Source organism: Thalassotalea litorea, assembly GCF_005843925.1.
Lineage (GTDB): Bacteria > Pseudomonadota > Gammaproteobacteria > Enterobacterales > Alteromonadaceae > Thalassotalea_A > Thalassotalea_A litorea_A.
The window spans coordinates 1-57671 of sequence record NZ_VCBC01000017.1 but is presented as its reverse complement, the minus strand read 5'-3'; the positions used below and the strand labels follow the sequence as shown (position 1 = coordinate 57671).

The following is a 57671-nucleotide window of genomic DNA, read 5'->3' as shown; positions in this document are numbered from 1 at the left end:
TAGCGAACTCTGACGTTGACGTAATCGCTGCTGAGTCTTTAACAGACGCTGCTGAGAAAGTTGTTGCTGCTGCGGAGGGCAAATAATGTCTGTATTAATTAACAAAGATACCAAGGTGATCTGTCAAGGTTTCACTGGTGGTCAAGGTACTTTCCACTCTGAGCAAGCGATCGATTACGGTACGCAAATGGTTGGTGGTGTATCTCCTGGTAAAGGCGGTCAAACGCACTTAGGTTTACCGGTATTTAACACGGTTCGTGAAGCGGTAGAAGCAACTGGTGCTACAGCGACAGTTATCTACGTTCCTGCGCCTTTCTGTAAAGACGCAATCTTAGAAGCTATCGATGCTGGTATCGAGCTAATCGTTACTATCACTGAAGGTATTCCTACGCTAGACATGCTTGACGTTAAAGTGAAGCTTGAAGAAACTGGCGTTCGCATGATTGGTCCAAACTGCCCAGGTGTTATCACTCCGGGCGAAACCAAAATTGGTATCATGCCAGGTCACATCCACAAGCCAGGTAAAGTAGGTATTGTATCTCGTTCAGGTACATTGACTTATGAAGCCGTTAAGCAAACGACAGATGCCGGTTTCGGTCAGTCTACGTGTGTTGGTATTGGTGGTGATCCTATCCCAGGTACGAACTTCATTGACGTTCTTGAAATGTTCGAAAACGATCCGCAAACTGAAGCGATCGTGATGATCGGTGAGATCGGTGGTACTGCAGAAGAAGAAGCTGCTGAATACATTAAAGCTAATGTATCTAAGCCAGTGGTTTCTTACATCGCAGGTGTTACTGCTCCTCCAGGTAAGCGTATGGGTCATGCCGGTGCGATCATTGCTGGTGGTAAAGGTACTGCTGACGAGAAATTCGCGGCTCTTGAAGCTGCAGGTGTTAAAACCGTTCGTTCACTTGCTGACATCGGTAAAGCATTGACTGAGAAAACTGGTTGGTAATTTACCACTAGTTTGATAAAACGCCTCGTTACTTCGGTATCGGGGCGTTTTTTTTGCACATGGATGTGCTTATCCTCCCGTACCATGGATGGTAGCAAGGGAGGGTTTGCACATGGATGATGAGCTTAGTCGAGATATTACCATCCATGATATCTCGACATTCAATACGTCCATGTATCTTTCCTCCCGTACCATGGATGGTAGCAAGGGAGGGTTTGCACATGGATGATGAGCTTAGTCGAGATATTACCATCCATGATATCTCGACATTCAATACGTCCATGTATCTTTCCTCCCGTACCATGGATGGTAGCAAGGGAGGGTTTGCCAGAGATGATGAGCTTTGTCGAGATATTGCCTTCCATGATATCTCGACATTCAATACGTCCATGTATCTTGTCGAGATATTACCTCCATGATAATAATGGGGTCAGATCTTGAATTCTGTATTTTCCTGGAGTGTTACTGGATGCGTTATTGATTGTATTTTAGGCTTTGAATTAGTAATTTAATGAATTAATTTTGATTTTCTTGTTTAACGATTATGAAATGTCATGAGAATGGCATAAATCCATTAGCAAAAAAGAGCCTGATGTTTGGTGTCACCTATTTATTGGGGGGACTACCGCTGTAAATGTTGTGGTGCTACTTTTGCTTTAAACAAAGGCTTATTTGCTCTCGTTGAAATCGTACTCTATTTAATGGTGCTTTTGGTTTTGCTTTACGCGCTAGCCAGTTTCAACCAATTGCTCGCTTATGTAGGCATCGTATCAGGGCTGTTATCTATTGCTTTATTTGTGTATTTCTTGCCACTAAAACTAAAGTCGAAAATGAGCATTAGAGATAAAATGAAGCGCAGAATACAAAGTTAAATAAGTAAGAGTTTCAGAAATCCGTATTTCTGGTTTAATTTGCGTCCAATATTGTTTGCCTGATATACAAAATAACCGTATTGTTTCGTGTAAAGTGCAAAACCCTGTAATCGAATTGCTGTTCAACATGTACATGTTAATTTCTTAAAAAGGAATCAAAAATGAACAGGAGGTTGTTAATCTATGGACTACTTACATTATCCACGGTGGGACTTGGTCTTCTATCGAGATCGAGTATTGTAAGTTTTCCTGATTGGGTGAATCTATATTTGGGAGATTTTCTGTGGGGGCTGATGGTGTTTTGGTTAGCCTGTATTGCGTTGCCCAGTGCGAGAAATACAACCTTGTTTTTAGCCGCGCTTACATTCGCATTTCTAATTGAAATCTCTCAGATCTATCAAGCACCTTGGATAAACGAATTAAGGCATACCAGCCTTGGCGCACTTGTGCTGGGTTTTGGTTTTAAGTGGAGTGACTTAATTGCGTATACTCTTGGTATAGCGTTGGGCGCTTTTCTTAATCATTGGTTGAGAAATCGAATCAAGGTTCCAGGCAAACTTTAACTTTTAAATTAGCAAACGAAGCCATACTGAATCGCAATATTTATGGTTGCGGGAAACCTATGAAAATCCATTATCTGGAAATTGTAACACTTGACGTTGAGGGAATATGTGCTGCTTATGCAGCGGTTCACAATGTTAAATTTAGCGCATCCGATGCACTTCTTGGTGGCGCAAAAACCTGTGCTCTGGCTGATGGTTCTTTTGTTGGTGTAAGAGGGCCGTTAAGAGAAACCGAAACCCCGGTTGTGCGTCCATACTGGCTGGTAGATGATATTGAAGAAGCAGTTAAGCGTGTGACTGAACAAGGCGCCGAAATCGCTGTGTCGCCGATGGAAATTCCGGAGAGAGGCTCCTTTGCCATTTATCTCCTTGGTGGTATCGAACATGGACTTTGGCAGCTATAAGTTCTGAGCAATAGTTAAATAATCCACATTAATTCAACCTATATGTGAACCGACAGGCGATAACAATACAGGGAAGTATGGCAACATGAAATTAGTGCAAAGCCGAAAACAGAATATATTTAATCGATTCTATCTAACCGTGATTCAACAGTGGTGGGTAATAATGGGGGCTGTGATAGCTCTAGTAATTGGTGATACTTTACTTGAATTAAATGTAAGAACGATATGGCTTGGGATAGCAACAGCGGTTGTATTATCTGTGCTAGTAGGGCTTTGGTTGATTGCCTTCAACTCTGGACGTAACGCCATTATCGAATATGGGATAGAGCTGGACGAAGATGGAGTTCACTTTATTCGATATGGAAGTAAAAGGTCGATTTCCTGGAGGGAGTATTCAGGCTTCGAGGTACTAAACAGATCCCCACGTATGATTAGAATTAAACAAAGCGGCAATAAACCTATCGAATTCAGCTACTACACCTTTTCAAAACCTCAACGGGAACGGCTGTTTGAATCTTTGGCGCGCCAATAATTTTGGTGGTTATCATCTAAATGTCTTGAGTCGATTCTTGCGCAGTTTCAAGGAATGACTTTTCGTCCGCCAATAATTTGCAATTATTCCTTAAACAAATCTTTATAAGCAAATAAGCCAACACTGCCGCCAGTATGTAAAAATGTGACGTTTTGGTCAGCGTTAAATTCGCCCTTTTTCAGCATATCCAACATACCGGCCATGGCTTTTCCTGTATAAACCGGGTCGAGCAAAATTGCCTCCTGCCTCGCCAGAGTTTTTACCGCTTCAACCATTGAATCCGTCGGGATCCCGTAACCCTTACCATAATACTGATCTTTAATTTCAATGCGTTTTATCGCGGATTGTAAATTAAAACCTAAAGCTTCGCTCATGGGTTCCAACAAATTGATGATTAATTCTCGTTGCGCAGCCTCAGGCTTACTCACGCATACGCCAATAACCCGCGTATCAGCATCTAAAAGCTCCATGCCGGCGATTAATCCGGCTTGTGTTCCGGCACTGCCGGTTGCCAGAAAAAGTGCATCAAGAGACAGCTGTTGTTGTTGGCATTGTTCGATAAGCTCAAATGCACATTCTACATAACCGCATGCACCCACAGGATCGGAGCCGCCCATTGCGATAAAATAGGGCACTTCACCTTGCGCTTTGAGTTGTTCAACAAGAGACATTGCATGGTTCAGGCAGTCCTCGTTATCTGGGACGATAAACGTGTCAGCCCCGAGAATGTTGTCCAACAATAGGTTGCCACTTTGCAGATAATCTTCACCGCCAGTTCCCGCGACCTTTTCAAGTACCAGCGCACATTTTAATTGGTATTTATTGGCTGCAGCCGCGGTTTGCCGAGCGTGATTAGATTGAATGCCGCCAATGGTGACTAATACTGTCGCTTTTTGCTGTAGGGCATCAGCAATGAGGTATTCAAGCTTGCGGGTTTTATTGCCGCCGGTGGCAAGCCCGGTACAATCATCTCGCTTGATAAATAATTGTGCGCTGCCTAGCCGGTTAGTCAGGTTTGCTAATGGCTCAAATGGTGTGGCACCATTCATTAACGTCACTTTTTTTCGTTCTATTTTGTTCATTGAACGCCCTTATTTCTGTACCAATCAGTGAAACATTATACTAAAGCAAAACGCCTTTCGATTGACAGTTTAAATCGGCTATTTTTGCCCGCTTATCCAGGTTAATCTAAACTATCCGCAGGAGGGAATTTAGATGCCTAGTCATAATATTGTCACTCAACACTACACGCATGGGAGCTTGATTGAAACGATTCAGTCTGGTGTCGAAAAACTCGGAAAATCCGTCAGTGATGTCTCGGTCGATGATTTGGCCCCGGTAGATGAATTTCATATCGGCGGTCGGATGGCGACACAGGCGTTTCTGAGCCAGCTCAATATTGACCCAACTCATAAGGTACTTGATGTTGGTTGTGGATTAGGAGGAAGCAGTCGTTTTGTCGCTCAGCAATACGGATGTCAGGTCACAGGTATCGATTTGACTCAGGAGTTCGTTGACACCGGCAACACACTTTGTGCGTGGGTAGGGCTAACAAACAAGGTTCAGCTTAAGGTTGAAAATGCACTGGCATTGAGTGACGAAAATGAGAGTTATGACAGAGTTTATTTAATGCATGTGGGCATGAACATCGCAGATAAAAAAACATTGTCGGCTGAACTTTTCCGGATATTAAAACCCGGCGGTAAGTTAGGTATCTATGATGTTATGAGGGTCAATAAGGGGGACTTAAAATTTCCGGTTCCCTGGGCAAGTGAACCGGGTGGTAGTTCGGTGGCATCGTTACCAGAATACCGTTCAGCGCTACAATCAGCGGGATTTCATGTTATTAAAGAAACCAATCGACGAGCGTTTGCTTTACAGTTTTTTTCAGAACTTCAGGCTCGGATTGCAAATGCGGGAGGCCCTCCACCATTAGGCCTACATTTATTGATGGGCGATAAAGCACCATTGAAAATGAACAATATGCTTGAAAATATTTCTCAAAATCTCGTGGCGCCGATCGAACTCATTGCCGAAAAAGTTAAATGAATTTAAGAAAGTGGGGGATTCAGCCCGAGTCAGTATATTAACGAAGGCATCAGCTGCTGGCACCTGGTATTTATATTTCCAAAAAATTAAGACAAACATTACAACAAGCATTACAACGGTGGTCTGCCTATCTCGCTACTTTGAACCTCACAGCTTGCGCTTTAACAAGCCTCCATTATAGTTAATCCATATACCGATTAAGGCTTAATGGAATGAAATACACCTTAGAAATAGATATCGCCCTACCTGTCGAACGGGTGATTGAGCTTTTTGATAATCCGCATAACCTCAAAAAGTGGCAGCCAGATCTCATCAGCTTTGAAACCTTAAGTGGTGTGCCTGGAGAAGAGGGCACGGAATCACGTTTGCTATACCGCATGGGGAGTAAAGAGATTGCGATGACCGAAACCATTACCGTGAAGCAATTGCCAGAACATTTTAGCGGTGTTTATGAAACGGATAATGTCTGGAATCTGGTGGATAACACATTTATTCCAATATCAGAAAATCAAACCCGCTGGGTTGTTAAGAATGAATTTAAATGCAGTGGTTTTGTAAAATTGATGATGATGTTAATGCCCGGCATGTTTAAAAAACAATCCAATCGCTATATGGAACAATTCAAAGAATTTGCGGAAACACAGGTGAGCGGATAATTGCGGCGGGCTAATCCTTGCTTGCAAGAAAATAAAGGCGCCGTTTCGCGTCTTTATTTTTAGTCACCTGTACTGCAATGTTATCGGTTAAACGCCGTTAAAATCGATACTGTAAGCGCTGGCATTACAGCGTAAGAGCGTCGAACAACTGCTGTAGTCTTTGATTTTTTCACAAGGGTTCAATACGATTGCATTTCCCCCAAGTTTTTGCGTTTCAATTTTCAGCTCTTTAACCAAAGGAGTGAATGTTGGTGCGGGGTTAAGCTTTTTTGTATGGCAATATTCTTCGCTTACCGAACCTAGATACGTGGCATTGTAGGTCATTATTTCCGCGAAACTGTATGTTTCTACTTCCTGGGCTTCAAAGCCAGATTCTAACCAATCTATCGTGTTGGTTGTAAATCGGATATTGGTACAGCCACTTAACAGTAATATCAATAGCGAAATTTTAATGATGTGATTGACCATAATGATATTTATTTTGTATTTATAAATTATGAAATCGATACTAACTAATTAAATTTCATTAATAAAGTATTAAAGACTTAGTTCGAACCGACGAAAAAAAAGGCGCATTATGCGCCTTTTTTTGATTTAGCCTCAGCGTAAAAGATTATGCAGCTTTGACTGCTTTGTTCTTTTCTTTAATTTTTAGGTGACGCTCTTTGTCAACGACCAAATCAATGGGGTCAAAATCATCGACATTGATGGTTTGCAGACGACCTTCTTCGGTAATACGAAGTTGCTGGGCTTCCGTTTCATCAATCCAACCGTTCTCAAGCGCTTCATCTGCTAACTTATCGAGGTTAATCAGTGGCACGCGCTTACCGGCTTGTTTGGAAATTTTCGCCAGGATAGCTTCACTTTTGATGACGTTATCTAACGTCAATTCAAGTTTTCCTAAGATGTTGCCATCTTCTTTGTTCAGATACTGGCCAGCACCTAGACGGTCACGGGCGGCACCAGGCGTTTGCAAAATTCTCGCAATTTTGTGGTCAAGTTTGTCTGAAGGTTTGGTTAAGTGACAGCCAAATGGTAATACAACTGCGCGGAATAGTCCGGCAACAACACGATTTGGGAAGTTACTGATTAACTCATCAATCGCTTGTTGGATTTTAAATAAACTGTCTTCCACCGCCCACATCATTAGCGCTTCATCTTCTTTCTGACGACCTTCATCGTTAAAACGCTTCAACGTTGCAGATGCTAAGTACATATAACTTAATATGTCGCCAAGGCGCGCTGAGATGCGCTCACGGCGCTTCAAATCACCACCGAGTGCTGCCATGGAAAAGTCAGACAAAAATGCCATATTTGAGCTAAAACGCGTTAGTAGCTGATAATAACGTTTGGTTTTATCGTTGTAGGGCGCACTCTTCAAACGTGCTCCGGACAATGAGAACCAAAGCGAACGGACCATGTTCGAAATCGTAAATCCAACATGACCAAACAATGCCGCATCAAAATCATCAAGTGCCGTGTTGAAATCCGGGTTTGCCGCAGCTTCCATTTCTGCCAATACATAAGGATGACAACGGATTGCGCCCTGGCCATAAATAATCATGTTACGGGTCAGGATGTTCGCACCTTCAACGGTGATCGCAATCGGAGCACCTTGATAACCACGACCAAGATAGTTATTGGGCCCTAAACAGACACCTTTACCACCGTGGATATCCATCGCGTCGTTGATGCTGTCGCGCATTTTTTCGGTTAAGTGATATTTACATATTGCCGAAATAACCGACGGCTTCTCGCCCAGATCGATTGCACCGGTGGACATTGTTGTCACAGCGTCCATCAAGTAAGCATTCCCCCCGATACGGCCCATGGCTTCTTCAATCCCTTCCATTTTACCAATAGGCAATTTAAATTGACGACGAATGTGCGCATACGCACCGGTCGCCAATGCTGCTGTTTTTATACCACCAGCAGAATTTGAAGGTAAGGTGATTGCTCGTCCGACAGACAAACACTCAACCAGCATGCGCCAGCCTTGGCCTGCCATGTCCTGACCACCGATAATGAAATCTAATGGCACAAATACGTCTTTACCTTGGGTTGGACCATTCTGGAATGTCACGTTTAAAGGGAAATGACGACGGCCGGTAACAACACCTTCGATATCGGTTGGGATCAAAGCACAGGTAATGCCTAAATCTTCGGTATCACCAATTAAGCCATCAGGATCGCGCAGTTTAAATGCCAAACCTAAGATGGTCGCAACTGGTGCCAGTGTTATGTAACGCTTGTTCCAGGTGAGGCGCATGCCCAGCACCTCTTTACCTTCGAACTCGCCTTTACAAACAATCCCGTAATCTGGGATCGCACCGGCATCAGAACCTGCTTCCGGAGAAGTCAGGGCGAAACATGGGATCTCTTCTCCGTGAACAAGACGTGGTAGGTAGTAGTCTTGTTGCTCTTTGGTGCCATAGTGTTGTAGTAATTCACCAGGGCCTAAAGAGTTTGGTACTCCGACAGTACTGGAAAGTACGGCGGATACACTGGAAAGTTTTTGCAATACGCGAGATTGTGCATAGGCACTGAATTCAAGACCACCGTATTGCTTTTTGATGATCATCGCGAAGAATTTATGATCTTTGAGATATTGCCAGACTTCTGGCGTTAAATCGGTCAGTTCATGGGTGGTTTCCCAATCATCACACATGCGACAAACTTCTTCGACAGGACCGTCAAGAAAGGCTTGCTCTTCCGCACTCAAACGAGGCTGCGGATAATTGTGCATTTTCTGCCAATCCGGATCACCTTTAAACAAATCTGCTTCAAACCAGGTCGTACCGGCGTTGATCGCTTCACGTTCAGTCGATGACATTTCCGGCATAATCTTGCGGAATATTTTCAGTATTTTACCACTGATAAGTTGTTTGCGAATGCTGGAAACATTCAGAGGAATAGCGATTGCAGCAAAAATCACCCAGCTAACTAAGCCGGTGATATCGAAAATACTGCCTAATAATAACAGAACTGCGTAACCCAGTGTAAACATCCCTAGCGATGCACGGGTATAAGCCAGGTAGGTAGTGATAGCAGCAAATGCCGCCCACCAAATGAAATACTCCACAATAGCTCCTTACTTGTATGAGGTCAGACCACTTACCTTAAGGATAATTATAAAACTGGCGCTTTTCAATGCTTATTTTCGCCTTCTTTGAAAAAATAAAAACAAATATAACGATAAAAGTGTAAATACCTTGTTTACAGTGTTAAATTTTATCGTCTATTTTCACCGGATTTTTACGAGTACAGGTGCCTAATGTGTGAATTATTGGCAATGAGTGCCAATGTCCCAACGGATATCGTGTTTAGCTTTTCAGGCTTAATAGAGCGAGGTGGTAAAACCGGACCTCATAAAGATGGTTGGGGCATCACCTTTTATGAAGGTAAAGGTTGTCGCACTTTTCGAGACCCGCTGCCAAGTGCAACGTCTCGGGTTGCCAGACTGGTAAAAGAATATCCAATTAAGAGTGAAGCGGTGATCTGTCATATCCGCCAGGCTAATGTCGGAAAAGTATCATTGGAAAACACTCACCCCTTTGTACGTCAATTATGGGGGCGAAATATTACCTTTGCCCATAACGGTCAGCTAAAAGATTACCAAGATGCACTTGAAACGAGCTGGCACGAAGCGGTCGGGGAGAGTGATAGTGAACAGATTTTCTGCTTTATTCTCGAACAATTAATGAATAAATTTGGCCGTGAGAAACCGCAAACAGAGGAATTATTTAAAACCCTAACGGCTTTGTGCCAAACGATAAATCAATATGGTGTGTTCAATACCATATTGTCCGATGGTGAATTCGTGTTTTGTTATTGTGACACCAAATTACATTGGATCACTCGCCGTGCTCCATTTGGTCCGGCCAAGCTTATCGACACCGAAATGTTGGTGGATTTCAAAGAAGAAACAACGCCAAACGATGTGGTGACGATTATTGCTACACAGCCGCTGACCGATGATGAGTCCTGGCAAAAAATGGCCAAAGGCGAAGCCATCTTGTTCAAGCTTGGAGAAGTAATAGAACAGCACACCAACAACTAAATCTTGTGGGGTCATGGGGTCAGAGTCAATTATCATTATATCAATGTGATAAATATCAATGGGTTAGGATTGATAAGTGAATGACTCTGTCCCTTTAAAGTTTGTTTCAGGGGACAGAGTCGTGCTGGAATGAGGTTTAATTATTTGAAATATATAGAAATTATATTTTAATAATTGACTCTGACCCCTTACCAAAGATGTGAGTTTATTGTTTATTCCGGTGATACGTAGGTAGATATGAATTCCCACTCTTCATTGGTCAAAAGGGATTCGTCGGCATCCTTGCGAATCATATTTATCACTCTGTCGGGCCATTTGATGTGTTTCCAACGAGAGTTTAAATCATGCGCTTGCGGAGCCGTATTTTTTCCAGTAAATGAGGAACCTCCTCCCTGAATCGATATTTGAGGTTGGATATCATCTTGCAACCTCAGTTTTTTTAAAAATTCTTTCCGGTAGTCCGTGCTAGCAAGCCACAAGTCAAAATCCCAAACAAGCCAGTCGCCGTTGGCGGTATTTTGCCAGTATCGATAGTCGACTATCCTTTCGTCAATTCTCATATCTCCTCTATCGAGTCCAACGGAAGCTTGTTTTATCGAACGGGTTAGCCGAGAGGCAATGATGTTAAGTAATTTTCGTTTAACCGTTATTTTACAGGCTGTTGCCGGGATATATTTGTCTCTGGGCTCTGGTAAATAATCTTCCAGAGATATTATCACGTTGTCCGCATGCTTTAATAAAGGCTTAATTTGGCGGATCCTTTTTAAAAACCAAAAACAACCAGAGAAGTTCACTTCATTTATTAAGATGGTCTTTCCAGACTGGGTTTGACAAACCTGATAATTGAGGCTTAGTAAAGTAACGTGTGAACGCTCTAAAGAATTGGCAAGCCAATTGATCAAAGCATGATTGCCGCTACGCCGAAGTCCGCTTATTACGTAAACATTTTTATTTCTAAAATAAAAACTTACATACAGATGTATCAAGTATCCTATAAACCTTTTCAATATGTCCATATATCCTCTGTTTTAGGTAGGCGCTAACGTGTTGAATACACTTGAACTTTAGCATGATATTAGACATGCGCAAATTTCAGACGACTTATCAGACAGATGATGAATTTCTGATTTTTATTGTTTCATAAATGTTATGTCAGTAGGCTGGAACGCAGTAAAAATACGTATTTAAGTGTGGCATTGAGCCAGAATGGTTTACCCATTTTTTTAGGGTTCTTCAATTGGCTTTATCGCATCGTCGGCTTCGTCTAGTGACAATTCAAGACTAACTAATTCGGCTTGTACTTGTTGATAACTGCCTTCGATTTGATGCAACTTCACCAGTAAGTAGTTCAACTTGGGCGCAAACCAGATCCTACAGGGTCAGAGTCAATTATCATTATATCAATGTGATAAATATCAATGGGTTAGGATTGTAAAGTGAATGACTGTGTCCCTTTAAAGTTTGTTTCAGGGGACAGAGTAGTGCTGGAATGAGATTTAATTATTTGAAATATATAGAAATTATATTTTAATAATTGACTCTGACCCCTTACAAAGATGTCAGGGGACTGGGTCGTTGAAGAATGCCCTTTAATTGATTGAACGATACGGATACTAATTCGGTAATTGACCTATGACCACCATAGGCGGGGTTAGGGTTCTTCAATTGGCGTTATCGCATCGTCAGCTTCTTCTTCCGTCTGGTCCAGGCTGACGAGTTCTGCCTGGACTTGTTGATAGCTGCCTTCTATTTGATGGAGTTTAACTAACAGGTAATTAAGCTTTGGTGCAAACCAGGCATAGGTAATTTTTTCATCATTCTTGCGGCGACGTAATTTTACTGTGTCGACCAAACCATAGGGCAGCATAAGTTCTTCTTCGCCCACGTATTCAAACGCATACTCACGAACTTTTCCTGACGTGGAAAGGATAGGGAAGCGATAACGATCAATGCCATTGATGAGATTAAAGCGGGATTGCAGATGAAAGCTGAGTTTGCTTTGCAATCCTTCCGGCCAGTCAATATCCACGGTTTTTTCTTTTTTTAGATCCGTTGCCTGAGAATTTTCTTTATCGAACTGCCAGTGATAGTACTTATCTTTGCCGGTGCCTTCACGAACCGATTCATAAGTAAGCGGAATCACTCGGCCATCTTCAATTTTATTGGTGGTTATTTCTTTGCGTTTATCTTTTAAGATCATCCATTTGATTTTGGTTTCATAACTAAATTCCACCGACCCATCATCATGATTGACTAGGGCTCTGGTGGCTTTACCAACGATGTCTCCACCGTGAACGATATTGTATTTTGCGACAAAATCGGGGATTTTACTGACGATTTCTTGTGTTTCAGCCGATGCAGTCTGGTTTGCAAGAGCGGATAAGGAAAGGAGCAACAGACTCGACACCAGGCTGAGTAAAAATTTCGGACGTTGGGTCATATTCGCTCCTTTATTGGTATAAGTTTTCGTATATAGATTCGAAACTACCAATGAAGGGAAGTTCAATAATTATGAATAATAATTATGTTAAATCACCTTATTCTTCATTGGCATAGCCGTTTTCGGCCAGGGGCTCATTATCAAGAATGGCACAATTTTCCGACATTGTTAAGCGATCCTGACAAAACCAATTTACAACAAGCGGATATATACGGTGCTCCTGCTCGTGCACACGTTCTGCGAGGTCTGATGCCGTATCTTCTGCAAATACCGGGACTTTTGCCTGCAATATAACCGGACCGCCATCGAGCTCTTCGGTTACAAAGTGTACACTAACGCCATGGGTTTCATCACCGGCGTCAATGGCGCGTTGGTGGGTATTCAATCCTTGGTATTTCGGGAGCAAAGAAGGGTGGATATTGAGCAATTTCCCCTGATAATGCTGGACAAACTCAGGCGTCAATATCCGCATAAAGCCGGCAAGAACCACTAAATCTGGCGTGTATTCATCGATGCACTGAATCAATTGTTGGTCGTAGGCGTCCCGGCTGGAAAACTCACGATGCGACAAAACTTGATTTGCCACACCTGCGTTTTCAGCACGAGTCAGGCCAAAGGCGTCAGCGATATTTGAAACCACACCGACGACTTCACCTGCAATATGCCCAGTACCGCAGGCATCAATTAATGCCTGCAAATTACTGCCACTGCCCGAGATCAGAACGACAATTCGTTTTTTATCGGACATTTATTTGATTACCACCTGCTCGTCGCCTTCAGCGGCATTGTCAATCGCACCAATGTGCCATGCGTTTTCGCCGTTCGCGTTTAGGATCTGCAAACTCTGGTCAAGTTTGTCGGCAGGAACCGCCAAAATCATCCCAACACCACAGTTAAAGGTGCGATACATTTCGTGTTCGGTAATGTTGCCTTTTTCCTGCAACCAATTGAAAATTTCCGGCCACTGCCAACTCGAACCATCAATGATGGCTTTGCTGCCCGCAGGCAATACGCGAGGAATATTTTCCCAAAAACCACCACCGGTAATGTGAGATAACGCATTGACTTTTACGTCTTTAAGCAACGCCAGAGTCGATTTCACGTAAATTTTGGTTGGTTCCAACAGATGCGCGGCAATGGATTTACCAGCCAGCAATTCGCTTGTGTCAGTATTATTCACTTCCAATACTTTACGGATTAATGAAAAACCATTGGAATGAGGTCCTGATGAGGCTAAAGCAATTAACTGATCGCCGGCAGCAACATCTTCGCCGGTAATTAATTCAGATTTCTCGGCAACGCCAACACAAAATCCTGCGATGTCATAATCGCCGGCGTGGTACATACCAGGCATTTCTGCGGTTTCACCACCAACTAACGCACAGCCAGATTGGACACACCCTTCGGCGATACCAGCGACAACGTCAGAGGCAACGTCAACATCGAGTTTGCCGGTTGCGTAATAATCCAGGAAAAATAGTGGTTCTGCACCTTGGACAAGTAGGTCGTTTACACACATGGCAACGAGATCGATACCGACGGTATCGTGCTTTTTCAGATCGATGGCAAGACGTAATTTGGTACCAACGCCATCAGTACCCGAGATCAGTACTGGCTCTTTGTAGCCTGTTGGTAATTGACATACGGCGCCAAAGCCGCCTAATCCGCCCATCACTTCAGGACGTTGCGTGCGTTTTACCGCACCTTTGATGTTTTCTACTAAGGCATTTCCTGCATCGATATCAACACCGGCATCTTTATAGCTAAGAGATTGTTTCTGCTCGCTCACTTCGTACCCTTACATAATGACTGTTCAGTTGGGGAATTGACCTTGTTTGTTTTATTGAGAACGCTTTGTTTACTGCAAAAAGTTAAGTTCACAGAGCGCCACTTGTAAAACATTGATTGCAATTTTCGTAAAACTTCATACTATGCATGTATATCCATTCGCGATATACGATGAATTTTGTAGAAATCGCCGTCAGTTTGTTGAAAAAACAAACAACAAAGTTCAACAGTCCCCTCGTTACACTGGTAAAAATTGCGGTTATTCTACCAGTGCTGCGCACTGGTTAAAATCTCTGTGAGAAAATATTTTCTTTTCTTGGTTAAATTCTTGGTCTTTATGATAATATTCGCCCTATGAAAATGATAAAAATTCTGTTTAAACGCGCTGCAATAAGTTTTTTGCTTATTGGCCTGAATGTGGCAACCGTTAACGCCGTTCAGGTTGATAATCTCTATCAGGGGCAGGTCAGTGTGCCCAGTCAATCTTCGCAATCTCGTCAACAAGCGGTACGAGACGCGTTTCGCCAGGTGCTGGTAAAAATTGCCGGCAGTGAATCTGTCGCCAGCAACAGCACGCTAAGTTCCGCATTACGTCGTCCTGATAATTACCTGAGCCAATTTAGTTATGCTCAGCAGGATCGCCAAACGTATCTAGTGGCAGACTTTGATCCCGACAAAATAAATTTGTTACTGCAAAAGGCACAGGTTGGCATTTGGGGTAAGCATCGTCCGTTAATTACGGTTTGGTTTGCGCAAGAGCAGGGCAATCGTCGAGCGATTATTGCCGATTCTTCGCCGGAACCTATCGTCAACACGTTTAAAGAACAGTCAGGCATGTATGGACTACCGGTGAATTTTCCTTTAATGGATTTAACCGATGCCATGGAAGTTTCCACGGGTGATGTCTGGGGGCGCTTTCAACAACCCTTAGCACAGGCGTCAGGTCGTTATCATTCGGAAGCGATCGTGGTGGTGCGTTTATCGGACAATTCGTTGTTAGAGTCATCTAAAAGAACATCCGACAGTCAGCTTAAAGCCATTGATTGGACGCTATTTGTCAATGGTACGCGGTCATCCATGCGCTATGAAGGCAGTGACAGCGAAGAATTGGTGAGCAAGGTTGTCAATGGTATTGCGCAGTCGTTATATCAGCAAAATTCGTACAGTGTTTCGGTTGAGGCAAATCACTCGACCCAGATTGAAATTTTAAATGTTGATTCAATGGCGACATTCAAAGAAGTCAAAGAGTTTTTGGAAAGTCTCACACAAGTATCCAACGTGCAGCTGGTTTCTGTGCAAGGCGCTAACATGCTCTTCAACCTTTCCTTGTTATCGAGTGAATCTGCCATTAAACAAGCGTTAAAATTGGAAGGGAAACTGGTTGAAGGCAATGACCCGCTTGTGCGCGGTCAGTCTGAACAAATAAGCCGGTTTATTTGGAAGGGGTAATGTCGAAATACAATCAACTGCCTTTAGCAGTTCATTTACCAGACGATGAAACGTTTACGAGTTTTTATTGTTCTGCGCCACAGCCTCTGATCGCCAACCTTAAGGCATTTGTCGAAGGGAAAAGTCATGGTACCCATGGCTTTTATTTATTTGGTCAAAAAGGGGTCGGTAAATCGCACCTGTTGCATGCAAGTTGTGCCTATGCCAGCGAACTGGGCTTGAGTTCAGTATGCTTGCCGATGGCAGAACTGCTCGACATGTCGGTTGAAGTGCTAACGGATTTGGAGCAAGTCGATATCATCTGTCTTGATGACTTACAACTGATTGCACATTCTAATTGTTGGCAAAGGGCGATATTTGATCTGTATAACCGGGTTATCGAAAACGATAAAAAAATCATTTTAAGTGGTAACGATAGTGCGTCGCAATTAGGGATCCGTTTACCGGATCTTTTATCTCGTATTACCTGGGGGATGGTAGAGCAAGTTAAACCATTAACCGATGATGGTAAGGCTGCGGCTGTGATCCATCGCGCCAGATTACGTGGCATCGAAATTAACGATGAAACCGCGAAATACCTTATCAATCGTTTATCTCGTGACATGATGTCGTTGATTGACAGTCTCGATATACTCGATAAAGCTTCAATTCGAGAACAACGAAAAATTACCATCCCTTTTATTAAATCTGTCTTACTCAAATAATAAAGGCCAGAACTATTCTGGCCTTTACGATTGATAGCATTAAACGATTCGTTTATTTGAGCATGTTTTATTTAACCATTCTTTTCACAGCGCAGTGCGCTTCAGAGCGGATCTGTATCCCATTAATTAGGATCATCGCGTAAATGCGGTTGGTAGCGTTGGAATAATATTGGCTGTCTGCTCCTAGAGCCAGAAAACGCAGCAGGACGACTCAGCAATTGCTCGCCGTTACTTGGCGTGAGTTCCAGATTATCAACCCAGGACTGACCCGGTGTCATTAACACCGGTGGCAGTAACTCATCGGCTTTATTGTTAATATCAAATTCAGGCAATAATTGTTCGGTCACGAAAATCGCTCGAGGCAGGATGTCGTTGACCGCTACGCGGCCGCGTTGACCCCAGGTGACGATGTAATCGTCGCCGGTGATATCATCACCCGTAGGCGCATTGGTCACTGCGGTGTCACGGCGAACCCCAAAACGCAGAGCCATCATTGTTTCTTCAAACAAAATCGCCAGATCTTCTCGCGTGGTGGTGTAATTGTAAAAGTCATTGGCCAAGTCATTTTTGTAAAATTCTGCAACATCAGCTGGTAGGTAAGCTTGTTGAGTGCTGTTTGCCTGAGCCCCTAAAAATCGCACTGCGGCAAGACCGAGCATTTCCTGACTTAACAAGGGATAAATGTTGTTTAGTCGTTCAGAAATTTCACTGTTTTGATTAGCAGCATCGACAATGCGCATCGACGATGAGAACGATGACCAGTCAGCGGGGCTCAAAAAGTCATTCGCATGTCCCAATTCGTGATACAGCAAATCCGCTAAATCATATTTAATGTCTTCTAAAGGACGGTTTTCACGGTCATTGGGATCAAAAAAGAAACTCACGTATTCATTATCTTTGGTATAGCGCCATGGGATCACGAACTGTAAATCGCGACCAAAATCTGCGCGAAAATCCGGTGCTTCATTGATGGTGTCGCGCTCGTCTACTGTCAGCCAGAGTGAATTGGGATCCAGATAGATGGCTCCGGTTGCTGTCCAGTAAAAAGAAGGTCTTACATCATAGGAAATAACAATCGCGGTGGTCGCTCGTAACAGGTTTTTAAAATCGTTGAAGTTATCGTAGGCCTGCAGGTATTGTTTGAATCTGTCGCCCATCCAACGGTGCGATACAACAACCCGGTCCATAATATCTTCAATCGTTGGGTTAAGTGTATCCTGAGCCAATAATGGCAGGGTAGAAAGCCGACAGGAGTTGGTCAATTGATTCGAGTAAACACAATCTACCAGTTCATTGCGATAAGGACTGTCGCTGTTATAGGGAAATACTTTTGCCAGTGGCGCGTCGTCAAAATAGGCGTCATTGGCGATGCCGGCGGTATTTTCGACTAACAAAGATACCGTATCGGTGTAAACCGTGCCATCACTAGGGTCTGTTACGGAGGCTTCAAGCTCAATCACCGTATCCTGATTTACTTGTGGTGCGTTAAAAATCGTTAAGCGAGAACTTTCATTGCGTGAGTTAAAACTCACATTTGGGCCCTGAACCTGACGCCAGTTAACATTCTGTTCGTCAAACGATTGATCTAAAAACGCGCGCAATGAAACACCGCCTCCTTCAACCACACTATGGCCAAGGCGCGCAACTAGGGTTGGGGTTTCGGATGTCGCACTAAAACTTACCGAGTCCTGATAATTCTGGCCATCACTATTAAAACTGACAGTAAAACTATAATCACCGGAACTTGGAACCGTAAAGGCGAGTACTTTGCCTTCGGTGTGCACCAGACTCGCCGAAGGACCACTGGTTTGCTGCCAACGAATATCGCGGATATCGTTGCGATTTAGCAATAAAATCAACTCGATGGCACTGCCTTGGGCAATCACAGTGTCATTTAACACGATATTATCACCAGTGATCGGATCCTGTGGCGTGAAACCGTCATTGGGATCCGAACCGCCACCGCAAGCGTAAAGCATTGGCGCGGCGATAAATAATAAAGCCAGTTGAGTGAGTTTCATTGCTGCAAATACCTCGGTTACTTTTTTTCTTTACGGTTTTTCTTTAATCCTAGACCCAGTTCCTGGCCTTTATATTTCGAATAATATGTCCCTGCGAAAAACATCATGCTGGCAAGTATCAGTTCGATCAGTGCCCATACCCGTTCTTCTGGTGACACCCAAAAGGTCGTTAGAGAGTGAAGGAAATAAATCATCACAACAAAGTTTGCCCAGGCAAAGGTGTAAGGGTTGCCCTTGACTAACCCCGGTAACGGGAATAACAAGGGGATCACAAACATGGTCACCGACAATACCGGAGACAAGCCGTCACTGGGCGACAAATAAATTAACCACAACGGCATAAACACCAGCAACCCAAAGTAACCGGCCAGAGCAATGCGTTTTAAGGTGGGTGTTGAAAAGGTTTGTTTACTCATTATGTTTTAACGCTACTGCTGTTCGTGTTCAATCAAGGATAAGACATTTTCCGGCGGTCGACCGATACAGGCCTTGTCACCACAAACAACAATCGGTCTTTCCATTAGTTTTGGTGTGGTCACCATGGCGTCCACCAGTGCATCGGCACTACTGTCTTTACTCAATCCCAGGGCTTTAAATTCTGCTTCTTTGGTGCGCATCATTTTGATTGGCTCGACATTCAATCGCTGCGCGACATCCAAAATCTGCTGTTTGTTCAGCGGCGTTTTCAGGTATTCGACGATTTCAGGATCAACATTCGCATCTTGCATTAACTGCAATGTCTGACGGCTTTTTGAACATCTGGGATTATGATAAATCGTGTATTGACTCATAGTTGTCTCTTAATCTTATCTTACGGAGGGTTACAGGCATTTGGATCAGCAGCACTATAAACGTTTTAGCTGATTTTCGCTTTCCTGAAGTTGCACAATTCTCGCTTTTATCCGCTTTTTCATCAAGGTCTTCTCACTGGCAAAGTTATAAGCGGTGTGTAATTCATCAATGGCTTTTGGATAAAGACCCAGTAGTGCATAGACTTCTGCCTGGCTGGCATGCATCTGCGAGGGTTTGTCTTGTTTACGATAGGCTTCAGTGAGTAAGTCATGAGCAATAAAGTTACCAGGATTGAGGATCAAAAAGTCCTGTAGTAAATTCGTTGCTAACGCATATTTTTCCGCATAAATCGCACTGTTCGCATAGTTTAATGTAACGACCTGATTATTCGGCATTAACAGATTCAAACGTTCAAGCATGGTGAGTGCTTTATCGTATTTCTTCTGTTCAAGGTAAGTGTCGGTCAATCCGTCCACGAAAAACAGGTTGTTTGGATGCTTATCAAGAAGCTCGGTCAGTAACTCTTCCGCCGCATCGTATTGTTTATCGGCGAAGTAAGCGAGGGCCAAAGCGTATTCGCTGGCTTCTTTTATTTGATACTTCTGGCGTCGCAGCTCTGCGGTAAATGTTTTGATATTGTTTTTTGGTTCGCCAGAGTAACGGGAACGCAATCTTGCTTTTGCTAATTCAAAATCAAGGTTAACGGGTAATAATCGCGATGGATAGGCCTGTGCGCGGTTTCTCGAATCTGTGATCCGCGAATCCGGCAGGGGATGGGTTAATAACATGGCCGGTGGTTTCGAGGTATAACGATATTTTGCCGACATTTTTTTGAAAAAATCTGGGGCACCATTGGGATCAAAACCACTGTTTGCTAAAATGGCCATTCCGACCCGGTCGGCTTCTTTTTCATTACTGCGCGTATAATTGATGCTGGCCTGTGCACTTGCCGCGTTGGCGGACATTAGTGCAGCCATGCCGGCTTCAGGATTTACCAGAGCCAATAGTACACCGGTAACCATACCGGCTAGAGTCCAAGGCGTTGTTCGAGTTTGCGCTTCTAATTTTCGCGCTAAATGACGTTGGGTAACGTGGGCGATTTCATGGGCAAGTACCGAGGCCAATTCACTTTCATTGTCGGCCATAGTGAGTAAGCCGGAATGGACGCCAATATGACCACCAAAAAATGCAAACGCGTTAATTTCTTTATTATTAATCAGGAAAAAGTCGAACTGATAATTGACACCTTCGGCATTACGGATCAATGAATTGCCCAGATGGTTGATGTATTCAATAAGTACCGGGTCTTGGATCAGTGGCATGCTTGCACGTACCTGACGCATCATTGCATCGCCATAAATACGCTCTTTGTCTAACGATAGCGTCGATACCGCTGAGGTACCAATTTCCGGAAGTTGATTCTTATTCTGCTGAGCCATTGACTGGCCTGCACCGACAAGTGCGATGGCTAATAGTGCAGTAGATATGAAAACTTTAGTTTTTTTATAGGCAATATTCATTAATATCCTAACGACAACCTTGATATTATGCGGATTAAAAACCTTTAGAGCGGCTACAGCGACGATAGTTCAACGTTTCGCTGTATTAACTTGCTCAGAGTTAGGCTTGTTATATTCGCCCATCTGAATTCATTTTACAATTATTGTGGGAAATATTTGGTTGCCACCAGAACACTGGTTTTAATCTCTGCAGCATATTGATAATATTGGCGTTTCAAAGGCAGATCAAATGAGATACAGTGTCCGGAGGTTTGATTGCGATATGCGCTAGAGCTTGATGCCCGGGACTGGAAATGTCCGCGTCCATTAATTGAAACTAAACTTGCTCTGAGGCGTTTATCGCCGGGGCAAAAAATGCGTCTGATGATTTCCGACTCAGGTTCACAGCGGGATATTCCGAAATGGTTATCCAGCGTCGGTATTGAATACGCGATAATGCCTCATCATCATGAGGCCATGGAAATTATAATTCTAAAGAGAGAGCACGATGTTTAATTATATCGCCCAGTGGTATAAGGAAAAGTTTGCTGATCCCCACGCGGTTACCCTGTTTTTATTTTTGTCGGTTTGCTTTGCGGTACTCTATTTTTTCTCCGATCTATTAATGCCAATCATGGTGGCGATTGCCATTGCGTTTTTACTGGAACAACCGGTTCAAAGAGTCGCGAAGTTTGGTTTGAGCCGTAACAAAGCGGTAATGGTGGTAATGATCCTGTTTACCGTCGTAGCTTTAACCGCAATATTTGGTTTGGTTCCGGTACTATGGCAGCAAACCAGTAATCTGGTGCAGGAAGTGCCAACCATGGTAGGTAAAGGGAATAATTACCTGATGACGCTGCCGGAGCAGTATCCGGAAATTGTGAATGAATCACAAATTGATGCGCTGATTGGCTCGATAAAAGACAAGTTGTTGCAGTGGGGGCAACTGATCCTCGAATTTTCGGTCAATTCATTGTCCAATGTTGTGGCGTTAATGGTGTATCTTATTTTAGTGCCGATAATGGTGTTTTTCTTTTTGAAGGACAAGGATGAGTTGTTAGCGAACGCAATTCGTTTTTTACCAAAAGAGCGACGATTGACCTCACAGGTTGGCGCAGAAATGCATCAGCAAATCCATAATTATGTGCGTGGTAAAGTGCTGGAAATATTGATTATCGGCATTGTCTCTACGGTTATTTTTGCCTTGTTAGGGTTACGATTCCCTGTATTACTTGGCTCTTTGGTGGGATTTTCTGTACTGGTACCTTATGTTGGCGCGGCGGTTGTAACGGTACCTGTGTGTCTGGTAGGCCTGTTTCAATGGGGCTTTAGTGCACAGTTCGGTTATCTGGTGCTGTGGTATGGGATTATTCAGGCGGTTGATGGCAACATTCTGGTCCCGTTTTTGTTTTCAGAAGCCGTGAACTTACATCCGGTCGCCATTATCATTGCGGTGATAATGTTTGGCGGATTATGGGGTTTTTGGGGAGTGTTTTTTGCCATACCATTGGCCACTTTGGTGAAAGCGGTGATCAATGCCTGGCCATCAACGACAAAGTCGGATGATTTGATATTGGAGTAATGGGGTAGCGATTGCGATAGTCAATTTGCCTTGCAACTGTCAGCATTGAATTGCGCAAATATACGATAAAAAACGTGCTCATTGAGAAGTCAATTTGCACGTTTTTTGGGTTTTAAAGATCAGTTATCTATTGCATCTAGCACCACTTGGTGATGATCTTTGGTTTTGAACTTATCAAAAAGCGTTTCAATATTACCATCCAAACCAATAAGAAATGACAGGCGATGAATGCCGTCATACTCGCGACCCATAAACTTTTTCAGTCCCCAAACACCAAACTCTTCAGCGACCTTATGGTCCACATCGGAGAGCAATGTAAAGTTTAACGCGTCACGTTGACAAAACTTGTCGAGACGTTTGACTTCGTCCGGACTGATCCCAAAAATCACCGTATCGAGCTTTTCGAACTCGGCTTTATGGTTTCTCAGCTCTTGTGCCTGAACCGTACAACCGGGCGTCATCGCTTTTGGATAAAAGTAAATTAATACTTTCTTTTTGCCAATGTAATCTGCCAGGGAAACCGGGTCATTATTTTGATCCGGTAGGGTGAATAAAGGGGCTTTTGCGCCAGCTTGTAGTGGGCTAACCATGGTTGTTTCCTTTAACGTTGGATGTTCTGTGTCGTAAAATGTCAGCTATGGAGCAGTTTGCCAGTGATGGCGAGTCGCTCACACAAATGATTAAAATCTGGCATTAACCGTTCAAAATCCGGGTCGTCATTGAGCTTAAAGATGAGTTGCGAGGATATTTTTTCGGTGATTTTATCTGCCTTGGAACGAAGCGAAATTAAATCGAGATCACGCCGCGCAAAAAATTCCGTCACTTCTTTGAGTATGCCAGGGGCGTCATTACCGCTAAATTCCACGGTTACTTGATCAACACTGATTTCAGCGCCTAAAGAATGGGTTCGCTGTATGATGGTTAACAGCTGCATCGAATGGGCAAGTAAAGGAAGTCTTACTTCCAGTTGGTTAATTGCGGATTTTGTTCCGGAAACCAACATAATAATCGAAAACTGATCACCGAATATTCCCATTCGACTGTCATCAATGTTGCAACCAAATTGCCAAACCAATTTGGTTAATTCACTGACGATACCAGTTTTGTCTTTGCCTATGGCTGTAAACACCAGACTTTGATTCATGACAGATGTGGAAAGTTAACTGACGAGTATTCGCTAAATATTAACACAATAATTACACATAGTGATGTCTTTAACGTGGGTAAGTGCATGTAATAGTCGGCATTATATTGATTGAGTTGGGGAACTAACCGGCATTGGATACGTCCAAAAAGCCGAGCATGGATGTTATATATTTCTCAGAATCCGTATAACGACCGATAAATTGCCATTTAGTTGTTTTTAGGGGGCTTTCACTTAGCGTTGATTATGTTAAAGTAAGCGCCTATATCGATGATAGCTCAAAGCTATAACAAGCTACAACAAGCAATAACAAGCAAGTAATTGCAGGCTTTATTCATCAGGAGTTTTAATGAATCGCCGAACTTTATATCTTTCATTACTGACGTTGGCCGTAAGTGCCTGTAGTACAGTAGAAACACGCAAACAGGCAAAAGGCGAATTTGACTACGTCAACCAAGACGTGCCTCAGGCGTTAATTGTTCCAGACCATCTAAACCAGCCTGCTCAGGATTCTGAGTATGCTGTTCCTTCGCTTCAGGCTAGCGCAGGCCCGGTAGGTGAGCAGGTCGATATTCGTGCACCTTCATTGGTTTTGCCTCTGGCATCAGGAAGTCGTGTCGATGAATTTGATAAGACTGCTCAAATCTGGTTTGACAAAATCGAAGACGATAGTGACCTGCAACAAGTTGTTGTAACGGCCATTGAAAATTATCTTCAGGAAGAGGGCGTAGAGCTCACTTCTAAGCAAAGCACACAGTTAGAGTCCGATTGGTTTCATCAGCAAACAAAAAGCGGTTTTTGGTTGTGGGAAGACATTGAAACTTCAGAAAGCTGGCGTTTTAAATACTCTTTGGTTACCAAGCCTCATGGACGTAGTGTTGGATTGAACGTTGAGCTGATTGAATATCAATCACCAAAAAACGGTAAAATCGACCCTATCGAGCAAGAGCGCATTGAAATGGCAATGGTTAATGCGATTTCTGCGCAAATTGATTACGAATATCGTTTAAGTCTTCGTGATCAACGTCTTGCCCGAGCGAATCGTAAAGTGGTGACCATGACTGAGCAACAAGGCCATGCTGCGTACTTAGTGGATTATTCTCAAGAAGAGTTTTGGGAGTTGTTGCCGGAGTTCTTTGAAAAGTACAATTTCTCAGTTACCGATCTTAACGAGTCTAAGTTCATCTATATGGTGAATTATGAGCGTAATGATCCGAGCTTATGGGATGGTATTTGGGGCGAAGATGTTGGTGTAATTGATCTTGAAGATGGTAGCTATGAGTTTCACTTAGAGCCTAAGCAAGATAAAACATTGCTGAAAATCATCAATGACCAGCAGGAAGTATTGAGTGAGACTGTGTTGGAAAATAATTTTGATATTATGTCCAGTGCATTGACGTTCGATTAAGCATTGCCTTTAATCCAATCAAAAACGCCGATCAATTGATCGGCGTTTTGCTATGTGTCAGCGCAGATTACGGCATCCGCGATGTTATGGCATGTTCAGTCTTTAGACTTATCTGAATTCTTTTTACGCTCGCCTGCTCGCGGCAGCGTCTCTTCTAAATCGTTTAAACTTTTACGTCGGATTGGGTGGGCGCTTTTTTGCAGCATCGACAGGTTGCCAATAATGACTGCCAAGCCCAGAACAATGATCAGGACGATTAACCAGGTACTCATGTTTGATCTCTGCTAATTAGGTTCTACGGAGTTAAGCCGTTATTTTAACATACCTGGTTAAAATAGAAGGTAACAAGTTTACAATTTCATCACACGCATTGATTGCATGGTTATCGAGACAGGTTCGCAGTAAATCAAGGGTCAACTGTTGCTCAAATTGTGCTGCCAAAGGACGATAGGAAAGATGCCAGGGCTCCGGTGCAACGCCGCCTTGATACTTGGCATAGGGCTTATAGAAACCAAACGCTTCGATATTGCTATTTAACCAGTCATTAAGGGGAGCCATCGGCCCACCACCTGCATATTCCCAAGGCTCGAGCTGCAGTTTTAAACCATCCAGTAAATCGGGGTCGAATACGTCAATATCCGTGCCCCAGTGATGGCGGCTCGCACCCGGCAAGGCAGAATAAAGCAATACCGAGTGAATTTGTTGTTCTACAGTCAGACTATCCATAGCAACTTGGCAATTATTGATATCCAGAACCGGTCGCTGGCCCGTTAACTTGGCATTAAAAATCCCAAGCTGGCGCTCAAAAGAGCGAAAGCCGCTGACGATTTGTAAGTTAAAGCCGTCTTTTGCCGCAGCAGCTTGTAACGCCTGCCAGGGCGCAACGACTTGTTGATGCAAGCCGATGTTGCCCTCGATAAACGCAATATGTTGTTGCGACTGTCCGGTCAGCTGTTCTGGGGTCATATTATTTCGCCAGTAAATTCACTAAGGTGTGATAGTACATGTCTGTTAGCTGCACCAATTCTTCACATCTGACTTGTTCATTAACCTTATGGATCGTGGCATTGCATGGACCGAGCTCAACAACCTGAGCACCGGTTGGTGCAATAAAACGGCCATCGGATGTACCACCAGCGGTGGAAGGTGTGGTGCGCAACCCATTGGCGGTGAAAATGGCATCGGTAACGGCATTTAGCAATAAACCTTCACCAGTGATAAATGGCTGGCCATTGAAGGTCCATTTTATGTCATAGTTCAGTTGATGTTTATCAAGAATATTGGTGACTCTATCAATGATTTGCTGATCGTTGATTTCCGTAGAGTAGCGCAGGTTAAATATGCCATGTAACTCGCCGGGCACGACATTGGTGGCACCGGTACCGGAATTTACATTCGATAACTGAAAACTGGTGGGAGGGAAGTAATCGTTACCATGATCCCATACGGTTTGACTCAACTCCGCCAGTGCTGGTGCGGCATCGTGAATCGGGTTTTTAACCATTTCAGGGTAGGCCACATGGCCTTGTATACCGTGCACGGTTAGATCACCGGTAATCGAACCCCGTCGACCATTTTTTACAATGTCACCAACCTCATTGGTACTGGAAGGTTCGCCAACGATACACCAGTCAATTTTCTCATTACGCGCTTCAAGGGTGTCAATGACGCGAGTGGTACCATTGATAAACGGACCTTCTTCATCACTGGTGATCAAAAATGCGATTGAGCCTTTATGATCAGGATAATCTTTTACAAAACGCTCGGTGGCGACAACCATCGCCGCCAAAGAGCCTTTCATATCGGCAGCTCCACGGCCATAGAGAACACCATCAATAATGGTTGGCTCAAACGGTGGGGTATGCCATTTATCTAACGGCCCAGTCGGCACAACATCGGTGTGACCGGCAAAACAGAACACCGGTTTTTCAGTGCCCCGGCGCGACCACATGTTGGTGGTATCTTCAAACACCATGGATTCATTATTAAATCCCAATGGCGCTAATCGGCTCGCCATTAATTGTTGGCAACCGGCATCTTCTGGGGTTACAGATTCGCGGGAAATCAAATCACAGGCTAATTCAATGACATCGGGAAAATTACTCATTAGCGAAAATATCCTGATACTGTTCGGCTTTAAAGCCTAAATGGAACTGACCGTCGGTTTTTAATAGAGGCCTTTTAAGCAACGTTGGATGTTCAACTAGGGTGTTAGCACCGGCGCTGGTCTCAAGTTGCGTTTTAACGCTTTGTTCAAGCTGGCGATAGGTGGTGCTGCGCTTATTCAATAGTTTTTCCCAGTCAGCACCTGCAACAAACTCGGAAATAAGTTCGGCATTAACGCCGTCTTTTCGTAAATCATGGAATTGGTAGTCGATACCATTTTGTTCAAGCCATTTTCTGGCTTTTTTCACGGTATCGCAATTATGGATACCATAAACAATAGCTTGGGTCATTTTTTTGCTCTATTTAACGCTATAAATTCCCCTTATTAAATCACATTATCGTCGTATTAGCAGTAGTAAGCTGGCCATTCCAGTAACACAATGTTTGAAAAGTCCTACCTGAAAAATCCACTTAGCGAGTGATTTGAATATTTTTAAAAACACTTTGTAAATATTTTGTAAATAACAGGATGCGCGGTGCAACTGCCTGAAATTTATGTTTTAATGCCTGCGCCTACCATGGTTTTCGTACCAAGATAATGGTTGCTAAGGCGTTGATTGGCTTTTGATGTAATTTATAAAAGGAATTATCTATGGTGTATTTGACGAAATCCTACCTTGCGGTATCCGCATTGAGTTTGCTTTCATTTTCCGCTCTGTCTGAAGAACGCGTGAGCAGCCAACACAATGTTTATCAGCATCACATTGAGTATAGTATTGGTGTTGATAGCGGTAGTCAGATGGATCAAGCGCTCAGTTACCGTTTCTATGTCGACGATGTTGAGGAAAACGGACCTGTAGTCCTCGCCAATGAGCTTGCGCAAACCAGTTATATTCAAGCAGGTTTTATACGACAGGAACTCGATTATTTTTCTTGGCGAGATCCTAAAAATGACACCTATACGGTAAGCGGAGAATGGGTTTTTGAGCAGAATTGGTTTATTGGCGGCCAGTACAGCTATTTTGATTTGGAAAATCATAATGTCGGTGGTTATCAATTTTCCGCAGGATACTATTTAACAGATACAACGCGTTTTTCTGTGTCCTATGATTATGCGGACGATGATGGTTATCAGCAGTCATTTTTCTATGGAGAGCAACCAGAAGAATCGGCTAGTATTGGTGAATGGCTAATGTATTATCCATACCCCATCTATGCGGCAAATTTTCTAGCCTCGAATCGTGTGCCGGGAAGTATACAGGTTGGCCTTATCCTGGAAAATGATGCTGCAAAAGGCAGCGTTGAAAGCTCGATAATTACCCTTGGAGCCAGTCATTATTTGCCACTTGCCGAGAATCAGGGGCTATATTTCAGTGGCTTTTATAAAAAGTATGATATCGAAACTACGGGGAATGCTCAGTTACAACAATATCTGGGTTTTAGTGCAGACGAAATTTTACTGACGGCAGACTGGTTTATTACTGACCGCTGGAATATCGGTGCCAAATACAATCGAATTGATTTTGATGTTATCGACGAAAGTGAGTATTCAGCCTATACCAGTTATACCTATGAGTTTTCTAATGGGCTCTATATTGGCGCAGATTATCATCATTTCTTTGAGGTATCGGGTGATTTGTTTAATCTGAACCTGGGCTGGCGTTTTTAACCAGGGCCCAGGTAACTTAGACCAGGTTACTGGGGCCAGGTAAACAGGCGTTAGGGCTCGATCACCATATAGCCATCAGCGCGCAGGGCGTTGATGGCATCTTGTACCTTATCCTGTTTGATCAAAATATAATCGGTATCAAAGGTCGAAATGGCAAAAATGCTAATGTGATTGGCAGCCAACACTCCTGAAATCTGCGACATAATACCCGTTAATGAAAATCCCAACGGCCCTAAAACCTCTAACGCCCGCCAATCGCTTTCGACTTCCTGGCTTTTTAACTGCACCGAGCTTGGTACCACGACCGACAATTCTTCATAGGTTTTGGCGATAAAAAACACCGATGCCGAGAAAACCGGCGCTGGAATAGGGGAGTCCTGTTCAAAGCTGTGGATATCAAAAACATCGTCTAACAGTTGTAAAGTTTGCTTGGTCATAGGGAATAGTGAACGAATATCGCCATTGTAAATCGGTGACTCATTGTTTCCTGATTGGCAGTCAAATGCAAATCAGGAAACAATGAGTCACCGTGCCGTATTTATCGCTTACATTTATTGCTTACATTGGTCACTTTCCGAAGATCACGAATAACTATCCGTGAGGTTACTCAGCAAGGTTGATACTGTAAAACTTTAAGGTAATTGGATAATTATCCACAACTACTGTGGGTAGTCTTGTGAATAAGCTCTGTTGTTCTTCTTAACTGTATGGTTTTGTTGGTTTTTTAGTGTTGATTGTATTTCGAACAAATTTTTACAATTTAACAACATTGACGTTGCAGGCGAGTAATGACACGATGATCCAAAACACGATCAGGACGTATTAACGTTTAGATTTGGTCGGTGAGGAGACATTTGCAACTATTTATCAACTTTATCTGTCATATCATGTAATATTAAAGGGTTCGGCAAAGTTCCTCTGGGGAAACTTCTTAGTGGCTTTGATTCGAAACGTCCGCAAGCTTTAGTGAATGGGTAATGATGAAAACTTCCTTGATGCAGCAATTAAAACTCGGTAATGATTACGTCAAACTTTGGCCTGAACGCGCTGAGCTGGCCCGCTATTTCTCGCAATATCAAGCGGTCGTTGCATGCCGGTTTACCAAAAGATATTGCCTGCCTTTGGCACTTGTGGTCATGTTTGTGCCGATCATGTCTTTTGGTAGTGAGTATCTCAATTCAAGTTCTGTTTATGCGTTATTTATCGCCTCCTTGCCGGTTCAGGCATTACTGTTTATGGCGAAGCAGTCCAAACAAACTTTGCCACCGTCGTTAGAAAATTGGTATAAACAAGGTGTCGAGCGGATCCAACAGCACGGTGAAGGCACACCACAAGTGAAGTTCAAAGTCGTTAAACCGAGCTTTATGGATTTGGCGAAATTACTGGATTACTCTTATAAAACGATGAAGCACTAGACAGGAGTTGCGTTACTTGTCTTTAGGGGCGGTTACTGCTGACCTTTGATCATTGACCATTGCGCTTTGCTGTAACCCGCTTAAACATCTCCTGTCACCTTACACCTGTCGGCTAACGTCTAACATCTAAAATCTAACATCTAAAATCTAACATCTAAAATCTAACATCTATCACCTGATGAGCCAAACACGTCATTGCTGACTTAACAGCGTTTGAACAGGCGGATCATAAAATCTGTTTCGCACACAAACTGCTCGGCTTGTGTTAATGCCCGGGTTAAATCATCGGAAGATTTAAACGCGAAAGGGGTCATGGTTAACAGGTTAAAACGGTCGTCAATGGTGGGCATGCTCATTTCATAGGCAAGCCGTGTTTCTTCGATCAGCTCAAAGCCTGACATATCCGGACAAGTTTCATCATGAGGTTGCGGTGTGCGGTAGATCAAGGATTTGAGTTGCCATAAATGTCTGGCACCTGGAGACACCACCAACAAATAGCCGCCGGCCTTGATGATTCGATGAAATTCTTCAACTTTTATCGGCGCATACACGGAGTAGGCCCAATCTATCGACTCATTGGCAAATGGCAGTTGCGCAATAGAGGCCACACTATAATGACAATCGCGATATTTTTTTGCCGCTATGCGAATGGCATTTTTGGCAATGTCGATACCATACACGTGATTATTTTCCATTTTATGGGATGAGGTGTAATAGCCCTCACCACAGCCAATATCCAATACCGTGTTTGCGTCAAATTCGTTGAAATTTTGATAAAGCTCTAGCAGTTTGTTTCGTAACGGCGCATAAAATTCATTTTCCAGAAATGCTCTGCGAGCATTTACCATTTGTTTGTTATCGCCTGGGTCTTTGGAATGTTTGAACTGAACCGGCAATAGATTGACATAGCCTTCTTTGGCCACATCAAAGCTATGGTTGTTCTCACATTTAAAGGTTTTGTTATCAAGGTGCAATGGATGATTGCATAAAGGGCAAAGGTATTGAGGGTTTGGCATTAATGAGTTCCTATCCCAATTTTGAAAAACCGGTTAATACGTTAACACGATAATTGCACAGCTTGTTGAACAGCCATGTTTAACTGCAATGTTCACAATGAATGCCTATTATAGGTATTTATTACGCCTGCCCATTAACAATGGTCATTGCATCGCAAATTGCAAGATAAACGATGCAGACCAATCTTCGTGACTTAGACTGGCATGTGCTAGTCAAGTGCCACTGTGACGTGATTGGTCTGTGCCGAATGAATATGACATTGAATCGTAATTTAGTTGTCAGACTGGCACTCGAATGTTGCCCAAATCGGCGCATGATCCGAGGGTTTTTCAATGCCTCTTAATTCATAGTCAATGTCCGACTCGATGCATTTTTTCGCCAGAGACGGAGTGGCCAATACCACATCAATGCGTAGACCTCGGTTATCGTCAAAGCCGCGCGAACGGTAATCAAACCAGGAGTAGCGCTCTGTTGCATCTGGTGCTAACTGGCGGAACGTATCGACAAATCCCCAGTCCATTAACGTTGCCAACCATTGTCTCTCTTCCGGTTGAAAGCTGCATTTACCGGTTTTGAGCCAGCGTTTACGATTGGGTTCACCAATGCCGATATCCAAATCCGTAGGGGAAATATTAATATCACCCATCACCACGACTTGTTGGTCATTTTGATGATTTTCATTTAAATGGGTCATCAAATCTTTATAGAACTGGCGTTTATAGGGATATTTGGTTTCATGGCTGATGTTATCCCCCTGAGGGAAATAGCCATTCATAATGGTGATATCCTGGCCTTGTTCGTCTTCAGTGGTGACCATTATCATTCGGCGTTGAGATTCTTCGGTGTCGCTGGCAAACCCTTTTTGGACGACTTTCGCCGGTTTTTTGCATAACATGGCAACGCCGTAATGGGCTTTCTGGCCATGGAAATAGACGTGATAGCCCATGGCTTCAACATCTTCTAATGGGAATGCTTCATCATGCACCTTGATCTCCTGCAGACCAATAACGTCTGGCTGGTGCTTGTCAATAAGGGCTTGGAGTTGGTGTAATCGTGCTCGTAGCCCATTGATATTAAATGAAACAATTTTCATCGAGTGTCTTTCCTTAAAGCGCTGGTTTTAATTGCCGGCAATCATAGCACGAGGTCTGGGGCAACTAAAGAAGATGGACAACGGGAATGGCTTAAGCCAAGCGACTCATTTGTTACATTCCGTTACAAACTTGGAAAAATACTATTAATCGCTTGTAACAATTTGCTATAAAGTAGAAGTAAAGTTTAACTTAGAAGTTTTATTGTCTGTGAACTCAATACGTTGAAGAAACACCAGGGACAATACTGAAAACCAATCGATAGAATTCGCAATGGCAACAGACGTGCAAACGCTATGTTGCTGCAATGATACAGAAGCTTACTAGAGCAGAGGAAGAATTGATGCAAAGACGTGACTTTATCAAGCTTGGCGGTGTCGGCATGGGTGCTTTAACCTTGCCACTGTCAGGTGTTGCCGTGTCGGCAGAGCAGTTATTAGATAAGCCCATGGATGTGGCGTACAAAAAGAAATTGGCAGATATTGCTTTGAATGCCGCCAAGGCTAAAGGCGCGACTTATGCTGATGCGCGTATTGGTCGCTATCTGAATCAGTTTGTTACAACCCAGGAAAGGGTCGTAGACAACATCGTTAACACGGAATCGGCGGGTATTGGTATCCGAGTCATTGCCAATGGCACGTGGGGATTTGCATCCACCTCGAACATGACCCCGGACAGCATCGCAAAAACTGCTGAACAGGCGGTTGCCGTGGCAATGGCAAATTCTAAGTTTCAAACCGCACCAGTAAAACTGGCACCTGTAAAAGGGGTTGGTGATGTAAGCTGGCAAACACCTATCAAGAAGAATGCGTTTGAAGTACCGATCAAAGACAAAGTCGATTTGTTGCTTTCGGTCAATGATGCCGCGCTAACCAATGGTGCAAACTATATCCGTTCTATTTTGTTTTTAGTGAACGAGCAAAAGTATTTTGCATCGACCGACGGTTCCTATATTGATCAGGACGTACATCGCCTATGGGCTCCGTTTTTCGCCACTGCAGTGGGCAAAAATGGCTTTAAACAGCGTGCGGCATTAGGAAACCCTGTAGGCATGGGCTTTGAGTATCTCGATGGTCGTGAAGAAGACAAGATCAAGATAGCTGGCGCTGGTATTGGTTATAAGAACTCTTACGATATGGTCGAAGATGCAGCGGCCGCTGGTAAACAGTTACAGGCAAAATTAAAAGCGCGCTCCGTTGAACCGGGTAAGTATGATTTAGTGCTGGATCCTGCCCATTTGATGTTAACCATTCATGAGTCCGTGGGTCATCCATTAGAGCTGGATCGGGTGTTGGGTTATGAAGCGAACTATGCCGGTACCAGTTTTGCGACCTTGGATAAGTGGCGCAGTGGCAAATTCCAATACGGTTCAGAAATGGTAAATCTGTTTGCAGATAAAACCCAGGAAGGCTCCTTAGGTAATGTCGCTTACGATGATGAAGGCGTGAAAACCAAAGACTGGGATCTGGTAAAAGACGGTATTTTGGTGAACTATCAGGCAACCCGGGATCAAGTTCATATGATTGATCAAAAAGAATCCCACGGGTGCTGTTATTCTCAAAGCTGGCGTGATGTGCAGTTCCAGCGTATGCCGAATGTTTCTTTAAAACCGAATGAAAAAGATATCTCGGCTGAAGATGTCATTAAAGACGTTGAGAATGGTATCTATATCGCCGGACGAGGTTCTTACTCTATCGACCAACAACGTTATAACTTTCAATTTGGTGGCCAGTTATTCTTTGAAATCAAAGACGGTAAAATTACCGAACAGATTGAAGATGTGGCGTATCAGTCCAATACCCAACAATTTTGGAATTCCTGTGCACAGCTTGCAGGTAAATCCGATTATCGTCTCGGGGGTTCATTCTTTGATGGTAAGGGACAGCCGTCCCAGGTCAGTGCCGTATCGCACGGTTGCCCAACCACACGTTTTAACAACATCAATGTGATCAACACGGCTCGAAACGTTTAATTTCGGCCCTGACGACGATTTACTGTAAGGAATATGTCCATGACAATTTTAACAGAACAAAAAGCAAAACAATTGCTAACCAAAGTCATCGGGTTTTCTAAGGCCGATGAAGTTGAATGTAACCTGGATGGCCAGGTAGGCGGTAACATACGTTACGCACGTAACACGGTATCTACGGCGGGTGAGCAAAGTGATCTGGTACTGGCGGTACAGTCCACATTTGGCAAGCGCACCGGGGTTGCTACGATCAATGAATTTGACGATGCGTCTTTGCAAAAAGTCGTAGAGCGATCTGAAGAGCTGGCGAAACTGGCGCCGGAAAATCCGGAATATATGCCACTGTTTGGTGAGCAAAAATACCTTAAATCCAATACGTTTTTTGATACCACAGCCAACGTAACACCAGCAGACCGCGCCCAAGCTGCCGATGATTCGATTCAACCGTCGATCAAAAACAAGCTAACCGCGTCTGGATTTTTGGAAGAAACCGTGGGCTTTAGTGCGATTATGAACAACAAAGGATTATTTGCCTATAACCAGGCGTCCAATGTTGATTTCTCCGTCACCATCCGCACCAACGATGGTAAAGGTTCCGGTTGGGTTACGCGCGATTACTCTGATTACAAACTACTTGATACCCAACAAGCCTCGGCAATTGCCATGCAAAAAGCGATGGATTCTGTCGAAGCGAAAGAGCTGGAGCCAGGCAAGTACACGGTGATATTAGAGCCGGCAGCCAGTGTTGGTCTGTTAGGTAATATGATGAATGCCTTTGACCAACGCAGTGCTGATGAAGGCCGCAGCTTCCTAAGTAACAAACTTAAAGAAGGTGAAAAAGGGCCGAAAAACAAGCTGGGGCAGAAAATGTTTGATGAACGCGTCAACGTATACTCGGATCCCCAACACGATATCGCACCTTCTGCACCTTTCGCTGGTAATGGTCATGCATTACAACGCATGGACTGGATTAAAGATGGGGTTATCGCCAATATGCCGAATACGCCATTCTGGGCGAAAAAGAGTGATAATGACTATGTTCCAGAGCCGAATGCGTATGTTATGGAAGGTGGTGATGAATCGCTAGAGGACATGATCAAAAATACTCGTCGCGGTATTTTGGTGACTCGTCTTTGGTATATTCGTTCTCTCGATCCGCAGACGTTGTTATACACGGGTCTCACCCGTGATGGCACCTTCTACATCGAAAACGGCAAGATTAAGTACCCAATTAAAAACTTCCGTTTTAACGAAAGCCCTATTGTGATGCTTAACAACATTGAAGCCTTAGGTAAGCCACAGCGGATCAATGGTAGCATGGTGCCGCCAATGAAAATTCGTGACTTTACCTTCTCAAGTTTGTCGGATGCGGTATAAGGGTTTAACAACCAATTATAAATTGGCGCTAACGAACGGTTAGCGCCTTTTTGACTGTTATGAATAAACGACAATTTCTTTTATCTGTCTCATCTCTTGCAGCGTCAATGGCGTTGTCTAGAAACCTGTTCGCCAATCCTGACTCCAGCACCTATGACTTTTACTTCACTCGTTTAAGTTATGAATCCGGAGATTGGGAAGTTGATGAACGGATGCCCGCGAATGTATTGAATTCATTGATTGAGTATACCAGTCTGCGGGTCGATATCCGCGAGCGCGTGATCCCATTATCGGATCCACAAATGTTGCAGTCGCCATTTTGCTACCTGGCTGGACATCGATTAGTACAGTTTACGCCGCAGGAGGCGGAGAACTTTAAACGCTATGTCGAACAGGGTGGGTTTGTTTTTGTGGACGATTGTAATCATGACATAGATGGCATGTTTGCCCGCAGCTTTGAACGACAAATGGCGCAGTTATTCGGTCCCGAAGCATTACAAAAAATTGCCAATGATCACCCGATTTATCGAAGTTTTTTTGAATTTGATGGTCCCCCTCGAACTTCCGTGGAGCTTAATGGCTGGGGAGACGATCTGGTTCACAATTATCTAAAGGCCATTGTCATAAATGGTCGCATCGGGGTTTTATATTCCAACAAAGATTTTGGTTGCGAGTGGGATTACGACTTTCGCAATAAGCGTTGGCTTCGCGTCGATAATACCAAATTTGCGGTAAATATCGTTATGTATGCCATGACTGCATAGTCACAACGACTTCGAGCCGTGTTTACACCATAAAATCGCGTCATTTTTATGAAACGAAAATAACAGGAATCAGAATGAGTATTGAAATGGGCAATTTGCTCAACGATGTTAACGAACAGCAAATAAATCAGACTCTCGAAAAGCTCAACCTTTTAAAGCAACAATTGGGCAATGTGATTGTCGGCCAGCATGAGGTGATTGACCAAATTCTTATTGCTTTGCTGGCGCAGGGGCATTGTTTGCTTGAGGGGGTGCCTGGACTGGCGAAAACCTTAATGATTTCAACGTTAGCGAAAACCATGGATCTGGATTTTAATCGAGTCCAATTTACCCCGGATTTAATGCCATCGGATATTATTGGTACGGAGATCCTTGAAACCGATCATGCCAGTGGCGATCGGTTTTTTAAGTTTCAACAAGGCCCGGTGTTTACGCAAATCTTACTGGCGGACGAAATTAACCGAACGCCTCCGAAAACTCAGTCGGCATTACTCGAAGCCATGCAGGAACGCAGTATTTCATTTGCAGGTAAGCAATATGAACTGCCACAACCCTTCTTTGTACTGGCCACTCAAAATCCGGTTGAGCAGGCGGGAACCTATAGTTTACCTGAAGCACAATTGGATCGATTCTTACTCTTTGTAAGGGTTGTCTATCCAAGCTTTGCAGAAGAAATTGAAATTTTAAAACGCACCACTGCGACCCAGAGCGGTCGAGTGGAATCAGTGATAAATCAACAGGAAATCTTATTGTTGCAGGCGGTAACCCGGGCCGTGAATATCTCGGATTCGTTACTGGCTTATGGCGCGTCTTTGGTTCAGGCAAGTCGGCCTCAGGTTTCCAAACTCGCCAAGGTTCAGCAATTTGTCAGTTGGGGGGCAGGGCCAAGAGCAAGTCAGGCGTTGATCTTATGTGCCAAAGCTCACGCGTTATTGCGCGGTGAATTTTCTGTCAGCTTAGATGATGTAAGGGCTATTGCTTATCCCGTATTACGACACCGTTTAGTGTTAAATTTTCAGGCGGAAGCACAACAAGTAACAACCGATGACATTATTCACGAATTGCTGGAAGACACCCAGATCCCCGCGTCGGTATTGAGCTAAACGCCATTTATGTCGCATTTTCTGGATCCTCAAACTCTTGCTGAACTTGGTGATTTGCCGTTAATCGCCAAGCGCCTTGCTACAGGCTATCTGCAGGGAGAACATGCCAGTGTCTTACGGGGAAATGGCATCGAATTTAATCAGTATCGTGCCTATGAACCGGGCGATGATTTAGCAAAATTAGACTGGAAACTGTTTGCCCGTTCGGATAAGTATTTTGTTCGTCAGGCCGAACGGGAGTCTGACATTAAAATCCATTTTATCGTTGATGCCAGTGCATCGATGTCAATGACGGGGCCGGTGGAAAAAACCGCAAACTCACGGTTCGCAACTGCTGCAACGCAACCATCCAAGCCATTTCAAACGGGTCTTAGCAAACACCTGTATGCAAAATTTTTGACTGCGACACTGGCCTACCTGGCACACCAACAAGGGGATAGCATCGCGCTGTCGGTGTGTAACTCCGAGCAGCAGCGCCATACAGGGATGGCAAATACTCAGAGGCATTTACAACGGGTGCTGATCGCCTTAGAACAAAGCCAATGCGCAGGGCATCTTCCATTGCAATGGCATCATGATAGTGGCGCTATTATCGGTGCCAATATGATCATTGTGATCACCGACTTTGCCCAGCAAAATAATGAGATTATCGAGTTTATCGAAAGCCTGGTTGGCAGACACCGGGAAGTGGTGGTGTTTCAATTACAATCCCAGGCAGAGTCAGAATTTGATTACCAGGGCTTAATACGATTTGTGGATCCCGAAACCGGACGAGATAAAGTGCTAAATGGTGATCAGGTAAAGCAGCAATATCTATCAAACCGGCGAGCATACCTTAAGCAAGTTCAAACTCGATTGCTAAACGCTGGGGTCAGCTTTCAAGCCTGTTTTATTGAACAACCGCTGGATCACAGTCTGCGTCAATTTTTAACCAACCGCATGAAAATGAGATAGAAGGGCCTGATGACGATACTGGCTTTGTTTTCTTCGGCATTGATTAATTTCTACTTTCCTGCACTTATGCTGGGCTTACTGGCACTGGCAATCGTGGTGTATATCCATTGGTTTACGCAACAAAAACCACAAACACGAGCGTTTGCTTTGCTGGATTTGTTACCCGATACCAAACCCATGGCCACAACCCAAATACAATTGCAGGAAAAACGCCTGTTCTGGTTGCGATCATGTTTGCTACTGCTCAGCGTTTTATTGATCGCAGGGGCGTTTTTTACAAACTTTGCCACCACCAATTTAAATACCTCACGAATTAAGCTGGTGAGTATGGGGTACTTACAATCGGCAAATCGTGAAGAGCTGAGCAAACTTGTTAACTCGAGTGATAAAAATGTTCAATCTTTGCTGTTGTTGCCTAACTACCCAGAATTCACCGATGAGCTTTATGAAAAAATTATCAGCGCAAAATCGTCAAGCGATGACGCAAAATCATTACTCGAAATCGTAACTTCGAGTGATGCTCATGGCGTAATTGCGGCAAATGACTGGCAGGGAATTGACAACTTTTTTGAGTACATTCATGCTCAGGAAAATATTTCCTTTATTGATAAACACCTTGATGTTTACGCCACACGCCAACTAGCTTACTACCTAGGTGAACAGCCATCCATTAAACATTATCAACAGCTGAACTTTCATTTTCCAAAAAGCCAATCATTGCCAGCGTCATGGTTATCGAAAAATTCGCCACCGCAAGCCAAGGTGTTGATTATTGCCCATGTTTCGCGCGAGCAAGATGCCATGCAATTACAAAGGGCAATGGCACGCATCAGCGCATCCAAGATAGCGGATATCGCCGTGAGCAGAGCGTTAGACACCGAGGTTTTCCCGTCCATGCCAGCGACAGACAAAGGCTTGCTTAGCCGGTCTTTGGCGGATTTAAACGGTGTTTTTTACTTACCGGCGCTTACGGATAATAATCCAAACATTGAACGTATTGTGGCGGCGATGCCGGATAATGGGGTTGTGTTCAGTGAAAGTTCAATACAGCATGCAATCAATTGGCACGCGCCAACCACGGGCACCGTGGATTTACCACAACAGTCTGCGAATGCTGCAGGTTTGTTGTTAGAGCCAGTCAACGTATTAAAATATCTGCCCGCAACCACCAAAACCAAACGAGCGGATTACCAAGGTGCTGATTTCACTACAATATGGCAAGAGACGGTTTGGCAACATGCCTTGGCAAACCGCGGTCAACAACCCGTGCTGTTAAAGCGCAGGATCGAAATTACTGACAGTGCAGCGCTGTATGCTTCTCAACAGCAGGCTTCTCAACAACAGGCCGCTCAGGAGTATACGTCTGAAGATAACTCGCAGGAGCCTGACTTTTATGATCAAGCCTTAAAGCGCCAACAAGAAAACACCATAAAGTCCGATCATCGTCAAGTGACGCTATGGCAACTCAATACCCGCTTTGACAGACAATGGTCGGATCTACTCGAGCAAAGGCAACTGCCACATTTATTGTATGTTTGGCTATTCAGCAATGGCATCGAGGCAGGCTTTAATCAAAATTATCTGTTATCACATGCCCTTATCCGCCAGCAAGTAAGAACGGATCAAACAGCACAAACAACTGAGGATGTCACACTCGCAAAGGCGGTGGCGAAAAAACAAAGTCAGCAGCTCAATGATGTACAACAAGAAAATTTTCGGAATTCGCAGTCTTTGTTGGCCATCCTTTTCTGCCTGGTATTTATCGCCGAGCGTTGGTTAAGCGAATGGGGTCGGCCATCAGGTTCGGCGGGTAAACAACGTTATGGTGCCCGGTCACAGAAGGAGGAGGGTGTTGATGAATCCTCCTAATGTTTTTGATTATTGGCGGGGGGGCGATCTTGATCAGGACCATCTCCATCGACTCAGCGATTTATCCTGTAGAGATTGTGGTAATGTCGCCTTGCTGTTGCGTCGTTTCAGGCGCCAACGCTTGTATTTAATGCTCTTTTTTGCGGCACTATGCGGTGTCGCAATGTACTTAACCGTAAACCTGCTCGTTCACTGGTTGCCTGCCGTGATGAACCGGGCAGATGCCAGTTCGGCTGTGCAACTTATCGCGGCTGTGATTTTCTCGATAACGGTATTGGTTTATGCGACCAAAAAGACGCGCTGGCGCAGAATTTCCTTTGCTAACTGGTTGGACTATCTCGACCATCAATATCCCTATCTGAACCACAGTAGTGATTTACTCACCCGTCCGACCGAACAATTAAATCCGGTACAAAGGTTACAAAAACAGCGCACGGTGGGATTGGTCAGTGATTTATTAAATTGCCCGAATGCTGTAATACTTCCTCGGCGTTTTAATCATCCGAAACCGAATCAGTTCGTCTGGTTAGCCGTGCTTATCTTGTTGTTGAGTTTTGGTCATTATTGGCAAACTCATTTGTTGTCGCGGCCAACATTTGAACCCAGTGTTAAACAAGGTGCTGAACAGGGAACGAAACAGCGCTATGGCAAAATCACGGTTGTTAATCTTGCCATTACGGTGACGCCGCCTGCGTATACCGGCATCGCAGAGTATAAAAGCGACTCGTCAGAGATACGGGCGGTTTCGGGTTCGAAAGTGACGTGGACATTGGAATTAAATCAACCGGTCGATAATGTCTCAGTAACGTTTAGTGATGGTAAAACCATGCCGATGACCAAGCAGGTAACCGGACGCTATGAACTTATTTATGATGTTAGCCAGACGTCGACCTATAGCTTTGTTGTGGAAAGTAACGACAAAGCTGTTGACCATGAACACGACCGGGAGCAACAGCTACAGCAAGCCGCAGAGCCCGCAATCACCGAAACCTTGATTTCCGACAGCGCTTATACAATACAAGTGTTCATCGATCGGCCGCCAGAAATTCGTATTATTACCCCGCAAAATACCATTACCCGGCTTGATAAAAACGCTTCGCCGCGAGTGAGTCTGCAGGCGCAAGTGTTTGATGATCATGGTTTGCAGGATGCGCACATATTAGCATCTGTGGCAAAGGGGAGTGGTGAAGCGGTAAAATTTCGCGATTCTAAACTTGAATTTGACCAGATCAAAGCGTTACAGATTGGTCAAAACACCCGTGCAACCACCACAGAACAGCAGGATATCACAGCGGAAAACAATCGCTATCAACTACTTAAGGTATTCGATTTAGATGCGCTATCTATGGAGCCAGGTGATGAGCTTTATTTTACCATCATTGCCGCCGATAACCGCGAGCCTAAGGCGCAGCAAAGTCGTTCCCGAACCTACATTATTCGGTGGCTCGACGAAGATAGTCAGGTTATCCTGGCCGACGGCATGGTATTGGATTTACTGCCGGAATATTTTAAAAGTCAGCGGCAAATTATCATCGAAACCCGGCAACTTATCGCCGATAAACGTTTACTGTCCGTCAATGAGTTTAATCAGACCTCGAAACAGCTTGGCTTTTCTCAAGGGGATCTAAAGCTTAAATATGGCCAATATCTTGGTGATGAGAATGAGGGTTTTTCCGCAAGTGGTGACGACTCGGCACCGGAAAGCGACAGAGAAGAAAAAGACTCGCATGAAGATCACGAACATCATAGCAAAGAATCGCAATTTGATCTCAGTGGTCCGGGTGTTGAACATTCAAATGACAGGGTTGAGGGAGTCGGTGAACACAGCCATGAAACCCACGATGATGGTGGCTTACAACCCTCCCGAGATTTATCCGGAGCTCAACAGATAATTGATACCTTTGGCCATGCCCATGAAGATGTGGATGTTGGCGTCAGTACCGCTCAAGATCCCAAAGCATTAATGAAAATGGCATTGTCATTTATGTGGCAGGCGGAACTGGAATTAATGCTTCATCAACCGAGTAAAGCCTTACCGTTTGAAGAGCAGGCACTCAGCTATTTAACCCGGGCGCAAAAAGCAGACCGAATCTACGTAAAACGACTAGGCTTTGAACCGCCGCCAGTCAGCGAAGAGCGTCGTTACCAAGGGGATTTGAGCGACATTAAACAGCGGCAAGAGCAGCAGGATGTCGAAGATGCATCGCACCCGGTTTTACGTTTGTATCTGCAAATGCAGGGTTTAGAGGCGAATTCCTGGTCAACGCAAAGCGAGCAAGTGTTAGTGGCTTTGCAAGCAGTATTGAATGACAGGCTAGGACAACATCCCGAGCTTATCGACTATGTTGCAATGACCCAGCAACTGTTGAGTCACAGATCATTCACACCGCCACAATGTCTTCAATGCTGGGATCGTCTAAACCGTCAATTGTATCGAATGATCCCGGTGCAAAGTAAAAGCTTGTTTCAACAACAATCCTTTTATCCTCGTACTCCTTTGATGCGGGATGCGTTGATGCCAAATGATGGGGTCAGTAGCAGTAGGGAAACACAATAATGAATTTTCGAATTCACTTTACGAGTGGTGGATCAGAGTCGGCGGGCGGTCAAAATCAGATTGAAATTTTGCTAATGAATTCGCATTTTATATTGGCATTGGGATTATTTCTGGCCCTGGGTATTACCACGGTCGCGATCATTAAGTTTCGCAAGCAAAAGCGTCTGAGAAAATCTGTATTGCTATTGGTCAATACCATTGCCGCTATTCTGGCGTGGCTAATTATGAACCCGATAAATCTCGACGCCCCACGAGACCTTCCGAAAAGCCATTTATATACCACGGGGATGTCAATGGAACAGCTTCACAAATCTATTTCGGCCTCTCCTAAAGATGAACATTGGCTTACTCGGGCGTTGGTAAATCAGTGGCTAAATCAGGGGTTGAATCTGGCAACGTTGCAACAGTCTCCCGGACTACAAGCCGCCATTGTCGAAGATTTAGGGAATTGGTATTGGCAAGGCCGAGCGGAACTGCCTTTGGTGGTGCACGGTGATGGATTTTCACAGTTGCAGTATGCCCAGGCCAATATTCGCCAGATAAGCTATTTACAAGAGAATGTCCCAACGCCAGGTTTTAACCGTTTACAATGGCGCAAGCAGACATACCTCGGCCAACAATGGCAACTAAGTGGTTTTGTACAGGGGGACGAGACCGAGGTATTTAACATTGAAGTCACCGATCCTGGCGGAGAGATCGTTGCTCAACGTCGAAATATTGTGGCGCAAGAAGGATTTTCTTTGCAGATCCCCGCCAACATTCCGGGACAGTTATTATTTACCATTGCATTGTATCGTACGCCAACGGGCGCGGATAATACGTTATCGGCAACACAGGAATTTGCTACCGATAACGATAGTCATACCAATACTAATATGAGGCAACGCGAAACAGGTTCGCTCAACTCCGACGAACCCTTGGCCGCCAAGGCCGTAGCGGAACAGTCCATTGCTGTGTCTATAGCAGAAGCGCAACCAATGCGGGTAATGATTGTGCAATCATCGCCATCATTTGAAACCCGCCATTTAAAAAATTATATGCAACAACTGGGACACCAATTGGTGATCCGAACCCGCATCAGCGAACAAAAATATTTATTGCAGCATAGCAATCTGACGTCTCAATTTCGGCAAATTAGCAGCGATGCTCCGTTAATCGAACGCAATCTGTTAGCTGATTTTGACCTGCTGATCATGGATGGACGTATGGTTGAAGAATTTTCGTACCCACAAAGGCAAGAGTTACGACAGTTAGCTGAGGAAGGTCTGGGCGTGTTTATTGTTGGAGACGGCGCTCTGTCGGCACGTACTCTGCAACAAATTTCCGGGGTTGAGGTACAAGCAAATAATGCAAAGGCAACCGGCAATGGGTCGGGCGCTGATATGCCCACGAACTCAAATGCCAACACCCTTGATCGCAAGTTTACACTGGCAAATAACCAAAAACTTGATGCGATTGCACACCAAACGAATGCGCTGATGTGGATAAATAGCGATGCCTTGTTGGTTGCGCCTTCAGGGCAGCGCCTTATCAGCGGTATGCGTGTAGGACAGGGAAGAGTGGTGGTGAGCAGTATCGATAATGCGTATCAATGGCAATTGTCTGATAACAGCTTTGACTATCAAAGCTACTGGCAATTTCTCACTCAGTATACCGCGCGCCAGCGAAACAGCACTCAGTTGTTACCACAATCGGATCTGGCGATAAGTGTACAACACAGCGCCGAGTCTGTTTGTGTAATGCACAATGCGGTAGGCCCGATGGAATCGCAGATGAAAAATGAAGAACTACGGTTGCTGGTGCATGGTTTTGCGGATAATTCCAACGCGAATCCGATTGCATTGCTGCAACGGCAGAATCATATCCCCATGTTTTGTGCGGTTCACTTTCCAGAGACAAAAGGCTGGACGAATTACCGCTTATTTCAGGGAAACAACATAGTTTCACAGCAGTGGCGCTATGTGAACCCAGTAAACAGTTTTGCTGCACATTTTGCCTATGAAAATCAGCAATCGAGCATTGGCCTACACAGTGAAGATATTCAGCAAACCGCATTCACTCATGCCAACGCAACGCAAAGTAGCAATTACCAGCCTTATAATAAGTTTTGGTTGTGGCTAGCGTTCCTCATATGCCTGAGTTTTCTCTGGCTCGAAAGAAAGGCATATTTAAGAGCCTAACAAATCCCGCTGAAACCTAAATTTGCTACTAAACTAGTAGGTTATCTCACTTAGTTAATAAATATGGTCGATAGCCATATTTACAGGGTTTAGCAAGATTGATGGTATCCATCCGTCTTAGGAGAAAAGCTATGTCTGACAGCCCAGCCAGTCTTACAAAAATATTGCTTGTTGAAGATGATCGTCAATTATCCGATCTGATTAAAGATTTTTTAGTTGCCGAAGATTTTCATGTAAAACAGGAATTTCGCGGCGACACGGTAGAAAAAGTCGTAGAAACATTCTCACCGGATCTCATTGTGCTTGATGTTATGCTGCCGGGTAAAGATGGTTTTACGGTATGCCGCGATCTGCGCATGACCTACCAAAATCCAATATTGATGCTTACTGCAAAGAGTACAGACTTTGATCAGGTTTTGGGTTTGGAAATCGGTGCCGATGATTATGTGGCCAAACCGGTTGAACCCAGAGTGCTGTTAGCCCGAATTCATGCGTTGTTAAGACGGGGTCGGATGGCACAGGGCTCGCAAGATAAAGGTGAAGTGACCTGTGGCAAACTTTACGTCAACAAAAATTCCCGTCAGGTGATCCTCAACGAGGAAAATATAGAACTGACATCACAGGAATTTGATTTGCTCTGGTTGCTGGCCAATCGGGCCGGTGAAGTGCAAAATCGTGATTATATCTACAAGGCGGTAGTTGGGCGCGAGTATGATGGTATGGATCGCAGTGTCGATGTGAGAATATCGCGACTGCGCAAGAAGCTTCATGATTCCAATGAAAGCCCATTTCGAATTAAAACGATTTGGGGGCAGGGGTACTTGTTTGTGGCTGATGCATGGGATTAACCCATGAGTTTAGGGCGTTCCTTCTTTGCGCTGTATTGTTTGATTATTGTCAGCCTGGGAATAATCAATTGGGTTCTAGATGAATTCTGGAGTATGCAGGTTGAACAGGATGTCGAATCCTACACGGGCTATAAAACCGTACTGCGGGCCGTAGAAGAAGATATTCTTGAACAACCGGTTTATCAATGGCCAGGTATCGTCGAGCAAGCTTCATTGCGTTATGCGCTGCCGATGAAAGTTGAAGACCGGGCGAATATCCACCTCATTGCGCCGGATTCTAACCATATCGTTTTTGATAACATCAGCGTGTATTACGACGATCAACGCATTACCTTATTTCATGTGATGGAGCAGGAAGACAAGGTACTGGTGTTAGGCCCGGTAAAATCCCCAACCCGGCCACGAACCGCCGCGATCATTCGCTTGTTTATTATTGTTTCTCTCGGCCTGGTGATTTTAGTCTGGATTTGGCCGATATCGAGAGACTTGAGTCGGTTCGACCGAGCATTACAGCAATTTACCCAGGGGAATTTCAACGCCAAAGTGTTAAATACCCGTTCTTCGGTTATTCGGCCAATCGCGCAAACATTCAATAAAATGGCAGGGCGGATAAGCTCTCTGGTTACCTCCCATAAAGAACTCACCAATGCAGTGGCCCATGAACTTCGCACCCCATTAGCACGTAGTCGTTTTTCTCTGGAAGTATTAAAAGCCGCCAGAGAAGATATTGATCGGGAAAAATATTTGCATAACATTACCAATGATATCAATGAATTGGAGGCTTTGGTAAAAGAGATGCTGGTGTATGCCTCATTTGAAAATGAGCAGCCAAATTTAAGCTTTTCGATGGGCAACCTGACCGAACTGTTGCGCCATCAGGTGCATAGCGCAGCATTACATTTTGATGGCAAACTGGAAATGAAGCCGCCAGAGTCGGAATTACTGATTGAATATGATCCACATTTTCTTAATCGCGCAGTATCTAACCTAATAGAAAATGCCATCACCTACACCAAAGATCATATCTTGGTATCGGTGAGTGCCGACCATAAACGTTGTCAGATTTGTGTTGAAGACAATGGTGACGGGGTGGATGACGAGTTTAAGAAAATCATCTTTGATGCGTTTTCTCGATTTGATGCAAGCCGGGGCAAAGATACCGGTGGCCTTGGTTTGGGGCTGGCGATCACCAACAAGATCATGATTTGGCATCATGGCAGTGCCAAAATTGAAGATTCACCCTTAGGTGGGGCTAAATTTATATTGACCTGGCCACGCAAACAACAAGGTCAACTGGAAAACTATGGCGAGGGTGGATAATGGCAAAACCGGTTCGGCTGCTTTTAAATGGTAAGAAAGCTGGCTTAGACAATGTGCGAGCGGCAATTTTTGAGTGTCGTAAGCAATATGATTTGGATGTTCGAGTCACGTTTGAGGGGGGCGATATTGCCCGCTTTGTTCAAGAAGCCAGTGCAGAAGGAGTCTCGCGATTGATCGCCGGTGGTGGCGATGGCACTGTCAATGAAACGGTGAGCGCATTAATGGCATTGGCCAAAGACAAGCGCCCAGAGCTGGGTATCCTCCCTTTGGGGACAGCCAATGACTTTGCGACTTCAGCTTTGTATCCAGAAGGTTTAGTGGAAGCATTGCAGGTGGCCATAACCGGCAAGGCATATTGGATTGATGTTGCTAAGGCCAATGAATACTATTTTATTAATGTTGCCAGTGGTGGATTTGGCGCGCAAGTGACTACCGCCACGCCGGTAGCATTAAAGAACTTTCTTGGCGGCGGGGCGTATACATTGTCAGGACTGATCCAGGCCGTTAACTTTACGCCATTTCCCGGCATCATTGACATCGATGATACCCAGGAAGAAGTCAATGTGATTGTTGCGGCGGTATGCAATGGCCGACAGGCGGGCGGCGGACAGCAACTTGCCCCCCATGCGTTTATCAATGATGGTCTGCTTGATATTGTCGCGATCACCGAATTTCCGAGCGAAGCTGTATCCGAAGTGCTTAAAGAACTCATCGATATACAGGACAAGGTGCAACTCGATGGAAAGTTTGTAAAGCGACAACAAGCAAAATCTGTGCGCTGGTTGGCGAAAGAGTCAATGCCGGTTAACCTTGATGGTGAACCCATATCGGAAAAACAAATTACCTTTTCAGTCGCACCTGCAGAAATCGCGATGGTACTGCCTAACGATTGCCCTTTGTTGGCGAAAGAGTAATACTAATCTTTAAATAATCAGATAAATCAATTTGTTAAGAGGTGCTTATGAGACAAACTCTCGTTTGCATATTTGCTTTTTTTCTCATTGCCTGTGAACCCCGTCAGTCCCATGTTGCACTGGGAACATTGGAAAGAGATCGAATTGCCCATACCGCGACAATCAATGAAGTCTTAATTGATTTGCCGGTTGCCCAGGGCAGTTTGGTGGCAAAAGGAACGGTTCTGGCCAAGCTTGATGACACGGCGCAAAAGGCAGAAGTCGCCAGATCCCATGCGGATGTTGCCGAAGCAATGGCGAGTCTTGATAAGCTTCGAAATGGCGCCCGTGAAGAAGAAGTCGCTGCCGCAAGTGCTAAGGTTGCAGGCACCAGAGCGGCGCTGGTGGACAGTCAGGCCAATTATTTACGGGCAGAAGAATTAGCCGCACAAAACCTGATGTCCAAAGCAAACCTTTCCAGAGCATTAGCCAAACGTGATTCTGATCAAGCGGCATTAGATTCCGCCGAAGAAGAGCTCAAAGAGCTCACTAACGGTTCCCGTCCAGAAGATATTCAAATGGCTGAAGCCCACCTTGATGCCGCCAAGGCGGCACTTGCTTCTCAGCAAAAAAAACTCAACGATTTAACCATTCGTGCCACGCGCGCGGGTATTTTGGATAACTTACCCTGGAACTTAGGCGAGCGGGTTACGATTGGCAGTCCAGTTGCCATTGTCATGGCCGGGGATGCGCCTTATGCCCGAGTCTACGTGCCGGAGCCTTATCGGGTAAAAATTTCGGTGGGTGATGAATTAACCATGCATGTTGATGGTTTGGAGAAAACGTTAACGGGAAAAGTTCGCTGGATATCTTATGAGCCAGCATTTACGCCTTATTATGCATTGAATCAGGACGAACGCGCGCGATTAATGTATCTGGCAGAAATTCAGCTATCGAGCGATTTTCAAAAACTGGCGAGCGGGATCCCGGTGCAGGTTGATTTACCATGAGTTCATCTAGTGTCGATGGCAAGGATTTGGTGATCAAGGCGCGGGGAATGGGCAAGAACTTTGGTGCATTAAAGGCCATACAACACCTTGATCTGGATATCGAACGAGGCAAAATTTACGGCTTTTTAGGCCCCAATGGTTGTGGTAAAACCACCTCGATTCGGATGTTGACCGGATTGTTAACACCTACCTATGGTGAGGTGGATGTTCTCGGTTTAAAGTTGCCGCAACAGGCCAATCAACTGCGCTACCATATCGGCTATATGACTCAAATTTTTTCCATGTATCGAGATTTAACGGTACGAGAAAATCTGAGCTTTATCGCCAAAGTTTATGGCATTCACGGGACTACACAAAAGCAGCGAATCGAAGAATTGCTCGATATTTACAATTTAAGCCGATTGGCGGATCAATTTGCCGGCAGCATGAGTGGAGGGCAACGACAAAGACTGGCGCTAGCGGCAGCCGTATTGCACAAGCCGGATTTGCTTTTTCTTGATGAGCCAACATCCGCAGTGGATCCCGAATCACGGCGGGACTTTTGGGAACAATTATTTGATTTAAGTGAATCGGGAACCAGTATTCTTGTCTCTACCCATTACATGGATGAAGCAGAGCGATGCCATGGTCTGGCCATTTTGGAAGCTGGCATTAAACGCGCAGATGGCACACCAGAAGCGTTAATGGCGGGGATGAACGCGAACGTGATTGAAGTGCAAAGTGACCGAATTCGCCAGCTTAAAGAACAGTTGCTGCAAACGCCCAGTGTGATCAGCGCCGCGCAACTCGGTACCCGCTTGCGGGTGTTAATCGAGAAAGACGTAAGCCAGCCCAAGGAACATCTGCTGTCCTGCTTATCGAATCAAGAAGCCGAATCTTTAACAATGGTAAGACCCAGTCTTGAAGACGTATTTGTAACCTGTACCGGCGAAGGTCGCCAATGAATTTTGTTTATCGAATTCAGGCCATTTTCTATAAGGAACTGATGCAGTTAAAACGAGACCGGATGACCTTTGGCATGGTGGTGATGATCCCGTTAATTCAGTTGTTGTTATTTGGCTTTGCCATTAATACCAATGTCCGCCATATCCCGGTAGGTTTGGTTGATCAAAGCCAAACGGCACTTAGCCGAATATTAGTGCAAACCGTGAGTGCCACACAGGTGGTTACGTTTACTCATCAATATGCCTCTGTTGAGGAAGCACAAAATGCGATATCAAAACAAGATGTACGAGCCGTATTCATTATTCCCGCGGATGTGAGCCAACGATTGGTGCGACACGGCAGCGTTGGATTTGCAACGCCACCGGCAACTGATCAAGAAACGTCGCGCCCCATTGCCCAGTGGCTAACGGATGGCTCAGATACGATGATCGCCGCAAGCATTAAAGGTTTGCGTAATATGCCCTTAGCAGAATTAATTTCCAAAAGTGCCAATCGTAATACGCCGACATTTGAAGTCACTCTGTTGTATAACCCAGAGCAAAGAACCGTTGTGAATATTGTGCCCGGACTGGTGGCGGTCATTTTAACCATGACGATGATCATGTTTACCTCTGCCGCAATCGTGCGCGAGCGCGAGCAGGGCAATTTAGAGCTGTTGATCAATACCCCGTTAAAGTCCATCGAGCTTATGTTGGGGAAAATCATCCCGTATATTTTTATTGGTTTGATTCAAGTTACTCTGATCCTCAGCTTGGGCTATTTTATTTTTCATGTGCCCATCAATGGCAGTATGCTGGCGCTTGCCGGTATAACTTTGTTATTCATTTCTTCATCGCTGGTGTTAGGTCTGGTGATTTCGACCATCGCTAAAAATCAGTTGCAGTCCATGCAAATGACGGTATTTGTGCTGTTGCCATCCATTTTGTTATCCGGTTTTATGTTTCCCTACGAAGGGATGCCAAGGGTTGCGCAGATCATTGCCGAAGCACTGCCCGCGACCCACTTTATGCGCCTTATTCGTGGTGTGGCATTGCGGGATGTTGAGGTGCTAACCATGACCTTTGATCTGTACTGGCTCGCCGGCTTTACACTGTTCGGTCTCTTGCTCGCAGCACTTCGCTTTAAAAAACGCCTGGACTAAGGATTTGTGGTTTTGTGCATTGTAAAAATGGCGCTTTTCCAGTACGTTAGGAATACATAAACATCGCCTGAACCATGGATGAACCCTTGCAATGAGTATCAAACCTTCCTTGAAAAACCTGGCATATCTATTGTTAGTGTTGCTGATATCGGCGCTGTTTACTTCGGTTAAATCACCGGCATTTTATGATTCGGTTAATGGTACGGCAATTAAAAATACTGGCGTATTACAAGGCACCTGGAAACTGCTTGACGGCGAGTTTGTGGATGACAAAGGCCAGATAAAGCAGTATCAGGATTTAAAGCTTACCGCGCTGAAAGTATTAGATGATAATCACTTTAGCTTTATTAGCATGGCAGATGGAAAATTTTGGGCATCGGCGGCAGGCCAGTATCAGGTAACAGGAAACCAATATCAGGAACATTTGCGTCTGGCGTCATTTAAACATGAGGATGGACAGCGCTTTGTCTTCACGTTTCATTTGGCGGGCGATCTGTGGATCACCGAAAGGTTTGATGGCAATGGCAGACGAGTTGAATTCGAGCGCTGGCAGCGTCAGTAGGGCAGATTCAATTGCCTTGTTTTAATGCCATATTATCAAACCTGGTTTTATTGGCTGATATGGCACTTTTTGAATTTCTTACCACTACCGCAAGGGCAAGGATCGTTGCGTTTGATTTCGCCCAGTAGTTGATGCGTTTTAACGTCACCATCGAGATAGCGCCATTGACCATTTTCCTGACAAAATCGAGAGTTTTCATGCATTAACCAATGTTTGCCTTGGTGCAGATAGTGAGCATGAAACTCAACAAAATGATACTTAGGATCAGCGCTATCGGTTGTGATAATGTCTAATGTTAGCCATGTGGTTTCATCCGCCCATTCCTGAATATCGGCGATAGTATGCTTTGCACGTTCTTGCTCTGCCCAGGTTTGGTGTAAATACGTGGCGAACTTAAGCGCATAGGCACTGTAGCGAGAGCGCATTAACTGTTCAGCGGTCGCGGCTGTTTGTATACTCTGGTGCAATGGTTGGCAACAGTGGACATAATCGAGTGCAGAATTACAGGGACATGGTTGTTTCATTCAAGGTTCATTCAAGACAAGGTCAAACTGAGATGTTCATCGAACGTAATTGTAACGTTTTTTACCAGATAACAACACAAGGTTAAATGTATCTGGAAAACATTAACTATTGCACCGAGCTAATTAAATCGTTTTCTATTTGCACCAAGTGCTAGAGGCCAAAAACTATGTATGCTGTAATTTTTACCGCCACAATGAAACTCGTAGATGATGAGTATTTGCAAATGGCGAATCAATTGCGAGAACTGGCATTTTCGGAATTTGGTTGTCTCGAATTTACCTCTTCTACAGAAGGTGAAAAGGAAATCGCGATTTCTTACTGGCCAACAAAACAACACATCTTGAATTGGAAACAACACCCTTTGCACCAAACAGCTCAAGCCTTAGGTAAGTCTCGTTGGTATCAGAACTATCGAGTGCAAGTGGTTAAAATTGAACATGAATATGGTAATTTGTAACATTACCACGGGTAACGATGCACGATCATAAGGTCAATGAGGAAAATGAGGATAACGTAATGAGCAGTATTTTTCACTACGCGTTTAAGGTTAAAGACTTAGCCAGCACCAGAGCGTTCTATATCGATATTTTGGGTTGTGAAGAGGGTCGTTCAACCGATACTTGGGTCGATTTTGATTTTTTCAATAACCAACTTTCCGCCCATATCGGAAGCGTGGATGCGTTGGATTATTGCGGTAAAGTGGATGGTGTTTCTGTGCCTATACCGCATTTTGGTTGCGTACTGGCACCTGAACAGTTTTCAATTCTGGCTCAAAAGCTAGAGCAGGCGAAAGTTGAATTTATCATAAAGCCACAACTGCGCTATCAGGGCAAACGTGGTCAGCAACAAACCATGTTTGTACTTGATTTCAGCGGCAACCCACTGGAGTTTAAATCCTTTGAAGATGAGACTGAAGTTTTTGTTTGATCCCGGTAGGGATGACTATAATGAGCGATTTACAGTCGTAAGTGATTTTTCCGCGTCCAATTCATTTTCCCATTTAACAAGATGAAGAAAACTAGTCGTTCAACTTATTAAAATACCGACGATGAAAGAAAGCTTATACTGGGTTTTATTGGCAAATATTGCTTTTTATTAATCTCTGTTCTGATAACAAAGTGGTAATCATGGAATGATGAAAATAAAAAAAACGACTGCCCTAGTTATGCTAGGAATGGCAGTTTACATTTCAATATTGAATATCTTTTTGATTGAAAAGTCACTCACATCCGGATTTTATTATCTCGTTTGGTGGGCTGCAATGGCGGTAGTTTTAGGTGTAGGGCAAGAAGGCTCGTTGCATGAATCACCATGGGAAATGAGCGAATATCCACTTCTATTTAATCATTTCAGTTTGTTACTTCTTTCAATATCGACTGTGCTTTACGACTTATCTGGTGATAATTTACTGCAAAATCGTTTGAGTGGTCTGATATTAATTATATCTTCTATTCCAGTAGTTCTTTTGATTAATATGGGTGCACTCCTTCAAGAAAAAGAAGAAGTGAAAAATTACTGCCGGAACCACCCCTGGCGTTTCAGGTTTTCTTTAATTATGGGGGCAGTATTCTTTCTGGCCGGTAGCATGTCTTTAATTGTTGGAGAGTGGCCATGGAATTTATTTTAATTGGTTCTGAGTCTTGTTATCGCCTTGCTTATATATATCCCAGATAAGTATGGTCTGATCCAGGTTGCGATGACTATAGAGAGCGATTTGCAGTCATTCAACTTTCCTTTTTCTTTATCCGGCTAAAATATTTTGCTTGCGTAGTCAGGAAAGGAACCATTCGCTCGTTTTTGTCCTAAACCAAACTACATTTCAACTCCATTTTCTTAGTGCTAGCAATTAGTTGGCGGCTTTGGTAAAAGTAGGTTATTCAGAAAACGTGCGAATTGCTCGCTACAACATGTTGCACCTCAGGAGAAGCCAATGTTTGGGCTGTTTAAAAAGAATTCTAAGCCAGAAATAAAGAGAGGCACAGAAACTTCTGTTGCCCCTTTTGAGATTTTGCTACCTGAAGAATTAACACAAGCCCAAATTCCAAACCTCCGTATTGGTTCAAAAGTCCTTGATATTCTCCGGACAAATTCCAATGATGTGCAAACTCTCGAAATCTTCGAAGGTATGCCTGTTGTAAATTCTAATAACGCTCAACTAAGAGAATTTGCTAATGTAGTAAACGGTGCGAAACAAACACCAGTTTTAAAAGACCAACTTGGCTTAATGTGCTTTGCACCAAAGACACCTGATTCTCTAGGTGCGCTTTGCTGTCTCGTAAATGGCGTTCTGCATGAATTTCATATAACTAATCGCGGTGGCGGCGCAACATTGAACTATCAATTTACAAGGGTCGTACATGCAAAGGCATAACAAGGCCATTAAATTCTCTCCCTACGGTCGCCGGACGTTCGCTAACTCGCGCCGTTATATGCCTTTCAGGATTTGTAAAGTAATTAGATTATGAGAACAGAATTAAGGAGGTATGGTTGCAAAGAAATGATCTGTATGTGTTAGAGATTTACGTCTATGATCGAAAGGTTCTTCACGAGGGCAACTATGCTATCGAGACAGAAGAACAAGCGACAACGAGGATATTACAATATATCAAAAATAATAGATAAATTGCGCTAGCTAAGACCTGACGGTTACCCATTCTTAGACAAGTTATTCCCTTGCGAAGCAACAAGCTCTTCAATCTTGATTTAGGAGCAACCTAAGCCAAGCAAACGAAGTCTGGCGGTTGCTGGCTCTCTTGCTAATTATCAATAACAAACGTAAGGTATTGATCATCAACGGCTCTAGTGAGCGATCCAGAGACATTCGTCACATATCGATTTATCTCTAATTGTTTTTAACTTTAAGTAAGGAATAACCTTAAAGAGAGGGATAATTCCTCAAGGGCTAGGATGAATTTTATTTTTAAATTGGACTCTAGATTAATTACTAAAACACATGCCTGTGTAGCTGCCGCGCTATTATCACTTTCCTTTATTTCTGAAGGGGCTTCCTTAAAACCAGAACAGGTAAATTTAGTAAATCCTCCCTTAGATTCAATACAGAAAACTTCCTGGAACGGATACCCCATACTTATTCATAGAAGAACTCCGGCACAATTAAAATTAATCCAAGAGTCTTTCGAAAACACTCCAGATAAGCGTGACCGTTTCACTTCTTATCAATCAATCGCACGGGCACGCGGCAATGAATTTGCTAGCGCGATCCGACAGTTCACGGAACAATATATAACAGAGAATAATGTTTACATGAGCGAGAACCCTGAGTTTGGAATTTATAGCATGTCCAGCCCTATATTAGGCTGTTCAGTTTCCAAAACAGACGATGGTTTTATGGACCCATGTAATGGTGTTAGCTTTGATTATGCGGGCAAGGTTGATAATCACTCTGGTTACAGCCATCTGAGGCTTATGGTGCCTCCACATAAAATAATCGATAATCGTTTGGTCTTCATCGATGATTTTGAAGGGGTGGAGATTATCGATTTCACTCCAGATATTTTGGCTATGAATATTCCCGATATCACCAAGGCACTTTACGCTGTTGACTGGGAACGATTGGACATTTTAAAGTCGATCATTGATTCTTCCCCAGAAGTGATAACTGAAACAAACTCTCATGGTTCCAATTTACTACATCTGTCTGCTGCCCATGAAACCACGCTCGATTATCTCCTCAGTCTGAATAAGATCAACATAAATACAATTAACGAATCGGGTTATTCACCTCTTTTACTAGCTGTAATGATCGGCAACCATAGGAATGCGAAAACGCTGATGAGTCATGGGGCAACGATTGAAAGCTACTCTCTGGATGGAAAGACAGCGCCTTCGGTTTATGAATATTTAACCGTCGAAAGGTATTATTCACCCGCACACGCAGACAAAATTATCGCAGAGTTAAAAAAGTAAAATAGCTCGTTAATATAAATGGTTACAATCCGTCAGTTGTAATTGAATTGCCAGATTGACGTAAACAGTAAGAAACGGTTAATGTCTCAGAAGAGCGAACTACAGTCACTCAAAATCATGATGGGGTATTAAATTGTTCGAATGGTTTCGGCGTAGAAAACAACCATACGAGAGAAGACAAATACTGAATGACGGTATTGGTTTTGCTATGGAGTTTGGGCGAAATTGGCTTAAACCCATTCAGAGTAGACTTGAAAAGCTATATCCACACCTCACAAACGAAGAATTAGATACATTCAATCAGTCATGCCAAGAGGCGATGTTCTTCGGCCATTCTTTAGTTTATAACTTTGCAGAAGGTGAAAATAAGCTAATGGATTTTGAAGTGTTTACCAATCGTATTCTCGAAAAGCATCCATGGTTTAGTGAAAGTAAACTTAAGCGCTTGTACAGCCAAAGTTGTTACTATACATACAAAGATTTTGGACCACTCGAAAAGATAAAAAGAGATTAGATTGACCGCAACTCTATGAAAAGGTTAATGTCTTTAGTGAGCGATTTACAGACAAAAGAGTTAATGAAACATTTAATGAAAAACGAAATAGTCACAATTGTTTTAATTGGTATTGCGTTAAACGGTTGTCAATCAAACTCTCAGACTGATAAATATCTAACTCTGGATAAGTCACCGCTAAAAGCTATTGTTCCAAAAGAAATTGTACAAAATACTCTTATTTACACTGTTCACCCGTCGCTAAATTTTTCTTTACCAAAGGGAAAGGACGGCGGAGCTCCGGGATTCCCTTCGTTTAATATCAGTAAGTTTAGTAGTGAACTAAACATTAAGGATATTAAGTCCCTTGAAAACAAGCTGTTATCAATCCCAAAAGCAAAATTAATAGAAGAACCTAGATATTTAAAGGTTAGTGGGAATATTGCTATTGAATATAGCTTGTTGGCAAAAGTAACTTCTGACTTTGTAGTTGGCGGCTCGGAAGAGAGCTCCTTTATATCGAATCAAGTTGTAATTGAGCATACCTCAGGTTTATATACCTGTAGTATGGATGTTTCTATAGATGAATATGAGCAATATAAGAGCTTATCAAACAAGCTTTGTTATTCCATTACTTTCGATTAATTGAGTGAGCAATGACAGCTAATGGCACTTTTGAGACATTCGGCTCAGACTAAGATTCCCTGTAGTATCAGGGAATGACGCGAGGCGGGGTTGCTGTGTGCTCGAAACAGCGTGTACTCGGAGCTGATGACATCAGCGTACTCGAAGCGACGTTTTTCGTCGTGTACCCGAAACAATCTTCGATTGTGTACCCGAAGTGACGATTTCCGTCACGTGCCCGGAGTATCGCTTGCGATACGTACTGCTCTTATTGGCACTTTTAAGACATTCAGCCTGAGCTAAGATTCCCTGTAGTGTCACGATGTATGGACTCCCTCCCCTCGGGGATGTAACGTAAAAATGACCAAACCTTTACGACGGAGTCCATACA

General features: G+C 43.9%; 60 protein-coding genes (1 of these 60 running past the window's edge). 38 read left to right on the top strand and 22 right to left on the bottom strand.

The features are described 5' to 3' along the window. The 6 genes from sucC to FE810_RS15085 form a co-directional block, all read left to right on the top strand. A protein-coding gene (sucC, locus tag FE810_RS15110; protein WP_138321169.1) for an ADP-forming succinate--CoA ligase subunit beta crosses the window boundary here: on the top strand, window positions 1-86 show its 3' end. It extends 1081 nt beyond the left edge of the window; only the last 86 of its 1167 coding nucleotides appear in the window; its start codon lies off the left edge, out of view; the stop codon is at window positions 84-86. Further along, on the top strand, window positions 86-958 hold the full coding sequence (gene sucD / locus FE810_RS15105; RefSeq protein ID WP_138321167.1) for a succinate--CoA ligase subunit alpha: 873 nt from the start codon (window positions 86-88) through the stop codon (window positions 956-958). The genes sucC and sucD overlap by 1 nt, the downstream gene beginning before the upstream one ends. Window positions 959-1179: 221 nt before the next feature. Then, window positions 1180-1377: a hypothetical protein gene (locus FE810_RS15100; protein ID WP_138321165.1), complete on the top strand. Its 198-nt coding sequence runs from the start codon at window positions 1180-1182 to the stop codon at window positions 1375-1377. A 614-nt stretch (window positions 1378-1991) separates the two neighbouring features. Continuing rightward, window positions 1992-2393 (top strand): ribosomal maturation YjgA family protein, encoded by a 402-nt coding sequence (locus tag FE810_RS17300; protein WP_138321163.1) that lies wholly within the window; start codon window positions 1992-1994, stop codon window positions 2391-2393. A gap of 59 nt (window positions 2394-2452) precedes the next feature. Then, a complete protein-coding gene (locus FE810_RS15090; RefSeq protein WP_138321161.1) occupies window positions 2453-2797 on the top strand; it encodes a VOC family protein in 345 nt (114 codons plus the stop codon). An 85-nt stretch (window positions 2798-2882) separates the two neighbouring features. Continuing rightward, on the top strand, window positions 2883-3329 hold the full coding sequence (locus tag FE810_RS15085; RefSeq protein WP_138321160.1) for a hypothetical protein: 447 nt from the start codon (window positions 2883-2885) through the stop codon (window positions 3327-3329). Between the two features lie 83 nt (window positions 3330-3412). On the opposite strand, the gene FE810_RS15080 is transcribed toward FE810_RS15085, so the two are convergent. Beyond that, the gene (locus FE810_RS15080) at window positions 3413-4411 is read right to left on the bottom strand and encodes a D-cysteine desulfhydrase family protein (protein ID WP_138321158.1); all 999 of its coding nucleotides are present in this window, start codon (window positions 4409-4411) and stop codon (window positions 3413-3415) included. A gap of 133 nt (window positions 4412-4544) precedes the next feature. On the opposite strand from FE810_RS15080, the gene FE810_RS15075 reads away from it, so the two are divergent. Together FE810_RS15075 and FE810_RS15070 are read left to right on the top strand one after the other, a co-directional pair. Then, window positions 4545-5378 (top strand): SAM-dependent methyltransferase, encoded by an 834-nt coding sequence (locus FE810_RS15075; RefSeq protein WP_138321156.1) that lies wholly within the window; start codon window positions 4545-4547, stop codon window positions 5376-5378. 212 nt (window positions 5379-5590) lie between these two features. Then, a complete protein-coding gene (locus FE810_RS15070) occupies window positions 5591-6034 on the top strand; it encodes an SRPBCC family protein (protein WP_138321154.1) in 444 nt (147 codons plus the stop codon). An 87-nt stretch (window positions 6035-6121) separates the two neighbouring features. Here FE810_RS15070 and FE810_RS15065 read toward each other — a convergent pair whose 3' ends face one another. Then, the gene (locus tag FE810_RS15065) at window positions 6122-6502 is read right to left on the bottom strand and encodes a hypothetical protein (protein ID WP_138321152.1); all 381 of its coding nucleotides are present in this window, start codon (window positions 6500-6502) and stop codon (window positions 6122-6124) included. Window positions 6503-6647: 145 nt separating this feature from the next. Beyond that, on the bottom strand, window positions 6648-9116 hold the full coding sequence (fadE, locus tag FE810_RS15060; protein ID WP_138321150.1) for an acyl-CoA dehydrogenase FadE: 2469 nt from the start codon (window positions 9114-9116) through the stop codon (window positions 6648-6650). Between the two features lie 192 nt (window positions 9117-9308). On the opposite strand from fadE, the gene FE810_RS15055 reads away from it, so the two are divergent. Next, window positions 9309-10094 (top strand): class II glutamine amidotransferase, encoded by a 786-nt coding sequence (locus FE810_RS15055; RefSeq protein WP_138321149.1) that lies wholly within the window; start codon window positions 9309-9311, stop codon window positions 10092-10094. Between the two features lie 212 nt (window positions 10095-10306). Here FE810_RS15055 and FE810_RS15050 read toward each other — a convergent pair whose 3' ends face one another. From FE810_RS15050 to purM, 5 genes are all read right to left on the bottom strand, one after another. Beyond that, the gene (locus FE810_RS15050) at window positions 10307-11110 is read right to left on the bottom strand and encodes a hypothetical protein (RefSeq protein ID WP_138321147.1); all 804 of its coding nucleotides are present in this window, start codon (window positions 11108-11110) and stop codon (window positions 10307-10309) included. A gap of 207 nt (window positions 11111-11317) precedes the next feature. Then, window positions 11318-11446: a hypothetical protein gene (locus tag FE810_RS17275; RefSeq protein ID WP_281278338.1), complete on the bottom strand. Its 129-nt coding sequence runs from the start codon at window positions 11444-11446 to the stop codon at window positions 11318-11320. Window positions 11447-11745: 299 nt separating this feature from the next. Beyond that, a complete protein-coding gene (locus tag FE810_RS15045; RefSeq protein ID WP_138321145.1) occupies window positions 11746-12534 on the bottom strand; it encodes a DUF3108 domain-containing protein in 789 nt (262 codons plus the stop codon). Window positions 12535-12631: 97 nt separating this feature from the next. Next, the gene (purN, locus tag FE810_RS15040; RefSeq protein WP_138321143.1) at window positions 12632-13282 is read right to left on the bottom strand and encodes a phosphoribosylglycinamide formyltransferase; all 651 of its coding nucleotides are present in this window, start codon (window positions 13280-13282) and stop codon (window positions 12632-12634) included. Then, complete coding sequence (gene purM / locus FE810_RS15035; protein ID WP_138321141.1) at window positions 13283-14323, bottom strand: phosphoribosylformylglycinamidine cyclo-ligase; 1041 nt, start codon at window positions 14321-14323, stop codon at window positions 13283-13285. Window positions 14324-14676: 353 nt separating this feature from the next. On the opposite strand from purM, the gene FE810_RS15030 reads away from it, so the two are divergent. Together FE810_RS15030 and hda are read left to right on the top strand one after the other, a co-directional pair. After that, complete coding sequence (locus FE810_RS15030; RefSeq protein WP_138321139.1) at window positions 14677-15771, top strand: DUF2066 domain-containing protein; 1095 nt, start codon at window positions 14677-14679, stop codon at window positions 15769-15771. Then, window positions 15771-16475, top strand: coding sequence for a DnaA regulatory inactivator Hda (hda, locus tag FE810_RS15025; protein WP_138321137.1), 705 nt, complete (start codon window positions 15771-15773; stop codon window positions 16473-16475). The genes FE810_RS15030 and hda overlap by 1 nt, the downstream gene beginning before the upstream one ends. Before the next feature lie 122 nt (window positions 16476-16597). On the opposite strand, the gene FE810_RS15020 is transcribed toward hda, so the two are convergent. The 4 genes from FE810_RS15020 to bepA are packed head-to-tail and all read right to left on the bottom strand — an operon-like array spanning window position 16598 to window position 20808. Next, entirely contained in the window at window positions 16598-18496 is a 1899-nt protein-coding gene (locus FE810_RS15020; protein WP_138321135.1) for a hypothetical protein, read from the bottom strand. A 17-nt stretch (window positions 18497-18513) separates the two neighbouring features. Then, window positions 18514-18912: a DUF2069 domain-containing protein gene (locus FE810_RS15015; RefSeq protein WP_138321133.1), complete on the bottom strand. Its 399-nt coding sequence runs from the start codon at window positions 18910-18912 to the stop codon at window positions 18514-18516. Between the two features lie 12 nt (window positions 18913-18924). After that, window positions 18925-19287 carry an arsenate reductase (glutaredoxin) gene (gene arsC / locus FE810_RS15010; protein WP_138321131.1) on the bottom strand — a complete coding sequence of 121 codons (363 nt, stop codon included), beginning with the start codon at window positions 19285-19287 and terminating at the stop codon, window positions 18925-18927. A gap of 54 nt (window positions 19288-19341) precedes the next feature. Then, window positions 19342-20808, bottom strand: a complete 1467-nt coding sequence (bepA, locus tag FE810_RS15005; protein ID WP_138321129.1) for a beta-barrel assembly-enhancing protease — start codon at window positions 20806-20808, stop codon at window positions 19342-19344. Between the two features lie 255 nt (window positions 20809-21063). On the opposite strand from bepA, the gene FE810_RS15000 reads away from it, so the two are divergent. Beyond that, window positions 21064-21303 carry a sulfurtransferase TusA family protein gene (locus FE810_RS15000; RefSeq protein WP_138321127.1) on the top strand — a complete coding sequence of 80 codons (240 nt, stop codon included), beginning with the start codon at window positions 21064-21066 and terminating at the stop codon, window positions 21301-21303. Beyond that, entirely contained in the window at window positions 21296-22369 is a 1074-nt protein-coding gene (locus FE810_RS14995; RefSeq protein WP_138321126.1) for an AI-2E family transporter, read from the top strand. The genes FE810_RS15000 and FE810_RS14995 overlap by 8 nt, the downstream gene beginning before the upstream one ends. Before the next feature lie 119 nt (window positions 22370-22488). Here the strand turns inward: FE810_RS14995 and bcp are convergent, their stop codons facing one another. Beyond that, window positions 22489-22959 carry a thioredoxin-dependent thiol peroxidase gene (bcp, locus tag FE810_RS14990; RefSeq protein WP_138321124.1) on the bottom strand — a complete coding sequence of 157 codons (471 nt, stop codon included), beginning with the start codon at window positions 22957-22959 and terminating at the stop codon, window positions 22489-22491. Between the two features lie 41 nt (window positions 22960-23000). Further along, window positions 23001-23513 carry a glycine cleavage system transcriptional repressor gene (locus FE810_RS14985; protein ID WP_138321122.1) on the bottom strand — a complete coding sequence of 171 codons (513 nt, stop codon included), beginning with the start codon at window positions 23511-23513 and terminating at the stop codon, window positions 23001-23003. Between the two features lie 349 nt (window positions 23514-23862). Between FE810_RS14985 and bamC the strand changes: the two genes are divergently transcribed. After that, window positions 23863-24921 carry an NlpB/DapX family lipoprotein gene (gene bamC, locus FE810_RS14980; protein ID WP_138321120.1) on the top strand — a complete coding sequence of 353 codons (1059 nt, stop codon included), beginning with the start codon at window positions 23863-23865 and terminating at the stop codon, window positions 24919-24921. Window positions 24922-25016: 95 nt separating this feature from the next. On the opposite strand, the gene FE810_RS14975 is transcribed toward bamC, so the two are convergent. From FE810_RS14975 to FE810_RS14960, 4 genes are read right to left on the bottom strand one after another with little or no spacing between them, the layout of a single operon-like run. Then, a complete protein-coding gene (locus tag FE810_RS14975) occupies window positions 25017-25193 on the bottom strand; it encodes a DUF2897 family protein (RefSeq protein ID WP_138321118.1) in 177 nt (58 codons plus the stop codon). A 31-nt stretch (window positions 25194-25224) separates the two neighbouring features. Further along, the gene (locus FE810_RS14970) at window positions 25225-25887 is read right to left on the bottom strand and encodes a M15 family metallopeptidase (protein WP_138321116.1); all 663 of its coding nucleotides are present in this window, start codon (window positions 25885-25887) and stop codon (window positions 25225-25227) included. A 1-nt stretch (window position 25888) separates the two neighbouring features. Then, window positions 25889-27028 (bottom strand): succinyl-diaminopimelate desuccinylase, encoded by a 1140-nt coding sequence (dapE, locus tag FE810_RS14965; RefSeq protein WP_138321114.1) that lies wholly within the window; start codon window positions 27026-27028, stop codon window positions 25889-25891. Next, window positions 27021-27377, bottom strand: coding sequence for an ArsC family reductase (locus FE810_RS14960; protein WP_138321112.1), 357 nt, complete (start codon window positions 27375-27377; stop codon window positions 27021-27023). The genes dapE and FE810_RS14960 overlap by 8 nt, the downstream gene beginning before the upstream one ends. Before the next feature lie 302 nt (window positions 27378-27679). On the opposite strand from FE810_RS14960, the gene FE810_RS14955 reads away from it, so the two are divergent. Beyond that, window positions 27680-28696, top strand: a complete 1017-nt coding sequence (locus FE810_RS14955; RefSeq protein WP_138321110.1) for a TonB-dependent receptor — start codon at window positions 27680-27682, stop codon at window positions 28694-28696. A 50-nt stretch (window positions 28697-28746) separates the two neighbouring features. Here the strand turns inward: FE810_RS14955 and FE810_RS14950 are convergent, their stop codons facing one another. Then, complete coding sequence (locus FE810_RS14950; RefSeq protein ID WP_138321108.1) at window positions 28747-29133, bottom strand: ACT domain-containing protein; 387 nt, start codon at window positions 29131-29133, stop codon at window positions 28747-28749. A 540-nt stretch (window positions 29134-29673) separates the two neighbouring features. Here FE810_RS14950 and yfbV point away from each other — a divergent pair. Next, window positions 29674-30111: a terminus macrodomain insulation protein YfbV gene (gene yfbV, locus FE810_RS14945; protein ID WP_138321106.1), complete on the top strand. Its 438-nt coding sequence runs from the start codon at window positions 29674-29676 to the stop codon at window positions 30109-30111. A gap of 203 nt (window positions 30112-30314) precedes the next feature. Here yfbV and rlmA read toward each other — a convergent pair whose 3' ends face one another. Both rlmA and xthA read right to left on the bottom strand, forming a co-directional pair. Next, complete coding sequence (gene rlmA, locus FE810_RS14940; RefSeq protein WP_138321104.1) at window positions 30315-31127, bottom strand: 23S rRNA (guanine(745)-N(1))-methyltransferase; 813 nt, start codon at window positions 31125-31127, stop codon at window positions 30315-30317. Between the two features lie 272 nt (window positions 31128-31399). Then, on the bottom strand, window positions 31400-32221 hold the full coding sequence (gene xthA / locus FE810_RS14935; RefSeq protein WP_138321102.1) for an exodeoxyribonuclease III: 822 nt from the start codon (window positions 32219-32221) through the stop codon (window positions 31400-31402). Between the two features lie 341 nt (window positions 32222-32562). On the opposite strand from xthA, the gene FE810_RS14930 reads away from it, so the two are divergent. The 15 genes from FE810_RS14930 to FE810_RS14860 all read left to right on the top strand — a co-directional run bounded on the left by FE810_RS14930 (window position 32563) and on the right by FE810_RS14860 (window position 51711). Then, entirely contained in the window at window positions 32563-34191 is a 1629-nt protein-coding gene (locus tag FE810_RS14930) for a TldD/PmbA family protein (RefSeq protein WP_138321100.1), read from the top strand. 39 nt (window positions 34192-34230) lie between these two features. After that, the gene (locus FE810_RS14925) at window positions 34231-35565 is read left to right on the top strand and encodes a TldD/PmbA family protein (RefSeq protein ID WP_138321098.1); all 1335 of its coding nucleotides are present in this window, start codon (window positions 34231-34233) and stop codon (window positions 35563-35565) included. Window positions 35566-35672: 107 nt separating this feature from the next. Continuing rightward, a complete protein-coding gene (locus FE810_RS14920) occupies window positions 35673-36329 on the top strand; it encodes a DUF4159 domain-containing protein (protein ID WP_246037076.1) in 657 nt (218 codons plus the stop codon). Between the two features lie 74 nt (window positions 36330-36403). Then, window positions 36404-37432, top strand: coding sequence for an AAA family ATPase (locus tag FE810_RS14915; protein WP_171022393.1), 1029 nt, complete (start codon window positions 36404-36406; stop codon window positions 37430-37432). 9 nt (window positions 37433-37441) lie between these two features. Then, a complete protein-coding gene (locus FE810_RS14910) occupies window positions 37442-38386 on the top strand; it encodes a DUF58 domain-containing protein (RefSeq protein ID WP_138321095.1) in 945 nt (314 codons plus the stop codon). 9 nt (window positions 38387-38395) lie between these two features. Then, the gene (locus FE810_RS14905; protein WP_138321093.1) at window positions 38396-40255 is read left to right on the top strand and encodes a BatA domain-containing protein; all 1860 of its coding nucleotides are present in this window, start codon (window positions 38396-38398) and stop codon (window positions 40253-40255) included. After that, a complete protein-coding gene (locus FE810_RS14900) occupies window positions 40242-42812 on the top strand; it encodes a hypothetical protein (RefSeq protein WP_138321091.1) in 2571 nt (856 codons plus the stop codon). The genes FE810_RS14905 and FE810_RS14900 overlap by 14 nt, the downstream gene beginning before the upstream one ends. Then, the gene (locus tag FE810_RS14895) at window positions 42812-44992 is read left to right on the top strand and encodes a hypothetical protein (RefSeq protein WP_138321089.1); all 2181 of its coding nucleotides are present in this window, start codon (window positions 42812-42814) and stop codon (window positions 44990-44992) included. The genes FE810_RS14900 and FE810_RS14895 overlap by 1 nt, the downstream gene beginning before the upstream one ends. A 131-nt stretch (window positions 44993-45123) precedes the next feature. Further along, the gene (locus FE810_RS14890; RefSeq protein WP_138321088.1) at window positions 45124-45840 is read left to right on the top strand and encodes a winged helix-turn-helix domain-containing protein; all 717 of its coding nucleotides are present in this window, start codon (window positions 45124-45126) and stop codon (window positions 45838-45840) included. Window positions 45841-45843: 3 nt separating this feature from the next. Then, window positions 45844-47160 carry an ATP-binding protein gene (locus tag FE810_RS14885; RefSeq protein WP_138321086.1) on the top strand — a complete coding sequence of 439 codons (1317 nt, stop codon included), beginning with the start codon at window positions 45844-45846 and terminating at the stop codon, window positions 47158-47160. Further along, on the top strand, window positions 47160-48074 hold the full coding sequence (gene yegS / locus FE810_RS14880; RefSeq protein WP_138321084.1) for a lipid kinase YegS: 915 nt from the start codon (window positions 47160-47162) through the stop codon (window positions 48072-48074). The genes FE810_RS14885 and yegS overlap by 1 nt, the downstream gene beginning before the upstream one ends. Before the next feature lie 47 nt (window positions 48075-48121). Further along, window positions 48122-49063, top strand: a complete 942-nt coding sequence (locus FE810_RS14875) for an HlyD family secretion protein (protein ID WP_138321081.1) — start codon at window positions 48122-48124, stop codon at window positions 49061-49063. Further along, complete coding sequence (locus FE810_RS14870) at window positions 49060-50007, top strand: ABC transporter ATP-binding protein (RefSeq protein ID WP_138321080.1); 948 nt, start codon at window positions 49060-49062, stop codon at window positions 50005-50007. Before FE810_RS14875 ends, FE810_RS14870 begins: the two co-directional genes overlap by 4 nt. Then, window positions 50004-51149, top strand: a complete 1146-nt coding sequence (locus tag FE810_RS14865) for an ABC transporter permease (RefSeq protein ID WP_138321078.1) — start codon at window positions 50004-50006, stop codon at window positions 51147-51149. Before FE810_RS14870 ends, FE810_RS14865 begins: the two co-directional genes overlap by 4 nt. Window positions 51150-51240: 91 nt before the next feature. Further along, a complete protein-coding gene (locus FE810_RS14860) occupies window positions 51241-51711 on the top strand; it encodes a hypothetical protein (protein ID WP_138321076.1) in 471 nt (156 codons plus the stop codon). A gap of 47 nt (window positions 51712-51758) precedes the next feature. On the opposite strand, the gene FE810_RS14855 is transcribed toward FE810_RS14860, so the two are convergent. Beyond that, on the bottom strand, window positions 51759-52235 hold the full coding sequence (locus FE810_RS14855; RefSeq protein WP_138321074.1) for a YchJ family protein: 477 nt from the start codon (window positions 52233-52235) through the stop codon (window positions 51759-51761). A gap of 167 nt (window positions 52236-52402) precedes the next feature. On the opposite strand from FE810_RS14855, the gene FE810_RS14850 reads away from it, so the two are divergent. The 7 genes from FE810_RS14850 (at window position 52403) to FE810_RS14820 (ending at window position 57301) form a co-directional block, all read left to right on the top strand. After that, a complete protein-coding gene (locus FE810_RS14850) occupies window positions 52403-52693 on the top strand; it encodes an antibiotic biosynthesis monooxygenase family protein (protein ID WP_138321072.1) in 291 nt (96 codons plus the stop codon). Between the two features lie 59 nt (window positions 52694-52752). Next, window positions 52753-53163: a VOC family protein gene (locus FE810_RS14845; RefSeq protein ID WP_138321070.1), complete on the top strand. Its 411-nt coding sequence runs from the start codon at window positions 52753-52755 to the stop codon at window positions 53161-53163. A 205-nt stretch (window positions 53164-53368) separates the two neighbouring features. Further along, window positions 53369-53863, top strand: coding sequence for a hypothetical protein (locus FE810_RS14840; RefSeq protein ID WP_138321069.1), 495 nt, complete (start codon window positions 53369-53371; stop codon window positions 53861-53863). Between the two features lie 303 nt (window positions 53864-54166). Continuing rightward, on the top strand, window positions 54167-54607 hold the full coding sequence (locus tag FE810_RS14835) for a hypothetical protein (RefSeq protein WP_138321067.1): 441 nt from the start codon (window positions 54167-54169) through the stop codon (window positions 54605-54607). Between the two features lie 536 nt (window positions 54608-55143). Next, window positions 55144-56163: an ankyrin repeat domain-containing protein gene (locus tag FE810_RS14830; RefSeq protein ID WP_138321065.1), complete on the top strand. Its 1020-nt coding sequence runs from the start codon at window positions 55144-55146 to the stop codon at window positions 56161-56163. A 133-nt stretch (window positions 56164-56296) separates the two neighbouring features. Then, complete coding sequence (locus FE810_RS14825) at window positions 56297-56677, top strand: hypothetical protein (protein ID WP_138321063.1); 381 nt, start codon at window positions 56297-56299, stop codon at window positions 56675-56677. Window positions 56678-56704: 27 nt separating this feature from the next. Further along, the gene (locus FE810_RS14820) at window positions 56705-57301 is read left to right on the top strand and encodes a hypothetical protein (protein ID WP_138321061.1); all 597 of its coding nucleotides are present in this window, start codon (window positions 56705-56707) and stop codon (window positions 57299-57301) included. Window positions 57302-57671 lie beyond the last annotated feature (370 nt).

Bases quoted from the DNA above. Each gene is read 5' to 3' on its own strand.
- sucD (WP_138321167.1), top strand. From the start codon at position 86: ATGTCTGTATTAATTAACAAAGATACCAAGGTGATCTGTCAAGGTTTC.
- FE810_RS15100 (WP_138321165.1), top strand. From the start codon at position 1,180: ATGGATGATGAGCTTAGTCGAGATATTACCATCCATGATATCTCGACA.
- FE810_RS17300 (WP_138321163.1), top strand. From the start codon at position 1,992: ATGAACAGGAGGTTGTTAATCTATGGACTACTTACATTATCCACGGTG.
- FE810_RS15090 (WP_138321161.1), top strand. From the start codon at position 2,453: ATGAAAATCCATTATCTGGAAATTGTAACACTTGACGTTGAGGGAATA.
- FE810_RS15085 (WP_138321160.1), top strand. From the start codon at position 2,883: ATGAAATTAGTGCAAAGCCGAAAACAGAATATATTTAATCGATTCTAT.
- FE810_RS15080 (WP_138321158.1), bottom strand. From the start codon at position 4,411: ATGAACAAAATAGAACGAAAAAAAGTGACGTTAATGAATGGTGCCACA.
- FE810_RS15075 (WP_138321156.1), top strand. From the start codon at position 4,545: ATGCCTAGTCATAATATTGTCACTCAACACTACACGCATGGGAGCTTG.
- FE810_RS15070 (WP_138321154.1), top strand. From the start codon at position 5,591: ATGAAATACACCTTAGAAATAGATATCGCCCTACCTGTCGAACGGGTG.
- FE810_RS15065 (WP_138321152.1), bottom strand. From the start codon at position 6,502: ATGGTCAATCACATCATTAAAATTTCGCTATTGATATTACTGTTAAGT.
- FE810_RS15055 (WP_138321149.1), top strand. From the start codon at position 9,309: ATGTGTGAATTATTGGCAATGAGTGCCAATGTCCCAACGGATATCGTG.
- FE810_RS15050 (WP_138321147.1), bottom strand. From the start codon at position 11,110: ATGGACATATTGAAAAGGTTTATAGGATACTTGATACATCTGTATGTA.
- FE810_RS15045 (WP_138321145.1), bottom strand. From the start codon at position 12,534: ATGACCCAACGTCCGAAATTTTTACTCAGCCTGGTGTCGAGTCTGTTG.
- purN (WP_138321143.1), bottom strand. From the start codon at position 13,282: ATGTCCGATAAAAAACGAATTGTCGTTCTGATCTCGGGCAGTGGCAGT.
- FE810_RS15030 (WP_138321139.1), top strand. From the start codon at position 14,677: ATGAAAATGATAAAAATTCTGTTTAAACGCGCTGCAATAAGTTTTTTG.
- hda (WP_138321137.1), top strand. From the start codon at position 15,771: ATGTCGAAATACAATCAACTGCCTTTAGCAGTTCATTTACCAGACGAT.
- FE810_RS15020 (WP_138321135.1), bottom strand. From the start codon at position 18,496: ATGAAACTCACTCAACTGGCTTTATTATTTATCGCCGCGCCAATGCTT.
- FE810_RS15015 (WP_138321133.1), bottom strand. From the start codon at position 18,912: ATGAGTAAACAAACCTTTTCAACACCCACCTTAAAACGCATTGCTCTG.
- arsC (WP_138321131.1), bottom strand. From the start codon at position 19,287: ATGAGTCAATACACGATTTATCATAATCCCAGATGTTCAAAAAGCCGT.
- bepA (WP_138321129.1), bottom strand. From the start codon at position 20,808: ATGAATATTGCCTATAAAAAAACTAAAGTTTTCATATCTACTGCACTA.
- FE810_RS14995 (WP_138321126.1), top strand. From the start codon at position 21,296: ATGTTTAATTATATCGCCCAGTGGTATAAGGAAAAGTTTGCTGATCCC.
- bcp (WP_138321124.1), bottom strand. From the start codon at position 22,959: ATGGTTAGCCCACTACAAGCTGGCGCAAAAGCCCCTTTATTCACCCTA.
- FE810_RS14985 (WP_138321122.1), bottom strand. From the start codon at position 23,513: ATGAATCAAAGTCTGGTGTTTACAGCCATAGGCAAAGACAAAACTGGT.
- bamC (WP_138321120.1), top strand. From the start codon at position 23,863: ATGAATCGCCGAACTTTATATCTTTCATTACTGACGTTGGCCGTAAGT.
- FE810_RS14975 (WP_138321118.1), bottom strand. From the start codon at position 25,193: ATGAGTACCTGGTTAATCGTCCTGATCATTGTTCTGGGCTTGGCAGTC.
- FE810_RS14970 (WP_138321116.1), bottom strand. From the start codon at position 25,887: ATGACCCCAGAACAGCTGACCGGACAGTCGCAACAACATATTGCGTTT.
- dapE (WP_138321114.1), bottom strand. From the start codon at position 27,028: ATGAGTAATTTTCCCGATGTCATTGAATTAGCCTGTGATTTGATTTCC.
- FE810_RS14960 (WP_138321112.1), bottom strand. From the start codon at position 27,377: ATGACCCAAGCTATTGTTTATGGTATCCATAATTGCGATACCGTGAAA.
- FE810_RS14955 (WP_138321110.1), top strand. From the start codon at position 27,680: ATGGTGTATTTGACGAAATCCTACCTTGCGGTATCCGCATTGAGTTTG.
- FE810_RS14950 (WP_138321108.1), bottom strand. From the start codon at position 29,133: ATGACCAAGCAAACTTTACAACTGTTAGACGATGTTTTTGATATCCAC.
- yfbV (WP_138321106.1), top strand. From the start codon at position 29,674: ATGATGAAAACTTCCTTGATGCAGCAATTAAAACTCGGTAATGATTAC.
- rlmA (WP_138321104.1), bottom strand. From the start codon at position 31,127: ATGCCAAACCCTCAATACCTTTGCCCTTTATGCAATCATCCATTGCAC.
- xthA (WP_138321102.1), bottom strand. From the start codon at position 32,221: ATGAAAATTGTTTCATTTAATATCAATGGGCTACGAGCACGATTACAC.
- FE810_RS14930 (WP_138321100.1), top strand. From the start codon at position 32,563: ATGCAAAGACGTGACTTTATCAAGCTTGGCGGTGTCGGCATGGGTGCT.
- FE810_RS14925 (WP_138321098.1), top strand. From the start codon at position 34,231: ATGACAATTTTAACAGAACAAAAAGCAAAACAATTGCTAACCAAAGTC.
- FE810_RS14920 (WP_246037076.1), top strand. From the start codon at position 35,673: ATGGCGTTGTCTAGAAACCTGTTCGCCAATCCTGACTCCAGCACCTAT.
- FE810_RS14915 (WP_171022393.1), top strand. From the start codon at position 36,404: ATGAGTATTGAAATGGGCAATTTGCTCAACGATGTTAACGAACAGCAA.
- FE810_RS14910 (WP_138321095.1), top strand. From the start codon at position 37,442: ATGTCGCATTTTCTGGATCCTCAAACTCTTGCTGAACTTGGTGATTTG.
- FE810_RS14905 (WP_138321093.1), top strand. From the start codon at position 38,396: ATGACGATACTGGCTTTGTTTTCTTCGGCATTGATTAATTTCTACTTT.
- FE810_RS14900 (WP_138321091.1), top strand. From the start codon at position 40,242: ATGAATCCTCCTAATGTTTTTGATTATTGGCGGGGGGGCGATCTTGAT.
- FE810_RS14895 (WP_138321089.1), top strand. From the start codon at position 42,812: ATGAATTTTCGAATTCACTTTACGAGTGGTGGATCAGAGTCGGCGGGC.
- FE810_RS14890 (WP_138321088.1), top strand. From the start codon at position 45,124: ATGTCTGACAGCCCAGCCAGTCTTACAAAAATATTGCTTGTTGAAGAT.
- FE810_RS14885 (WP_138321086.1), top strand. From the start codon at position 45,844: ATGAGTTTAGGGCGTTCCTTCTTTGCGCTGTATTGTTTGATTATTGTC.
- yegS (WP_138321084.1), top strand. From the start codon at position 47,160: ATGGCAAAACCGGTTCGGCTGCTTTTAAATGGTAAGAAAGCTGGCTTA.
- FE810_RS14875 (WP_138321081.1), top strand. From the start codon at position 48,122: ATGAGACAAACTCTCGTTTGCATATTTGCTTTTTTTCTCATTGCCTGT.
- FE810_RS14870 (WP_138321080.1), top strand. From the start codon at position 49,060: ATGAGTTCATCTAGTGTCGATGGCAAGGATTTGGTGATCAAGGCGCGG.
- FE810_RS14865 (WP_138321078.1), top strand. From the start codon at position 50,004: ATGAATTTTGTTTATCGAATTCAGGCCATTTTCTATAAGGAACTGATG.
- FE810_RS14860 (WP_138321076.1), top strand. From the start codon at position 51,241: ATGAGTATCAAACCTTCCTTGAAAAACCTGGCATATCTATTGTTAGTG.
- FE810_RS14855 (WP_138321074.1), bottom strand. From the start codon at position 52,235: ATGAAACAACCATGTCCCTGTAATTCTGCACTCGATTATGTCCACTGT.
- FE810_RS14850 (WP_138321072.1), top strand. From the start codon at position 52,403: ATGTATGCTGTAATTTTTACCGCCACAATGAAACTCGTAGATGATGAG.
- FE810_RS14845 (WP_138321070.1), top strand. From the start codon at position 52,753: ATGAGCAGTATTTTTCACTACGCGTTTAAGGTTAAAGACTTAGCCAGC.
- FE810_RS14840 (WP_138321069.1), top strand. From the start codon at position 53,369: ATGATGAAAATAAAAAAAACGACTGCCCTAGTTATGCTAGGAATGGCA.
- FE810_RS14835 (WP_138321067.1), top strand. From the start codon at position 54,167: ATGTTTGGGCTGTTTAAAAAGAATTCTAAGCCAGAAATAAAGAGAGGC.
- FE810_RS14830 (WP_138321065.1), top strand. From the start codon at position 55,144: ATGAATTTTATTTTTAAATTGGACTCTAGATTAATTACTAAAACACAT.
- FE810_RS14820 (WP_138321061.1), top strand. From the start codon at position 56,705: ATGTCTTTAGTGAGCGATTTACAGACAAAAGAGTTAATGAAACATTTA.